The organism is Citrobacter meridianamericanus (assembly GCF_041320245.1).
In the GTDB taxonomy this organism is placed as follows: domain Bacteria; phylum Pseudomonadota; class Gammaproteobacteria; order Enterobacterales; family Enterobacteriaceae; genus Citrobacter; species Citrobacter meridianamericanus.
Genome location: NZ_CP101036.1, coordinates 4,936,293 through 4,993,567, shown reverse-complemented (window position 1 = coordinate 4,993,567; position 57,275 = coordinate 4,936,293). Strand labels below are relative to the sequence as shown.

The following is a 57,275-nucleotide window of genomic DNA, read 5'->3' as shown; positions in this document are numbered from 1 at the left end:
CGGTTACAGGAAGAGATAAAACCCTACGTTCTGGACCAAGGCCAGTGGCTTTTGATTCGCTTATCCCATGCGGGAATATATAATTACTGTCAATAAAGACATGTTATAAAAAACAGTATTGACAGCGTTTTTTAAACCCGTATGTTAATACTTAACAGCGGAGAAATTGTAGTTTGCTGTTAACGTAGCAAGTGTTAGTAGAGTTTTATTGGGGGTTGCGATAAAGGCCACGAAGTATTTTTGTATGGGATAGTCGACGCTGAAAACGTTTTTTTTCACTTCGACAATGCTTTCAGGCCACGTAGTTGATTTATCTAATCGCAAAAAATGAGTAAAACGCGACGATGTAACGCCATGTTTTAATAGTAAATGTTTGCGATTTCTTTTTTTCTGGTTATCGCAAAGGTAAATAAGGCAACGCATCAAAGAGTATATGTCGCGAGGGGAAGTGTACTTGTTTAGGTCACCAGCCTTGAGTTCTATTATCAAGCGGGTGGAATGTGTATAACGGTAAATAGAGGACGGTTTTAGTTAGTATCAATATCCAATATTATCTGTAGTAAACGTGTACATTTTAAAGTAGTACCATCAGCAGTATTAAATCGTTAAGTTTATTAATGTTAAATCTGAAGTGTGTAGTAACTTAAAGCCCTGACTGCAATGGTCAGGGCTTTTGTTCGTTGTAGATCAATCTGTTATCCGGGATGCCCAACCGTGAGGGTTTAACATTTCACTACTTAATGAGTATTAAAAAAATTAATGCTTGCTTAATGATTAGAAGTAGGTCTACTATAGCGACATCGGTTTGGTACACAGACCTTATGTAAGCAGTTTTAGTAAAGCAGTTCTCAGTTCAAGCGTTATCCTCAGATACTCTTCTTCATGAGCCTCCTCCCTAAGTGCCCCATAAGTTAATTTCTGCAAAACAGGCCATCTTCGCTGCATAAGCGGCTCAAAAAAATGAAAGGAAGTATCTATGTCTAACAAAATGACTGGTTTAGTAAAATGGTTTAACTCTGAGAAAGGTTTCGGCTTCATCACTCCTCAGGACGGTAGCAAGGATGTGTTTGTACATTTCTCCGCTATCCAGAGTAACGATTTTAAAACGTTAGACGAAGGTCAAAAAGTGGAGTTCTCCGTGGAGAATGGCGCTAAAGGCCCGTCTGCTGTTAACGTTGTCGCGCTGTAATCGCCGATAATTTCACGAACGCTTACGATAGCGATGAAGGCCAGAGCCTGAGCAGTTAAGTGCAAGTGAAGAAAAACCCGCGAAAGCGGGTTTTTTCGTTTATGTGATAGCGTTGGACTTAGAGCATCTGTGCAGCGCGTCCCAGATAGCTATCCCAGTCTTTCCACACGGGCTGTAATCCCTGCGCCATCAGTGCTTCAGCCACGGCTCCCGGGCGACGAGCATCATGCGGGGAGAACTGTTCCAGTTCGGGGTGGTTATCGGCATAACCACCGGGCTGGGTTTTTGAGAAGGCGCTGACGTTGTTGATCGCCAATGGAATCACATGGTCACGAAACCATGGCGATTCGCGGGTTGAGAGCGAAAGCTCAATTTCTGGCGCCAGTAAACGAAATGCGCAAATGGTCTGGACCAACTGTCGCTCATCCATGATCGATGCGGGCTCAACGCCTCCGGTGCATGGGCGCAAGCGCGGGAACGAGATGGAGTAGCGACTCTGCCAGTAATGCTGCTGCATCCACAGCAGATGTTCAGCCACCATATAGCAATCGACTCGCCAACTGTCGGACAAACCAATTAATGCGCCAAGACCGATTTTGTCGATCCCTGCGCGGCCCAGCCTGTCCGGCGTTTCCAGCCGCCAGAAGAAGTCCTGCTTTTTACCCTTCAGATGGTGGCGGGCGTAAATTCCCTCATGATAGCTCTCCTGATACACCATCACGCCATCCAGCCCCAACCTCTTCAGCTCCACATATTCAGCCTCTGACAGCGGCTGTACTTCCATCTGTAATGAGGCAAACTGGCGGCGAATAGCGGGTAAGTGGCGACGAAAATAGTCCATCCCGACTTTTGCCTGATGTTCACCGGTGACCAGCAACAGGTGCTCAAAACCCATCTCACGAATAGCCGTGCACTCACGGGCAATTTCTACTGCATCCAGCGTTTTGCGTTTGATACGGTTGCTCATCGAAAAACCGCAGTAGGTGCAGTCGTTGGCGCAGAGATTCGAAAGATACAGCGGAACGTAAAAGCTCACGGTGTTGCCAAAGCGCTGGCGGGTGAGTTTCTGCGCCCGCTGCGCCAGCGGCTCCAGATAGTCGGCGGCGGCGGGGGAGAGCAGTGCCATCAAATCATCGCGATTAAGCTGCGAAGCGTTGAGGGCGCGTTCCACGTCGGCGGCGGTTTTCCCGTTGATACGCAGACGGATGTCGTCCCAGTCAAGCTGTCGCCAACGGTCGGTGAAGGTTTTCATGCGAAGGCCTCCAGGAATCCCGTTAACGGGCTGGTGGCGCTTGCCTGCGAACTTTTGCTTCCGGGTACCGCCTGGCGCGCCAGAAGGCCCGCTTCAACTGCCAGACGAAAGGCAGTGGCCATCATGACCGGATCATCCGCCACGGCGATTGCCGTGTTGACCAGCACCGCGTCGGCGCCCATTTCCAGCGCTTGTGTGGCGTGGCTGGGCACGCCGATCCCGGCGTCGACCACCACCGGCACGGTAGCCTGCTGGATAATAATCTCCAGCATCGCTTTGGTTGCCAGCCCTTGATTTGAACCGATGGGTGCGCCGAGCGGCATCACCGCCGCACAGCCCACTTCTTCCAGCCGCTTGCACAGTACCGGATCCGCACCGCAGTAAGGCAGCACCACAAAGCCCTGTTTCACTAGCGATGCGGCAGCTTTTAGCGTTTCAATCGGATCCGGCAATAGCCAGCGGGCATCCGGGTGGATTTCTAATTTCAGCCAGTTTGTGCCCAGCGCTGCACGCGCCAGTTGGGCGGCGAAAATAGCTTCTTCAGCGGTTTTCGCTCCGGAGGTGTTAGGCAGCAGCGTCACGCCCGCGTCGATAAGTGGGGCCAGAATGGCATCGTTATGCTGGCGCAAATCCACGCGCTTCATCGCCAGCGTCACCAGCTGGCTGCCGGAGGCGCGAATCGCCTCGACCATCAGCTGTGATGAGGCAAATTTTCCGGTACCGGTGAACAGATGTGAATCAAACGTTTTGTCGGCAATACGTAACATATCAACCCCCTGCAATAACCTGAAAAAGCAGGATCTGGTCGCCTTCCTGCATGATATGCTGCTGCCACTGCTCGCGCGGCAGAATCTGCTGATTGAGCGCCAGCGCCGCGCCCGGTTTGAGCTGATTAAGCTCGGTGAGCAGCCCGCTGACGGTTTGTCCCTCGGCGCACTGCATCGGCTCATCATTGAACTGAATCTGCATGTTGCCCTCCGCATACCTGGCAGCCATTGGCCCGACGCAGCGCAAGGCTGCGCCACTGGCTGGTTTTACCGTCAAAAAGGCGTAACTCGCCGCTGGGCGTCGCAATGCCGCTAAGCAGTTTGATGGCTTCCAGCGCCTGCAAGGTGCCCATCACGCCGACAACCGGGCCGATGATACCGGCGGTACGGCAGTTGCGTTCAGGTTCGACATCATCCGGCCACAGGCAGCGGTAACAGCCTTGTTCCCACGGCGGGGTGAGTACCATCAACTGGCCGCCGAAACCCACGGCGCTGGCGGTAACCAAAGGCGTATTCAGCGCCACGCAGGCGGCGTTAATTTCCTGACGCGTGGCCATGTTGTCGGTACAGTCGAGCACCACGTCGGCCCGCGCAACCGCATGCCGCAGCGCCTCACCCGTCAGTCGCTGTTCAAGGACGACCAGCTCGCTGTCCGGGTTAAGACGTGCCAGGTGGCGTTCTGCCGCCTGTGCTTTTGGGCGAGCAATGTCGTCGGTGGTGAACAATATTTGCCGTTGCAGATTGCTCAGATGAACGTCGTCATCGTCCGCCAACGTCAGCGTGCCGACACCTGCTCCCGCCAGATACAACGCGGCAGGCGAACCAAGCCCGCCTAAACCGACAATCAGCACATGGCTGTCGAGCAACTTTTGCTGGCCCTCAATCGCGATATCGCCAAGCAGAATCTGGCGGCTGTAGCGCATAAAGTCGCGGTCATTCATCGCCGACTCCTGCTATGTCGAGCAGCTGCGCCGTGGCTACCTGCCAGTCGGCCGCAAGGGTGATAGCGCTGACCACGGCAATGCTGCCGACGCCGGTTGCCAGCACCGCGGGCGCACGTTCCAGACTGATGCCGCCGATGGCGACGGTTGGATAGTCGGCCAGACGCGCAATATGACCTGCCAGCTGTGTCAGCCCCTGCGGAGCGGAAGGCATCTGCTTGGTTTGCGTGGGGAAAACGTGGCCGAGTGCGATGTAAGAAGGCTTAGCGGCCAGTGCGACGTCTATCTCCATATCATCGTGGGTGGAAACCCCCAGGCGTAAGCCCGCCGCCTGAATGGCCTGCAGATCGGTAGTTTCGAGATCTTCCTGGCCCAAATGCACGCCGTAGGCGTTGTGCTTAATCGCCAGCCGCCAGTAGTCGTTGATAAACAGGCGGGCGTCATAACGACGCCCCAGCGCGATGGCAGCGATAACATCCGCTTCCACCTCTTCATCGCGTTTATCTTTGATACGCAACTGGATCGTGCGCACGCCCGCCTCCAGTAGACGCTCAATCCATGCCACGCTATCCACCACCGGATAAAGCCCGAGGCGGAACGGCACGGTCGGGAAATCAGGCTGGTACATTACGCCTCCTCTTTTTTAAGGTAGATTTCGCCGCCTTTGGCGCGGAAGTTTTCCGACATATCCGCCATCCCCAATTCAATGGTTTGCGCGGCGGCGTAATCACGCACTTCCTGGCTGATTTTCATCGAGCAGAACTTCGGCCCACACATGGAGCAGAAGTGAGCGACCTTACCGGACTCCTGCGGCAGGGTTTCATCGTGATAAGCGCGGGCGGTGAATGGGTCGAGCGCGAGGTTAAACTGATCTTCCCAGCGGAATTCGAAGCGTGCTTTCGACATCGCGTTATCGCGGATCTGCGCGCCCGGATGCCCTTTGGCGAGGTCAGCGGCGTGAGCGGCGATCTTGTAGGTGATCAGCCCCTGTTTCACATCTTCTTTGTTCGGTAAACCGAGATGTTCTTTTGGTGTGACGTAGCACAGCATCGCGCAGCCAAACCAGCCGATCATCGCCGCGCCAATGCCGGAGGTGAAGTGGTCATAGCCCGGCGCGATGTCGGTGGTGAGCGGCCCTAAGGTGTAGAACGGCGCCTCGTGGCAGTGTTCCAGTTCTTCGGTCATGTTGCGCTGGATCATCTGCATCGGTACATGCCCTGGGCCTTCGAGCATCACCTGCACGTCGTATTCCCAGGCGATTTTGGTCAGCTCGCCCAGCGTATGCAGTTCGGCGAACTGCGCTTCGTCGTTGGCATCCTGAATCGAACCCGGACGCAGACCATCGCCAAGAGAGAGTGAAACGTCGTAGGCGGCGCAGATTTCGCAAATCTCACGGAAATGTTCAAACAGGAAGTTCTCTTTGTGATGGGAGAGGCACCATTTCGCCATGATTGAGCCGCCGCGCGAGACAATTCCGGTCAGGCGTTTAGCGGTCATCGGCACGTAGCGCAGCAGCACGCCCGCGTGAATGGTGAAGTAGTCGACGCCCTGTTCGGCTTGTTCCAGCAACGTATCGCGGAATGCTTCCCAGGTGAGATCTTCGGCGATCCCATTGACCTTCTCCAGCGCCTGGTAGATCGGTACGGTGCCTATCGGCACCGGGCTATTACGCAGGATCCACTCGCGGGTTTCGTGAATATAGCGACCGGTGGAGAGGTCCATCACCGTATCTGCTCCCCAGCGGGTTGACCATACCAGCTTTTCGACCTCTTCTTCGATAGAGGAGGTGACCGCCGAGTTACCGATGTTGGCGTTCACCTTTACCAGGAAGTTGCGGCCGATGATCATCGGTTCGGATTCCGGGTGGTTGATGTTAGCAGGAATAATCGCCCGGCCTGCAGCGACTTCATCACGCACGAATTCCGGAGTGATATTTTCCGGCAGGCGAGCGCCAAAGTTCATCCCCGGATGCTGGTGGCGCAGCACTTCACTACGAATACGCTCGCGCCCCATGTTTTCACGGATAGCGATAAACTCCATTTCCGGCGTGACAATCCCCTGACGGGCGTAATGCAGTTGGGTCACGCGCTTACCGGTTTTGGCGCGCTTTGGCGTCAGCAGGCCGCTGAAACGTAGCTCGTCCAGGCCATCGTCGGCCAGGCGCTCTTTGGTGTAAGCGGAGCTACGGTCGTCTAATTCTTCGCTATCGTTACGCGCCACAATCCACGGCTGGCGCAGTTTCGCCAGCCCCAGCTGGACGTTAATCGCCACGTCAGGATCGCCATACGGCCCGGAGGTGTCGTACACCGGTACGGCTTCGTTATCTTCAAATTGCGGATTGTCTTTGCTGCCGCCAATCAGCGTCGGGCTAAGTTGGATTTCGCGCATAGGGACGCGGATATCCGCCTGCGAGCCGGTGATGTAGATGCGTTTTGAGTTCGGAAAGGCGGTCCCTTCCAGGGTATCGATAAAGTGTTGGGCTTGAGCGCGCTGTTCGCGGCGTGATGGTTTAGTAGTGGCAGACATAGCTCATTCCAAATAAAAGTAAGGATATGGCTTGTCAGACGACGGATGAAGCAAGAGATAAGCTCGCCCGGGGGCGATGCTATTGCAGATTGACTCTTGTTCCCTTCGCAGGTTTTAACCTGATCAGGTTCCGCGGATCCCGAATTAACGGTCTCAGCCTTTTCCACTCATGCTGTTGTGGAAAATAAGCACTCCGACAAGAAGTAACCTCAGTAAAGAGGTAATGAATGTAAATTACGCGTTAATGCGACAAATCTCAAGCAGGACGTTTGAGAGTGCCACTCTCGTGCATCGCATCAAATACCAGCATGATCAGCTTATCTTCGAGTACGAACCTGGCTTCCAGCGCCTCGCCGATATCTGATAAAGCCTGTTGAAATTCAAGGAAGTTATCATGATCAATGGCGGTCTCCAGACTGGTGTCATAGTAGTCCATGATCTGTTGTGTGTTGGCTTCCAGCAGCGGCCAAATTTTTGTCGCTTTTAAAAGCTGCCCGTTCCCTTCCAATTTATGGAGAATACGTTCATAAATACTGAAGTGTCCGGTGGAGAGGTAATCGACCAGGCTCTGACAAAAATCATCCAGCGCCTTTTCATTGAGCCGCATGTACGATTCTTTGCCAGGCTTAATGCCAACCAGATTGTAGTAAGCCACGAGCAGGTGCTTACGTACATGTAGCCAGCGATCAACCAGTTTATTACTTCCTCCGACGTGCTCCGTCAGGCTTTCCAGCTGGTTTAACATGATTGACTCCGCAAGATGGTGTTTAAGAACTGCTCACCCGTAAATGTAAAAATAATGTAAACAACATGCCTGTGAAGCAAAGGTTGCGCAAGAGATATGGATCGTATAATTGAAAAATTAGATAGCGGCTGGTGGATTGTCAGTCATGAGCAAAAGTTATGGTTGCCGCATGGTGAACTGCCTCACGGTGACGCGGCACGTTTTGATCTGACCGGGCAGCGCGCACTTTCTATCGGCGAATGGGAAGGGGAAACGGTCTGGCTGGTGCAGCAGCAACGTCGACACGATATGGGGTCGGTGCGCCAGGTTATAGACCAGGATGTTGGCCTGTTTCAACTGGCCGGACGCGGCGTACAGCTGGCTGAGTTTTACCGCTCGCATAAATTCTGCGGCTACTGTGGGCACACGATGCACCCGAGTAAAACGGAATGGGCGATGCTGTGCAGCCACTGCCGGGAACGCTACTACCCGCAAATTGCCCCCTGCATTATCGTCGCTATCCGCCGTGACGACGCTATCTTGCTCGCCCAACATGTTCGCCATCGCAACGGCGTGCATACCGTGCTGGCGGGCTTTGTCGAAGTGGGTGAGACCCTTGAACAGGCGGTGGCGCGTGAAGTCATGGAAGAGAGCGGCATTAAGGTTAAAAACCTGCGCTATGTCACTTCTCAGCCGTGGCCGTTCCCACAGTCTTTGATGACCGCATTTATGGCAGAGTATGATAGCGGGGAGATTGTTATCGACCCGAAAGAACTGCTGGAGGCGAACTGGTATCGCTACGATAATTTACCGCTGCTTCCCCCGCCAGGCACCGTCGCGCGTCGATTGATTGAAGACACTGTGGCAATGTGTCGGGCTGAGTACGAGTAAAGAACGAGTGATGATACACTGATGGACTGACGCAATAAGGAACTGCAAAAATGACCGAACTGAAGAACGATCGTTATCTGCGTGCGCTGCTGCGCCAGCCCGTTGATGTCACTCCGGTATGGATGATGCGCCAGGCGGGCCGCTATCTACCGGAATATAAAGCCACGCGCGCCGAGGCGGGCGATTTTATGGCGCTGTGCAAAAATGCCGAGCTGGCCTGCGAAGTCACGCTGCAGCCGCTGCGTCGTTATAAGCTTGATGCCGCGATCCTCTTCTCGGATATCCTGACGATTCCGGATGCGATGGGGCTTGGGCTGTATTTTGAAGCCGGAGAAGGTCCACGTTTTACCTCACCGATTACCAGCAAGGCTGATGTCGACAAACTGCCGATCCCGGACCCGGAAGATGGGCTGGGTTATGTGATGAATGCGGTGCGCACGATTCGGCGTGAACTGAAAGGCGAAGTGCCGCTGATCGGCTTCTCCGGTAGCCCGTGGACGCTGGCGACCTATATGGTCGAAGGCGGTAGCAGCAAGGCCTTCACCGTGATTAAAAAGATGATGTACGCCGATCCAAAAGCGCTGCATCTGCTGCTGGATAAGCTGGCGAAGAGCGTCACGCTGTACCTGAACGCGCAGATCAAAGCGGGCGCGCAGTCGGTGATGATTTTCGATACCTGGGGCGGTGTGCTGACCGGTCGCGACTATCAGCAGTTCTCCCTGTACTACATGCACAAAATCGTCGATGGTCTGCTGCGCGAGAACGACGGTCGTCGTGTACCGGTGACGCTGTTCACCAAAGGCGGCGGTCAGTGGCTGGAAGCGATGGCAGAAACCGGCTGTGATGCGTTAGGCCTCGACTGGACCACTGATATTGCCGACGCGCGTCGTCGTGTGGGTCATAAAGTGGCGCTACAGGGCAATATGGATCCATCCATGCTGTATGCGCCGCCAGCCCGCATCGAAGAAGAAGTGGCGACAATTCTGGCCGGATTTGGTCAGGGTGAAGGCCATGTCTTTAACCTGGGCCATGGCATTCATCAGGATGTACCGCCAGAACATGCGGGTGTCTTTGTCGAGGCGGTACATCGCCTGTCGGCGCAGTACCACCGCTAATGGATCTCGCGTCGCTGCGCGCGCAGCAGCTTGAACTGGCCTCTTCGGTGATCCGCGAGGATCGCCTGCAGAACGATCCGCCGGATCTGATCGGCGGGGCGGACGTAGGGTTTGAGCAGGGCGGCGAAGTGACGCGGGCCGCAATGGTCTTACTGAAATACCCGACGCTGGAACTGGTTGAATACAAGGTGGCGCGAATCGCCACCACCATGCCTTACATTCCAGGCTTTCTCTCCTTTCGTGAAACGCCCGCGTTGATGGCTGCCTGGCAGTTGCTCTCGCACAAGCCCGATCTGCTGTTCGTTGACGGTCACGGTATCTCTCACCCGCGTCGCCTGGGCGTAGCCAGCCATTTTGGTCTGCTGGTGGATGTCCCGACGATTGGCGTGGCGAAAAAACGGTTATGCGGCAAGTTTGAGCCGCTCGCTGCCGAACCCGGAGCGCTAGCGCCGTTGCTGGATAAAGACGAACAGCTGGCGTGGGTCTGGCGCAGCAAAGCACGCTGTAACCCGTTGTTTATCTCTACGGGTCATCGCGTGAGCCTGGACCGCGCGTTGGCATGGGTACAACGCTGTATGAACGGTTATCGTCTGCCGGAACCAACACGCTGGGCAGATGCGGTCGCATCTGAACGCCCGGCTTTTACGCGGCTTGCAGCAAAAACGCCCCATATCGGGTAAACTGCCGCTAATTTCCGTATTTGAGAACTCATCATGTTACAAAACCCGATTCACCTGCGTCTGGAGAAGCTGGAAAGCTGGCAGCATGTTACGTTTATGGCCTGTCTGTGCGAGCGCATGTACCCAAACTACGCTATGTTCTGCAAGCAAACCGAATTTGGCGATGGTCAGATTTATCGCCGAATTCTGGATCTTATTTGGGAAGCGTTGACGGTGAAAGACGCGAAAATCAATTTCGATAGTCAGTTGGAAAAGTTTGAAGAGGCCATTCCTTCTGCAGATGATTACGATCTGTACGGCGTGTACCCGGCGATCGATGCCTGTGTGGCATTAAGCGAACTGATGCATTCGCGTCTGAGTGGTGAAACGCTGGAACACGCAATTGAAGTCAGTAAGGCTTCTATTACCACCGTCGCGATGCTGGAAATGACGCAAGCTGGTCGCGAAATGACCGATGAAGAGCTCAAAGAGAACCCGGCCGTTGAGCAAGAATGGGATATTCAGTGGGAAATATTCCGACTTTTAGCCGATTGTGAAGAACGCGATATTGAGCTGATAAAAGGGCTTCGTGCAGACCTGCGCGAGGCTGGCGAGAGCAATATTGGTATAAATTTTCAGCAATGACACCACAAAACGTGATTTAACGCCTGATTTGTCATGCCTGAAGGCTTCCCATCTGCCCCCGGTCTGGTCTACATTTGGGGGGCGAAAAAAAGTGGCTATCGGTGCGTGTATGCAGGAGAGTGCTTTTCTGGCATTTCCGTCGCACTCGATGCTTAGCAAGCGATAAACACATTGTAAGGATAACTTATGAACAAGACTCAACTGATTGATGTAATTGCAGACAAAGCAGAACTGTCTAAAACACAGGCTAAAGCTGCTCTGGAATCCACTCTGGCTGCTATTACTGAGTCTCTGAAAGAAGGCGATGCTGTACAACTGGTTGGTTTCGGTACCTTCAAAGTGAACCACCGTGCTGAGCGTACTGGCCGCAACCCGCAGACCGGTAAAGAAATCAAAATTGCCGCAGCTAACGTACCGGCATTTGTTTCTGGTAAAGCACTGAAAGACGCGGTTAAGTAATTCGCGTGGCAGTGAACAGTTTTATCGAAGGGGCGGTTTCGCCCCTTTTGTCCATCTGGCGTCACTCGCTTTGGCTTTCAGGTGTTCTGTTACTGTCTGCCTGTAGTCGCCACTCTGAGCTTCCTCCGTTCACAGCCAGCGGCTATGTTGGCGATCAGGGGGCAGTACGCATTTGGCGTAAAGATTCCAGCGACGGTGTTCACTTGCTCTCGGTATTTAGTCCGTGGCGTAAAGGTGATACCACCACCAGTGAATATCGCTGGCAGGGTGATACGCTCTCTTTGATAGAACTCAACACCTACAGTAAACCCCAAGAACATGTCCGTATACGCTTCGATGACCGGGGTGAGCTGAGTTTCATGCAGCGTGAAGTCGACGGTCTTAAGCAGCAGCTTTCCAGCGATCAAATCGCGCTTTACCGCTATCGAGCCGATCAAATCCGCCAGACAAGCGATGCGTTGCGTCAGGGACGGGTGATACTGCATCAGGGACGCTGGCATGCGAATCACACGGTTACGACCTGTGAAGGTGAGACGCTGAAACCCGATCTGGAATCGTGGGCGATAAACCATATTGAGCGCCGCCAGAGCCATTCATCCGTCGAGGTGAGTGTGGCATGGCTGGAAGCGCCCGAAGGGTCGCAGCTACTGCTGGTCGCTAATGAAGATTTTTGTCGCTGGCAGCCTACAGCCAAAACCTTCTGATAATCTGCCATCAGGTAATACTGTTACCAGTGGCCCATTCCCATATGGCCGCCGCCGCGATGGTTACCGCCACCGCCGCATCCACCGTAACCCATTCCCGCTCCGCGAGGCACGCCTGCCTGCGCCATGGCGACATCGCGTTTAACACGCTGCTCATCCAGGGACTGATTCAACGCTTCCATCTCTTTTGCCACGGCGGTAATTTTTGCCGTGTCTGGCGAGCTGGCTGTTAACAACGCGTTGTACTCATAACGTTTGGAGGTCAACTGTTGGCGCAATGCGCTGGTCTGTGAGTAGTAATCATCATAGATTTTCTGCGCGGTTGCCTGCTGCTCAGCGGTCATTGGCGCACCGCCCCGCTGCTGCATGCCATCACCATACCCCCAGTGATGCTGTGCCAGCGCTGGGGTAGAGCCCAGAGCCAGAAGAGAGAGTGCAATCAGTGCCAGTTTGTTGTTCCGTTTCATTGTTCATTCTCCTGTTGGTTAGCTTACATTCCCTTTTGCATCTTCCGTGCCAAAGCGGCAATCCCTGTCCTGCGGGCGTTGTACGTGTCGTCTTTGCAGGAAAACGGGTAAAAATGACTCGCCAGAACGCGCCAGCGGGTCATTTTTACCCGGTACTTTCAGCAGTTTGTGTTTGAGGGCAGGGTTATCAGGAGGAAAAAATGGCATGATTTCTGCTGTATACCTGTAACGATGAAAGGAACAGGTAGGGTAAAGGGAGAGCGTATGCGTCTTTATAAGGACACGGCTGCAAAGTGGTTGAGCCGACTCTTGCTGGCGGCAATCCTGATTTTGGTCGGCTGGTTTTCGGTTATGACCATTCGGGACTATGGGCGGGAAAGCGGTGCTGCACGGCAAACGCTACTGGAAAAAGGCAGCGTGCTCATTCGCGCTCTGGAGTCTGGTACGCGCGTAGGTATGGGGATGCGCATGCATCATGCTCAACAGCAGACGCTGCTGGAACAAATGGCCGTACAACCAGGCGTGCTATGGTTTGCCGTTGTTGATGAGCATGGCGTTGTTATTACTCACAGCAATTCCGCGATGGTCGGGAAAACGCTCTATTCACCGGATGTCCTGCGGCAGCTTAATCCCGGAGAACAAGAAAACTGGCGAAATATTGACATTCCAGTGGGGAGCGGTGAAAACACGCCGGCCCTGGAAATTTATCGCCAGTTTCAGCCGACGTATGGTCCAGGACGTCATGGCATGGCGCGTTGCGCCAACGATGACAGGCAGCTTAACATCCCTGCACAAACCATATTTATCGCCTTTGATGCCAGCGATCTGGCAGCGACTCAGGCAAGAGAGTGGCGTAACACCCTGATTGTCCTGTCCGCGCTGGCAGCCGTGTTACTGGCCACCGTGCTGACGTTCTTCTGGTATCAGCGCTATCAGCGTTCGTACAAAGAACTGCAGGATGCGATGAAGCGTAAAGAAAAACTGATGGCGCTCGGACACCTGGCGGCCGGAGTCGCACATGAAATTCGTAACCCGCTTTCATCCATCAAAGGTTTAGCAAAATATTTTGCCGAACGAACCCCGCCAGGTGGCGAGTCACATGAGTTGGCTCAGGTAATGGCGAAAGAAGCGGACCGTTTAAATCGGGTGGTGAGCGAATTGCTGGAGCTGGTGAAGCCAGCGCATCTGACGCTGCAACAGGTGGATCTTAACAAGGTTATCACCCACTCATTACATCTGGTGAGCCAGGATGCGGCAAGTCGCGAAATCCAGCTCCGTTTTTCGGCTAATCCTACGCTGCCCGCGATTCAGGCCGACCCCGACCGGCTGACGCAGATTTTGTTGAATCTGTATCTGAACGCCATTCATGCCATTGGTCGTCAGGGCACAATAGTGGTTGAAGCAAGTGAAAGCAGCGGCGATCGCGTTAAAATCGTGGTGACCGATAGCGGGAAGGGGATTGCTCCAGAACAGCTGGAGGCCATTTTTACGCCTTACTTTACGACCAAAGCTGACGGCACCGGCCTCGGGCTGGCGGTGGTGCAGAATATAGTTGAACAGCACGGCGGCACCATTCAGGTGGCAAGCGTTGAGGGCAAAGGCGCGACCTTTACCTTTTGGCTGCCGACTAAAGCGAAACAACAGGATTAACAAGGATGACGCACGGAAAAATCACTATTCTGGTGGTGGATGACGATACCAGCCACTGCACCATTTTACAGGCGCTGCTGCGCGGCTGGGGTTATGACGTTGCGTTGGCTTATAGCGGGCGAGCGGCGCTGGAACAGGTACGCGAACGTGTATTTGATTTAGTGCTGTGTGATGTGCGCATGGCAGAGATGGACGGTATCGCTACGCTGAAAGAGATTAAAGCGCTGAATCCGGCGATTCCGGTATTGATCATGACGGCGTTCTCCAGCGTGGAGACTGCCGTTGAGGCGCTGAAAACCGGGGCGCTGGACTACTTGATCAAACCGCTGGACTTTGACCGGTTGCAGGAGACGCTGGAAAAAGCGCTGGCGCACACGCGGGAAACGAGCGCTGAATTGCCGTCAGCGTCGGCGGCGCAGTTTGGCATGATTGGTCGTAGTCCGGCGATGCAGCAGTTGCTCAACGAAATTGCGATGGTTGCGCCCTCGGACGCCACGGTGCTCATCCACGGAGACTCCGGGACGGGCAAAGAACTGGTGGCCCGGGCGCTACATGCCAGCAGCGCACGCAGCGATAAGCCGCTGGTCACGCTGAACTGCGCGGCACTCAATGAATCTTTGCTGGAATCTGAACTGTTCGGTCACGAGAAAGGTGCGTTTACCGGGGCGGATAAACGCCGGGAAGGTCGCTTTGTGGAAGCCGATGGTGGCACGCTGTTTCTTGATGAAATTGGCGATATCTCACCGCTGATGCAGGTGCGTCTGCTGCGAGCGATCCAGGAGCGGGAAGTACAGCGGGTTGGCAGCAACCAGACCATTGCAGTTGATGTCCGGCTGATCGCTGCCACGCATCGAGATCTGGCGGAGGAAGTCAGTGCCGGGCGCTTTCGCCAGGATCTCTACTATCGCCTGAACGTCGTCACCATTGAAATGCCAGCATTGCGCCAGCGTCGGGAAGATATTCCACTGCTGGCCGAATATTTTCTCCAGCGTTTTGCCGAGCGTAACCGAAAAGCGGTGAAAGGCTTTACTCCGCAGGCGATGGATCTCCTGATCCATTACGACTGGCCGGGCAATATCCGTGAGCTGGAAAATGCGATTGAGCGATCGGTGGTGCTGCTAACGGGGGAATATATTTCTGAACGTGAGCTGCCAATGGCGATTGCTGCGACGCCGATAAAAACGGAATACAGTGGCGAGATCCAACCGCTGGTGGATGTCGAAAAAGAGGTGATTCTGGCTGCACTGGAGAAAACGGGCGGCAATAAAACCGAAGCCGCCCGTCAGTTAGGTATTACGCGCAAAACACTGCTGGCTAAGCTCAGCCGTTAGTTTTGCTCACGTTCGATAGCGCGCCAGCCGATGTCGTTACGGCTGAAGCAGCCGTCCCAGCGGATGTCTGTCATCAGGGCGTAGGCGCGTTTCTGCGCTTCTGCCACGGTGTTACCCAGCGCGGTGGAACACAGTACGCGACCGCCGTTGGTCAGCACGCGATCGTCAGCAGACAGTTTGGTGCCGGCGTGGAACACTTTACCGTCAGTGACGTCTTCCAGCGGCAGGCCGTGGATTTCATCGCCGGTATTGTAATTGCCCGGATAACCTCCGGCGGCAATGACCACACCCAGAGATGCGCGTTCGTCCCACTCGGAGGTTTTCTCATCCAGCTTGCCGTCACAGGCGGCGAGGCACAGCTCCACCAGATCGGACTTCATGCGCAGCATGATCGGCTGGGTTTCCGGATCGCCGAAGCGGCAGTTGAACTCGATAACCTTCGGGTTACCCTGCTTGTCGATCATCAGACCCGCATAGAGGAAACCGGTGTAGGTGTTACCTTCCGCCGCCATGCCTTTCACCGTTGGCCAGATGATGCGTTCCATGGTGCGCTGGTGGACTTCGTCAGTCACTACCGGTGCTGGAGAGTAGGCACCCATCCCGCCGGTGTTCGGACCGGTATCGCCGTTGCCCACGCGTTTGTGGTCCTGGCTGGTGGCCATCGGCAGCACGTGCTCGCCATCGACCATCACGATAAAGCTCGCTTCTTCACCGTCGAGGAACTCTTCGATAACGATGCGGTGGCCCGCGTCGCCAAACGCGTTACCGGCCAGCATGTCATGAACCGCGGATTCCGCTTCCTCCAGCGTCATCGCCACAATCACGCCTTTACCGGCGGCCAGACCGTCGGCTTTGATAACGATCGGCGCGCCTTTCTCGCGCAGGTAAGCCAGCGCAGGTTCGATTTCGGTGAAGTTTTGGTACTCCGCCGTTGGAATCTGATGGCGCGCAAGAAAATCTTTGGTGAAGGCTTTGGAGCCTTCCAGCTGCGCGGCACCTTCGGTTGGGCCGAAGATTTTCAGACCGGCGGCGCGGAATGCATCAACCACACCAATCACCAGCGGCGCTTCCGGACCAACGATGGTCAGATCGATCTTCTCGTTCTGGGCAAAGCTCAGCAGCGCCGGAATATCCGTTACGCCGATGGCCACGTTTTGTAGCGTGGGTTCCAGCGCGGTGCCCGCGTTGCCCGGGGCGACAAATACCGTTTCGACTTTTGGCGACTGCGCCGCTTTCCAGGCGAGGGCGTGCTCGCGCCCGCCATTGCCAATCACTAATATTTTCATCGTCTGCTCCGTGGATTAATGGCGGAAGTGGCGCATGTCGGTGAATACCATCGCGATACCGTGCTCGTCTGCGGCGGCAATCACTTCGTCATCGCGGATTGAACCGCCCGGTTGGATCACGCAGGTTACGCCAGCGGCAGCAGCGGCATCAATCCCATCGCGGAACGGGAAGAAGGCGTCGGAAGCCATAGAGGAACCTTTCACTTCCAGACCTTCGTCGGCGGCCTTAATCCCGGCGATTTTGGCTGAGTACACGCGGCTCATCTGGCCTGCGCCTATGCCGATAGTCATGTTCTCTTTGGCGTAAACAATGGCGTTGGATTTCACGAATTTCGCCACTTTCCAGCAGAACAGCGCATCACGCAGTTCTTGCTCGGTCGGCTGGCGTTTGGTTACCACGCGCAGTTCAGCTTCGCTCACCATACCGAGGTCGCGGTCCTGGACCAGCAGGCCGCCGTTCACACGCTTGAAGTCCAGACCCGGTACGCGCTGCGCCCATTGGCCGCAAACCAGCACGCGAACGTTCTGCTTGGCAGCGGTAATTTTCAATGCTTCTTCGGTGGCGGAAGGCGCGATGATCACTTCCACGAACTGGCGGGAGATAATCGCCTGCGCGGTTTCAGCATCCAGCTCGCGGTTAAAAGCGATGATGCCGCCGAATGCGGAGGTTGGGTCGGTTTTGTAAGCGCGGTCGTAAGCGTCAAGAATAGAGGTGCTTACCGCTACACCGCACGGGTTTGCGTGCTTAACGATAACGCATGCCGGTTCGCTGAACTCTTTCACGCACTCCAGCGCCGCATCGGTATCGGCGATGTTGTTGTAGGAAAGTGCTTTGCCCTGTACCTGCTGCGCGGTGGCAACGGAGGCTTCTTTAACATTCTCTTCTATATAGAAGGCAGCCTGCTGGTGGCTGTTCTCGCCGTAACGCATATCCTGCTTCTTAATGAAGTTCAGGTTCAGCGTACGTGGGAAGCGACCGGCGGCTTCTTTGCTTTCGCCGTGATAGGCCGGAACCATGCTGCCAAAGTAGTTGGCGATCATGCTGTCGTAAGCGGCGGTGTGTTCGAAGGCTTTAATCGCGAGATCGAAACGCGTGTCGAGGGTCAGAGAACCATCGTTGGCATCCATCTCTTTAATAATGGCATCGTAGTCGCTGCTCTTCACAACGATAGCTACATCTTTATGGTTCTTGGCTGCAGAGCGCACCATGGTCGGGCCGCCGATATCAATGTTCTCTACGGCATCTTCCAGAGAACAGCCTTCGCGGGCGACGGTCTGGGCGAACGGGTACAAGTTAACAACCACCATATCGATAGGCGCGATACCATGTTGCTCCATTATTCCGTCATCCTGACCACGGCGACCAAGAATGCCGCCGTGGACTTTTGGATGCAGGGTCTTCACGCGTCCATCCATCATTTCCGGGAAGCCGGTGTAATCGGAAACTTCGGTCACTGGCAGACCTTTCTCCGCTAACAGGCGGGCAGTGCCACCTGTAGACAGTAGCTCCACACCGCGTGCGGAAAGTGCCTGAGCGAATTCGATGATACCGGCCTTGTCAGAAACACTGAGCAGAGCGCGGCGGACTGGACGACGTTGTTGCATGGTAAATCCCCTGGATTTGACTATTACAGAGAGCGTTAGGTGAATTCTTGGCTAAAAACTCAGCTAACGCCCCTTACGGGGCATCCTTGTTGTGCGGGGGCATTGTAACGAAAACGTTTGCGCAACGCTCGCGAATTTTTATTTTTCACTTTTGTCCCTCGTTTCGACCGCTGAAGACTGTACATATACAGAAAGGATCGCAGAAGTAATGGGTGAGTTTGTGGATAACTCTGTGTGCAAATGGGTATAAAGCGGGGTTTTGCTGTGGAATGCAGCACTCAGTCATTTTTCTGTCATTTAAGGGTTGCGGGCTGCAGGAAACTCCCTATAATGCGCCTCCATCGACACGGCGGATGTGAATCACTTCACACAAACAGCCGGTCCGGTTGAAGAGAAAACCTGAAAATGAGGGTTGACTCTGAAAGAGGAAAGCGTAATATACGCCACCTCGCGACAGAGCGCTAAAGCGCGTCGCAACTGCTCTTTAACAATTTATCAGACAATCTGTGTGGGCACTCGAAGATACGGATTCTTAACGTCGCAAGACGAAAATGAATACCAAGTCTCTGAGTGAACATACGTAATTCATTACGAAGTTTAATTCACGAGCATCAAACTTAAATTGAAGAGTTTGATCATGGCTCAGATTGAACGCTGGCGGCAGGCCTAACACATGCAAGTCGAACGGTAGCACAGAGGAGCTTGCTCCTTGGGTGACGAGTGGCGGACGGGTGAGTAATGTCTGGGAAACTGCCCGATGGAGGGGGATAACTACTGGAAACGGTAGCTAATACCGCATAACGTCGCAAGACCAAAGAGGGGGACCTTCGGGCCTCTTGCCATCGGATGTGCCCAGATGGGATTAGCTAGTAGGTGGGGTAACGGCTCACCTAGGCGACGATCCCTAGCTGGTCTGAGAGGATGACCAGCCACACTGGAACTGAGACACGGTCCAGACTCCTACGGGAGGCAGCAGTGGGGAATATTGCACAATGGGCGCAAGCCTGATGCAGCCATGCCGCGTGTATGAAGAAGGCCTTCGGGTTGTAAAGTACTTTCAGCGAGGAGGAAGGTGTTGAGGTTAATAACCTCAGCAATTGACGTTACTCGCAGAAGAAGCACCGGCTAACTCCGTGCCAGCAGCCGCGGTAATACGGAGGGTGCAAGCGTTAATCGGAATTACTGGGCGTAAAGCGCACGCAGGCGGTCTGTCAAGTCGGATGTGAAATCCCCGGGCTCAACCTGGGAACTGCATCCGAAACTGGCAGGCTAGAGTCTTGTAGAGGGGGTAGAATTCCAGGTGTAGCGGTGAAATGCGTAGAGATCTGGAGGAATACCGGTGGCGAAGGCGGCCCCCTGGACAAAGACTGACGCTCAGGTGCGAAAGCGTGGGGAGCAAACAGGATTAGATACCCTGGTAGTCCACGCCGTAAACGATGTCGACTTGGAGGTTGTGCCCTTGAGGCGTGGCTTCCGGAGCTAACGCGTTAAGTCGACCGCCTGGGGAGTACGGCCGCAAGGTTAAAACTCAAATGAATTGACGGGGGCCCGCACAAGCGGTGGAGCATGTGGTTTAATTCGATGCAACGCGAAGAACCTTACCTACTCTTGACATCCAGAGAACTTTCCAGAGATGGATTGGTGCCTTCGGGAACTCTGAGACAGGTGCTGCATGGCTGTCGTCAGCTCGTGTTGTGAAATGTTGGGTTAAGTCCCGCAACGAGCGCAACCCTTATCCTTTGTTGCCAGCGGTTAGGCCGGGAACTCAAAGGAGACTGCCAGTGATAAACTGGAGGAAGGTGGGGATGACGTCAAGTCATCATGGCCCTTACGAGTAGGGCTACACACGTGCTACAATGGCATATACAAAGAGAAGCGACCTCGCGAGAGCAAGCGGACCTCATAAAGTATGTCGTAGTCCGGATTGGAGTCTGCAACTCGACTCCATGAAGTCGGAATCGCTAGTAATCGTGGATCAGAATGCCACGGTGAATACGTTCCCGGGCCTTGTACACACCGCCCGTCACACCATGGGAGTGGGTTGCAAAAGAAGTAGGTAGCTTAACCTTCGGGAGGGCGCTTACCACTTTGTGATTCATGACTGGGGTGAAGTCGTAACAAGGTAACCGTAGGGGAACCTGCGGTTGGATCACCTCCTTACCTTAAAGAAACGTTCTTTGTAGTGCTCACACAGATTGTCTGATGAATGATGAACTTCTGAATGTACTTCCGAGTGCATTAAGAAGTTTTGCTCTTTAAAAATCTGGATCAAGCTGAAAATTGAAACGACACACTGTTTCATTTCTCCGTAATAAGAAATGAAAAGCGGTGTGTTCGAGTCTCTCAAATTTTCGCAACACGATGGTGTTTTACGAAACATCTTCGGGTTGTGAGGTTAAGCGACTAAGCGTACACGGTGGATGCCCTGGCAGTCAGAGGCGATGAAGGACGTGCTAATCTGCGATAAGCGTCGGTAAGGTGATATGAACCGTTATAACCGGCGATTTCCGAATGGGGAAACCCAGTGTGATTCGTCACACTATCATTACGTGAATACATAGCGTAATGAAGCGAACCGGGGGAACTGAAACATCTAAGTACCCCGAGGAAAAGAAATCAACCGAGATTCCCCCAGTAGCGGCGAGCGAACGGGGAGCAGCCCAGAGTCTGAATCAGCTTGTGTGTTAGTGGAACGGTCTGGAAAGTCCGACGGTACAGGGTGATAGTCCCGTACACCAAAATGCACAGGTTGTGAACTCGAAGAGTAGGGCGGGACACGTGGTATCCTGTCTGAATATGGGGGGACCATCCTCCAAGGCTAAATACTCCTGACTGACCGATAGTGAACCAGTACCGTGAGGGAAAGGCGAAAAGAACCCCGGCGAGGGGAGTGAAAAAGAACCTGAAACCGTGTACGTACAAGCAGTGGGAGCATCCTTCGGGGTGTGACTGCGTACCTTTTGTATAATGGGTCAGCGACTTATATTCTGTAGCAAGGTTAACCGTATAGGGGAGCCGAAGGGAAACCGAGTCTTAACTGGGCGTTAAGTTGCAGGGTATAGACCCGAAACCCGGTGATCTAGCCATGGGCAGGTTGAAGGTTGGGTAACACTAACTGGAGGACCGAACCGACTAATGTTGAAAAATTAGCGGATGACTTGTGGCTGGGGGTGAAAGGCCAATCAAACCGGGAGATAGCTGGTTCTCCCCGAAAGCTATTTAGGTAGCGCCTCGTGAATTCATCTTCGGGGGTAGAGCACTGTTTCGGCTAGGGGTCATCCCGACTTACCAACCCGATGCAAACTGCGAATACCGAAGAATGTTATCACGGGAGACACACGGCGGGTGCTAACGTCCGTCGTGAAGAGGGAAACAACCCAGACCGCCAGCTAAGGTCCCAAAGTCATGGTTAAGTGGGAAACGATGTGGGAAGGCACAGACAGCCAGGATGTTGGCTTAGAAGCAGCCATCATTTAAAGAAAGCGTAATAGCTCACTGGTCGAGTCGGCCTGCGCGGAAGATGTAACGGGGCTAAACCATGCACCGAAGCTGCGGCAGCGACACTATGTGTTGTTGGGTAGGGGAGCGTTCTGTAAGCCGTTGAAGGTGTGTCGTGAGGCATGCTGGAGGTATCAGAAGTGCGAATGCTGACATAAGTAACGATAATGCGGGTGAAAAACCCGCACGCCGGAAGACCAAGGGTTCCTGTCCAACGTTAATCGGGGCAGGGTGAGTCGACCCCTAAGGCGAGGCCGAAAGGCGTAGTCGATGGGAAACAGGTTAATATTCCTGTACTTGGTGTTACTGCGAAGGGGGGACGGAGAAGGCTATGTTGGCCGGGCGACGGTTGTCCCGGTTTAAGCATGTAGGCGGAGGTTCCAGGTAAATCCGGTACCTTTTAACGCTGAGGTGTGATGACGAGGCACTACGGTGCTGAAGTGACAAATGCCCTGCTTCCAGGAAAAGCCTCTAAGCATCAGGTAACACGAAATCGTACCCCAAACCGACACAGGTGGTCAGGTAGAGAATACCAAGGCGCTTGAGAGAACTCGGGTGAAGGAACTAGGCAAAATGGTGCCGTAACTTCGGGAGAAGGCACGCTGATATGTAGGTGAAGCGGTTTACCCGTGGAGCTGAAATCAGTCGAAGATACCAGCTGGCTGCAACTGTTTATTAAAAACACAGCACTGTGCAAACACGAAAGTGGACGTATACGGTGTGACGCCTGCCCGGTGCCGGAAGGTTAATTGATGGGGTTATCCGTAAGGAGAAGCTCTTGATCGAAGCCCCGGTAAACGGCGGCCGTAACTATAACGGTCCTAAGGTAGCGAAATTCCTTGTCGGGTAAGTTCCGACCTGCACGAATGGCGTAATGATGGCCAGGCTGTCTCCACCCGAGACTCAGTGAAATTGAACTCGCTGTGAAGATGCAGTGTACCCGCGGCAAGACGGAAAGACCCCGTGAACCTTTACTATAGCTTGACACTGAACACTGGTCCTTGATGTGTAGGATAGGTGGGAGGCTTTGAAGCGTGGACGCCAGTCTGCGTGGAGCCAACCTTGAAATACCACCCTTTAATGGCTGGTGTTCTAACGTGGACCCGTGATCCGGGTTGCGGACAGTGTCTGGTGGGTAGTTTGACTGGGGCGGTCTCCTCCTAAAGAGTAACGGAGGAGCACGAAGGTTAGCTAATCCTGGTCGGACATCAGGAGGTTAGTGCAAAGGCATAAGCTAGCTTGACTGCGAGAGTGACGGCTCGAGCAGGTGCGAAAGCAGGTCTTAGTGATCCGGTGGTTCTGAATGGAAGGGCCATCGCTCAACGGATAAAAGGTACTCCGGGGATAACAGGCTGATACCGCCCAAGAGTTCATATCGACGGCGGTGTTTGGCACCTCGATGTCGGCTCATCACATCCTGGGGCTGAAGTAGGTCCCAAGGGTATGGCTGTTCGCCATTTAAAGTGGTACGCGAGCTGGGTTTAGAACGTCGTGAGACAGTTCGGTCCCTATCTGCCGTGGGCGCTGGAGAATTGAGGGGGCTGCTCCTAGTACGAGAGGACCGGAGTGGACGCATCACTGGTGTTCGGGTTGTCATGCCAATGGCACTGCCCGGTAGCTAAATGCGGAAGAGATAAGTGCTGAAAGCATCTAAGCACGAAACTTGCCCCGAGATGAGTTCTCCCTGAGACTTTAAGTCTCCTGAAGGAACGTTAAAGACGATGACGTTGATAGGTCGGGTGTGTAAGCGTAGCGATACGTTGAGCTAACCGATACTAATGAACCGTGAGGCTTAACCTTACAACGCCGAAGGTGTTTTGGCGAAGAGACAGATTTTCAGCCTGATACAGATGACATCGACAGACTAAAAAGTGTGTTGATAGACAGAATTTGCCTGGCGGCTGTAGCGCGGTGGTCCCACCTGACCCCATGCCGAACTCAGAAGTGAAACGCCGTAGCGCCGATGGTAGTGTGGGGTCTCCCCATGCGAGAGTAGGGAACTGCCAGGCATCAAATAAAGTGAAGAAGCCCATCCTGCCGGATGGGCTTTTTTGCGTCTGTGCGCCGTGAAATCCGCCGGCTGCGGCGTCCGGAAGTACGGCTAGCCGTGTACGAGGCTGAGTAACGGGTACGGTCGTCCAAGATCGTCCACTTCTGTCCGTTCCGTCACGTTAAATCCCATCTTTTTATAGAATCCAACCGCCTGCTCATTCTGTTCATTAACGTTGGTCGTTAGCATTGAAGTCATTGATAAAGCATGTTCAATGAGTAACTTACCAATACCACGACCACGTGCATCCGGGTCGACGAACAGGGCATCCATATGCTGATCGGTCAGAAGCATAAAGGCGATAGGCTCATCTTGTTCTGTCACTGCAACCCATAGTGGAGCTTCTGGTAAAAATGAACGTACCAGCTCTTCCAGCTCAATGCGATAATCCGGTGAGAGAAAATGGTGCGTCGCATCGACTGAACGACCCCAGATAGATACGAGCTTATCGCCTTCGTCCTTACGCGAACGACGAATGGTAAAGGGCATAGCATTCTCCTTTTTTCTTTACTGCACTATTCTACAGCAAGGGGCCGTGAAACTTTCTCAACTTGAGGATGCAGGCTCGACATTCGCATGATTCCTGGGTATCTTCAGCTGTCTGGATGTCTAAACGTTTAAACGTATGTAGTGAGGTTATCAGGTTATGCCAATTCGCGTGCAGGACGAGCTACCCGCCGTCAATTTCTTGCGTGAGGAAAACGTCTTTGTCATGACGACATCCCGCGCTTCCGGTCAGGAAATTCGACCACTGAAGGTGCTCATCCTCAACCTGATGCCCAAGAAGATTGAAACGGAAAACCAGTTCCTGCGCTTACTGTCTAACTCACCGCTACAGGTAGATGTTCAGCTATTGCGCATCGATGCCCGGGAGTCACGCAACACTCCTACGGAGCATCTGAATAACTTTTACTGTAATTTCGAGGATATCAGCGATCAGAACTTTGACGGACTGATCGTGACCGGCGCGCCGTTGGGTCTGGTTGAATTTAATGACGTGGCTTACTGGCCGCAGATTAAACAAGTGCTTGAATGGGCCAAAGATCACGTTACCTCGACGCTATTTGTCTGTTGGGCGGTACAAGCCGCGCTGAATATCCTGTACGGAATTCCTAAGCAAACCCGTACAGATAAACTCTCAGGCGTTTATGAGCATCATATTCTGCACCCACATGCACTACTGACGCGTGGATTTGATGATGCATTCCTGGCTCCGCATTCGCGCTATGCCGATTTTCCTGCTGCACTTATCCGGGACTACACCGATCTCGAGATTTTTGCCGAGACAGAAGAGGGAGATGCTTACCTGTTTGCCAGCAAAGATAAACGAATTGCCTTTGTGACGGGTCATCCTGAGTATGACGCTCATACGCTCGGCAGTGAGTATTTTCGTGATGTCGAAGCGGGCCTAATGCCGGAAGTACCCTATAACTACTTCCCGAAAGATGACCCGCAAAACAAACCGCGGGCAACCTGGCGTAGCCACGGCAATCTGTTGTTTACTAACTGGCTCAACTATTACGTCTACCAGATCACGCCATATGATCTGCGTCACATGAATCCAACGCTGGATTAATCTTCTGTAGCAGACGATCCTTAAGCGTTTCAGCATGTTGAATCAGGCACCTTCGGGTGCCTTTTTTATTTCCGAAATGCACCTCATCATGTAATTAAATTTTATTTATATTGTTATCAATGAGTTAATTAATATTTAAATTAAAAATGGAAATTGTTTTTGATTTTGAAAATTAAATGAGTAGTCTTAGTTGTGCTGAACGAAAACCGCACAACGATCCTTCGTTCGCATTGGGGATGTGTTTGGATCAATGACGAGGAACTACGCAATGAATCAACAGGCAACGACAACCGATGAACTGGTCTTCACCAGGCCGCGTGGCGAACAGGAGCAACAGATTCTGACCGCTGAAGCGGTGGAGTTTCTGACCGAATTGGTGACAAGATTTACACCAAAACGCAATAAACTTCTGGCTGCACGTATCCAGCAGCAGCAGGATATTGATGACGGTAAGTTGCCTGATTTTATTTCGGAAACGGCTTCCATTCGTGAGGGCGACTGGAAAATTCGCGGTATTCCTGATGATTTACTGGATCGCCGCGTAGAGATAACCGGGCCTGTTGAGCGCAAGATGGTCATCAACGCGCTGAACGCAAATGTCAAAGTCTTTATGGCTGATTTTGAAGATTCGCTGGCTCCTGAGTGGAGCAAAGTAATCGATGGGCAGATCAACCTGCGCGATGCGGTCAATGGCACCATTAGTTACACCAACGAAGCCGGTAAAATTTATCAACTTAAACCCAATCCGGCCCTGTTGGTGTGTCGCGTTCGTGGTCTGCACTTGCCGGAAAAACACGTCACCTGGCGTGGTGAATCCATCCCGGGCAGCCTGTTTGACTTTGCCCTCTATTTCTTCCACAACTACAAAACGTTGCTGGCAAAAGGTAGCGGCCCTTACTTCTACCTGCCAAAAACGCAGGCCTGGCAAGAAGCAGCATGGTGGAGCGAAGTGTTCAGCTATGCAGAAGATCGCTTTAATCTGCCGCGCGGCACCATCAAAGCGACTTTGCTGATTGAAACTCTGCCGGCCGTCTTCCAGATGGACGAAATTCTGCACGCGCTGCGAGACCATATTGTCGGCCTGAACTGCGGTCGCTGGGACTACATTTTCAGCTATATCAAAACGCTGAAGAACCACCCGGATCGCGTGTTGCCGGACCGTCAGGTGGTGACGATGGATAAGCCATTCCTCAGCGCCTATTCACGCCTGCTGATTAAAACCTGCCATAAACGCGGCGCGTTCGCGATGGGCGGTATGGCGGCGTTCATTCCCAGCAAAGATGCAGAACGTAACAACCAGGTGCTGACCAAGGTAAAAGCGGACAAAGCGCTGGAAGCCAATAACGGTCATGACGGCACATGGATTGCTCATCCGGGACTGGCTGATACCGCAATGGCGGTGTTCAACGACGTGCTCGGTGAAAACAAAAATCAGCTGTTCGTGACCCGTGAAGAAGATGCGCCGATTACCGCAGAACAACTGCTGGCACCTTGTGAAGGTGAGCGTACTGAGGAAGGTATGCGCGCCAACATCCGTGTCGCAGTGCAGTACATCGAAGCGTGGATCTCCGGTAATGGCTGCGTACCGATTTACGGTCTGATGGAAGATGCGGCCACAGCCGAAATCTCCCGTACCTCCATCTGGCAGTGGATCCACCACCAGAAAACGCTCAGCAATGGCAAACCGGTGACCAAACCGCTGTTCCGCCAGATGCTGGCCGAAGAGATGCTGGTGATTCAGGACGAGCTGGGCGAACACCGCTACAGCAGCGGACGTTTTGACGATGCCGCGCGCCTGATGGAGCAAATCACCACATCAGATGACTTAATCGACTTCCTCACCCTGCCAGGTTACCGCCTGCTTGCGTAATCCACCACATAACAATATGGAGCATCTGCACATGAAAACCCGTACTCAACAAATCGAAGAATTACAGAAAGAATGGACTCAACCGCGTTGGGAAGGCATTACCCGCCCATATAGCGCGGAGGAAGTGGTGAAATTACGTGGCTCGGTCAACCCGGAATGCACGCTTGCACAGCTTGGCGCGGCGAAAATGTGGCGTTTGCTGCACGGTGAATCGAAGAAAGGGTATATCAACAGCCTCGGTGCGCTGACCGGCGGCCAGGCGCTGCAGCAGGCGAAAGCCGGTATTGAGGCGGTCTACCTTTCAGGCTGGCAGGTGGCGGCAGATGCCAACCTGGCGTCAAGCATGTACCCGGATCAATCGCTGTATCCGGCGAACTCCGTCCCGGCAGTGGTGGATCGAATCAACAACACATTCCGTCGCGCCGATCAGATCCAATGGTCAACCGGTATTGAACCGAACGATCCGCGCTATGTGGATTACTTCCTGCCGATCGTTGCCGATGCGGAAGCGGGTTTTGGCGGTGTACTGAACGCGTTTGAACTGATGAAGTCGATGATTGAGGCTGGTGCAGCGGCCGTTCACTTCGAAGATCAGCTCGCATCGGTGAAAAAATGCGGTCATATGGGTGGCAAAGTGCTGGTACCGACTCAGGAAGCTATCCAGAAACTGGTGGCGGCCCGTCTGGCGGCCGACGTTATGGGCGTTCCGACGCTGGTGATTGCGCGTACCGATGCTGACGCAGCCGACCTGATTACTTCTGATTGCGATCCCTACGACAGCGAGTTCATCACCGGCGAACGCACCAGTGAAGGGTTCTACCGTACACATGCGGGTATTGAGCAGGCGATTAGCCGTGGTCTGGCCTACGCACCGTATGCGGATCTGGTGTGGTGTGAAACCTCCACGCCGGACCTCGAACTGGCGAAGCGCTTTGCCGATGCTATTCATGCCAAATTCCCTGGCAAACTGCTGGCCTACAATTGTTCACCGTCGTTTAACTGGCAGAAAAACCTGGATGATAAAACCATTGCCAGCTTCCAGCAGCAGCTGTCAGATATGGGATACAAATATCAGTTCATTACCCTGGCGGGCATCCACAGCATGTGGTTCAACATGTTCGACCTCGCACACTCCTATGCGCAGGGTGAAGGCATGCGCCACTACGTTGAGAAGGTTCAGCAGCCAGAATTTGCGGCGGCGAAAGACGGTTACACCTTTGTATCCCATCAGCAGGAAGTGGGCACTGGTTACTTCGATAAAGTTACCACCATCATTCAGGGCGGTACTTCCTCGGTGACCGCACTGACCGGCTCGACTGAAGAATCGCAGTTTTGATCAATGCCCGGTGGCGCTGCGCTTACCGGGCCTACGAAGGGATGTAGGCCGGATAAGCGAATGCGCCATCCGGCATGACGTTGTGCCGGATGGGAGAAATCAATGACGCGTGGCCTGGAATTACTGATTGCTCAGACGATTTTGCAAGGTTTCGACGCCCAATACGGGCGTTTTCTGGAAGTCACCTCCGGCGCGCAGCAGCGTTTTGAACATGCCGACTGGCATGCGGTTCAGCAGGCGATGAAAAGCCGTATTCACCTTTATGATCATCACGTCGGTCTGGTGGTGGAGCAGTTGCGCTGCATTACTGACGGTAAAAGCACTGATGCGGATTTTTTACTTCGCGTGAAAGAGCATTACACCCGGCTATTGCCGGATTACCCGCGCTTCGAGATTGCGGAGAGCTTTTTTAACTCCGTTTACTGCCGGTTATTTGACCACCGCTCGCTGACTCCCGAGCGGCTGTTTATTTTCAGTTCTCAGCCAGAGCGCCGTTTTCGCACGATCCCACGCCCGCTGGCGAAAGACTTTTTCCCTGATTCAGGTTGGGAGTGGCTGCTCACACGCGTCCTTAGCGATCTGCCCTTGCGTCTACCGTGGCAGAACAAACATCGGGATATCCACTACATCATTGAGCACCTGACCGAAACCCTCGGTGCGGATGTGTTGCAGGGCTGCCATTTACAGGTGGCGAATGAACTGTTTTATCGCAATAAGGCCGCCTGGCTGGTCGGTAAGCTGATTACCCCTTCCGGGACGCTGCCGTTTTTATTGCCAATTCACCGGACAGACGAAGGTGAATTGTTTGTCGATACCTGCCTGACCACGACGGCGGAGGCGAGCATTGTGTTTGGCTTTGCCCGTTCCTATTTCATGGTGTATGCACCGTTGCCGGCCGCACTGGTGGAGTGGCTGCGCGAGATCCTGCCCGGTAAAACCACCGCGGAATTGTATATGGCGATTGGCTGTCAGAAGCACGCCAAAACCGAAAGCTACCGTGAATATCTGCTGTATCTTGCCCATTGCGATGAGCAATTTATCGAAGCGCCGGGGATTCGCGGCATGGTCATGCTGGTATTTACTCTACCGGGCTTTGATCGGGTGTTTAAAGTTATTAAAGATAAATTTGCCCCGCAAAAAGAGATGTCTGCCGCCCACGTCCGCGCTTGTTATCAACTGGTCAAAGAGCACGATCGCGTTGGGCGAATGGCTGACACCCAGGAGTTCGAAAACTTTGTGCTGGATAAACGGCAAATCGCCCCGGCGCTGATGGCGCTGTTGCTACAGGAAGCCCCGGACAAAATTACCGATCTCGGCGATCAGATTGTCATTCGCCATTTGTATATCGAACGGCGCATGGTGCCGCTGAATATCTGGCTGGAGCAGGTCGAAGGCCAGCAACTGCGCGATGCCATTGAAGAGTACGGCAACGCGATTCGTCAGCTGGCCGCCGCCAATATTTTTCCCGGCGATATGTTGTTTAAGAACTTTGGCGTGACCCGCCACGGGCGCGTGGTGTTCTATGACTACGACGAAATTTGCTATATGACGGAGGTGAATTTCCGCCATATCCCGCCACCGCGTTACCCGGAAGATGAGATGAGCGCTGAACCGTGGTACAGCGTATCTCCAGGGGATGTTTTCCCGGAAGAGTTTCGCCACTGGCTGTGTGCTGACCCGCGTATTGGTCCGCTATTTGAAGAGATGCACGCTGACTTATTCAACGCCGACTACTGGCGGGGTTTGCAAACGCGGATCCGTGAAGGGCATGTGGAAGATGTTTACGCCTATCGGCGCAAGCAGCGGTTTTGTGTGCGGTTTACATAATTGTCTGTAGGCCGGGTAAGGCGTAGCCGCAACCCGGCAATGCCATCTTAGCGAAAGCCACCATACGCCAGCGTTACTTCTTTCGCCGCTTTGATCGCCATGGCGCCAAACTCGGTCACGCGATCGTCGGTAATGCGCGAAATCGGACCGGAGATGGAAATGGCGGCAAACGGCTGGCGGTGCTCGTCATAAATGCATGATGCCACGCAGCGCAGGCCCAGCGCATGTTCCTCATCATCAAAGGAATACCCGCGCTTACGCGTCTGGGCGAGATCCTCTTTCAGATGCACCGGCGACACCAGCGTGGCGTGGGTGTATGCGTGCAGCCCTTTACGGTGCAGCAGCCCAGTCACCTGTTCTTCGCTCAGCTGGGATAAAAACGCTTTACCCGCACCGGAGGCGTGCATCGGCAGTTTGCCGCCGATGGGTGCAGACATGCGCATCAGTTGGGTACACTGCACCTGGTCGATAATAATCGCCTGATGGTCGCTTTGATCCAGCACGGCGAGGTTGACCGTTTCACCGGAATCTTCCATCAGTTTGCGCAGGATTGGGTGGACAATCGCCAGCAGATTGCGACTTTGCAGAAAGCTGCTGCCGACGATAAACGCATGCGCGCCCACGGCCCAATGCCCTAATTCACCGACCTGACGAACAAATCCCTGCTGCTGCATGGTGGTCAACAATCGGTGAGTCGTGGAGTTTGGCAGGCCGGCCTGCTGCGCCAGCTCGGTCAGCGCCACGCTGCCGTTGGATTCCGCAATCCACTCGAGCAGTTTCAGGCCGCGCGTCAGGGACTGAACCTGCCCGGTTGCGGGCGCAGTGGTAGCGGCGGGTTTTCTACCGCGTTTCGCGGGAACGGGGGCAACCATGGCAGACTCCTTTTCTGTATCGTGGAAATCATTTTCGTTTTATTCAAATATAATGCAAGAATTCCTGTACTGATCGGATGAGTGAAGCTGAACATGTCTCATGTTGGCCGTTGTTCTCTTTTCCGCCTCTCAGGTTTGTGCCAGTATGGTCTGTTGAGTTTTTTTCGGTCTGGTTGAGCGTTGTCGGGAGCGAGTGTGAGCAGCAAAGTTGAACAATTACGTCAGCAGTTAAATGAACGTATTCTGGTGCTGGACGGCGGTATGGGCACCATGATCCAGGGATATCGTCTGAGTGAAGAGGATTTCCGCGGCGAACGCTTTGCCGACTGGCCGTGCGATCTGAAAGGCAACAACGACCTGCTGGTGCTCAGCAAACCGGAGGTGATCGCCGCGATTCACAACGCCTACTTCGAGGCGGGTGCGGATATCATCGAGACCAACACTTTTAACTCCACGACTATCGCCATGGCGGATTACCAGATGGAATCCCTGTCGGCGGAAATCAACTTTGCGGCAGCCAAACTGGCGCGCGCGGCGGCAGACGAATGGACGGCGCGTACGCCAAATAAACCGCGCTACGTCGCGGGCGTGCTTGGCCCAACCAACCGTACGGCGTCTATATCGCCCGACGTCAACGACCCGGCTTACCGCAATATTACCTTTGATCAGCTGGTGGCCGCCTACCGGGAATCCACCAAAGCGCTAGTGGAAGGCGGCAGTGACCTGATCCTGATTGAAACTGTATTTGATACCCTGAATGCCAAAGCCGCTATTTTCGCGGTAAAAACCGAATTTGAAGCGCTGGGCGTTGAGCTGCCGATTATGCTCTCCGGCACCATCACCGACGCTTCTGGCCGTACGCTCTCCGGTCAAACCACCGAAGCGTTTTATAACTCGCTGCGCCACGCCGACGCGCTGACTTTTGGTCTGAACTGCGCCTTAGGGCCGGATGAACTGCGCCAGTATGTGCAGGAACTGTCGCGTATTGCCGAATGCTACGTTACCGCACACCCGAACGCCGGGCTGCCGAACGCCTTTGGCGAATACGATCTTGATGCCGACACTATGGCGGCGCAAATTCGCGAGTGGGCCGAAGCGGGCTTCCTGAATATTGTTGGCGGCTGCTGCGGCACCACGCCGGAACACATCGCCGCCATGAGCCGCGCAGTGGACGGGCTGCCGCCGCGCAAACTGCCGGAAATCCCGGTGGCCTGCCGCCTGTCTGGCCTCGAACCGCTGAATATCGGCGATGACAGCCTGTTTGTGAACGTCGGCGAAAGGACCAACGTTACCGGCTCAGCGAAGTTTAAGCGCCTGATCAAAGAAGAGAAATACAGCGAGGCGCTGGACGTCGCCCGCCAGCAGGTAGAAAGCGGCGCACAGATTATCGATATCAACATGGATGAGGGGATGCTCGACGCCGAAGCGGCGATGGTTCGTTTCCTTAACCTGATTGCCGGTGAACCGGATATCGCCCGGGTACCGATCATGATCGACTCCTCAAAATGGGACGTTATCGAAAAAGGGCTGAAGTGCATTCAGGGCAAAGGCATCGTTAACTCCATTTCGATGAAAGAGGGGGTTGAGACCTTTATTCATCACGCGAAGCTGCTGCGTCGCTACGGTGCGGCAGTGGTGGTGATGGCCTTTGACGAGCAGGGCCAGGCCGACACACGCGCGCGCAAAATTGAGATCTGTCGTCGCGCCTACAAAATTTTGACCGAAGAAGTCGGCTTCCCGCCGGAAGATATTATCTTTGACCCGAACATCTTCGCGGTCGCGACCGGCATTGAGGAACACAACAACTACGCGCAGGACTTTATCGGTGCCTGTGAAGACATCAAACGCGAACTGCCGCATGCGCTGATCTCCGGCGGCGTTTCTAACGTGTCGTTCTCGTTCCGTGGCAACGACCCGGTACGTGAAGCCATTCATGCGGTATTCCTCTACTACGCCATTCGCAACGGCATGGATATGGGGATCGTCAACGCCGGACAACTGGCGATCTATGACGACCTGCCCGCCGAGCTGCGTGATGCGGTTGAAGATGTGATCCTCAATCGTCGTGACGATGGCACCGAGCGTCTGCTGGAGCTGGCCGAGAAATATCGCGGGAGCAAAACCGACGAGACTGCCAATGCCCAGATGGCGGAATGGCGCAGTTGGGACGTGAAAAAACGCCTCGAATACTCGCTGGTGAAAGGCATAACCGAATTTATTGAACTGGATACCGAAGAAGCGCGCCAGCAGGCCGCGCGTCCGATCGAGGTGATTGAAGGGCCATTGATGGACGGCATGAACGTGGTTGGCGACCTGTTCGGCGAGGGCAAAATGTTTCTGCCGCAGGTGGTGAAATCCGCCCGCGTGATGAAGCAGGCGGTGGCCTACCTCGAACCGTACATCGAAGCCAGCAAAGAGAAAGGCTCCAGCAATGGCAAAATGGTCATCGCGACCGTGAAGGGCGACGTGCACGACATCGGTAAAAACATCGTCGGCGTGGTGCTGCAGTGCAACAACTACGAAATCGTCGACCTTGGCGTGATGGTACCCGCGGAGAAAATCCTCAGAACCGCGCGTGAAGTGAATGCCGATCTGATCGGCCTGTCCGGGCTGATTACCCCGTCGCTGGATGAAATGGTCAACGTAGCGAAAGAGATGGAGCGTCAGGGCTTCACTATTCCGCTGCTGATTGGCGGCGCGACCACCTCGAAAGCGCACACGGCGGTGAAAATTGAGCAGAACTACAGCGGCCCGACGGTGTACGTACAGAACGCCTCGCGTACCGTAGGCGTAGTGGCCGCGCTACTCTCTGACACTCAGCGCGATGACTTTGTCGCTCGTACGCGTAAAGAGTACGAAACCGTGCGTATCCAGCATGCGCGTAAGAAACCGCGTACCCCGCCGGTAACGCTGGCTGCCGCGCGTGAAAACGATCTGGCGTTTGACTGGGAAAATTACACCCCGCCGGTGGCGCACCGCCTCGGCGTACAGTCAGTCGAAGCCAGCATCGAAACGCTGCGTAACTACATCGACTGGACGCCGTTCTTTATGACCTGGTCGCTGGCGGGAAAATATCCGCGCATTCTCGAGGATGAAGTGGTGGGTGAAGAGGCGAAGCGCCTGTTCAAAGACGCCAACGACATGCTGGATAAACTCAGCGCAGAGAAGACCCTGAATCCGCGTGGCGTGGTGGGGTTGTTCCCGGCCAACCGTGTCGGCGATGACATCGAGATTTACCGTGATGAGACGCGGACGCACGTCATCAACGTGAGCCATCACCTGCGTCAGCAGACGGAGAAAGTCGGTTTCGCCAACTACTGCTTGTCTGACTTTGTCGCGCCGAAACTGAGTGGCAAAGCAGATTACATTGGGGCTTTCGCAGTTACCGGTGGTCTGGAGGAAGATGCGCTGGCGGACGCCTTCGAAGCCCAGCATGACGACTACAACAAGATTATGGTGAAAGCGATCGCTGACCGTCTGGCGGAAGCCTTCGCAGAATACCTGCACGAGCGCGTGCGTAAAGTCTACTGGGGCTATGCGGCGAATGAGAACCTCAGTAATGAAGAGCTGATCCGCGAAAACTACCAGGGCATTCGCCCGGCACCGGGCTATCCGGCGTGCCCGGAACATACCGAAAAGGCCACCATCTGGGAACTGCTGGATGTGGAGACGCACACTGGAATGAAGCTCACCGAATCCTTCGCGATGTGGCCTGGTGCGTCGGTATCCGGTTGGTATTTCAGTCATCCGGACAGCAAGTACTACGCCGTGGCGCAAATTCAGCGCGATCAGGTTGAAGATTACGCCTTCCGTAAAGGCATGAGCGTGGCGGAAGTCGAACGTTGGTTAGCGCCTAATCTGGGTTACGACGCTGACTGAGCCACAAAACTGTCATCTTTATTTACAACAAACAGGGCACTCAATGAGTGCCCTGTCTCTTTATTACGTTTAAACCCTTATACTGAAAGAAGGCTTCGGCCTCAGGAACATATAACGATAAGGAGTACCTGATTCCGTGTTAACTCTGTTACACCTGCTTTCTGCCGTCGCGATGCTGGTTTGGGGTACGCATATTGTGCGTACCGGCGTGATGCGCGTCTTCGGCGCTCGTTTACGCACCGTACTCAGCCGTAGCGTTGAAAAGAAACCGCTCGCCTTCTGTGCTGGCATCGGCGTCACTGCCCTGGTGCAAAGCAGTAACGCTACCACCATGCTGGTGACGTCGTTTGTCGCGCAGGATCTCGTGGCGCTCACTCCTGCGCTGGTGATTGTGCTCGGTGCCGACGTGGGGACCGCGCTGATGGCGCGTATCCTGACCTTCGATCTCTCCTGGCTGTCGCCGCTGCTGATTTTTATCGGCGTGATCTTCTTTCTCGGACGGAAACAGTCCCGCGTGGGACAACTTGGGCGGGTTGGCATTGGGCTGGGATTGATTTTACTGGCACTGGAGCTGATTGTGCAGGCGGTAACGCCGATCACCCAGGCTAACGGCGTACAGGTTATTTTCGCCTCACTTACCGGCGATATCATGCTGGATGCGCTGATTGGCGCCATGTTTGCGATTATCAGTTACTCCAGCCTGGCGGCGGTACTGCTGACGGCTACGCTGACCGCCGCAGGCATTATCTCGTTCCCGGTAGCGTTGTGTCTGGTGATTGGTGCCAACCTCGGCTCTGGTCTGTTGGCGATGCTCAACAACAGTGCTGCGAATGCTGCTGCCCGTCGTGTGGCGCTCGGCAGTCTGCTGTTTAAGCTGGTGGGCAGCCTGATTATCCTGCCGTTTGTTCATCCGTTGGCGAATTTGATGGATGAGCTACCGCTGCCGAAATCCGAACTGGTTATCTACTTCCACGTCTTCTACAACCTGGTACGCTGTGTGGCGATGGTACCGTTCGCTGAACCGATGGCGCGTTTTTGTAAGCGCATCATCCGCGATGAACCGGAGCTGGACGCGCATCTGAAGCCCAAGCATCTGGACGTCAGTGCGCTGGATACGCCAACGCTCGCTCTCGCCAATGCCGCCCGCGAAGCGCTGCGCATCGGTGATGCGATGGAACAGATGATGGACGGGTTGAAGAAGGTGATGCACGGCGAGCCGCGCGAAGAGAAAGAGTTGCGCAGGATGGCGGATGACATCAACGTGCTGTACACGGCGATTAAACTCTATCTGGCTCGGATGCCAAAGGATGAACTGGCGGAAGAGGAGTCACGCCGTTGGGCGGAGATTATCGAAATGTCGCTCAACCTCGAACAGGCATCCGATATCGTCGAACGTATGGGGAGTGAGATTGCTGATAAGTCGCTGGCCGCCCGTCGGGCATTCTCTGTGGAAGGGCTGAAAGAGCTGGATGCGCTTTACGATCAGCTGCTCAGCAATCTGCAACTGGCGATGTCGGTGTTCTTCTCGGGCGATGTGACCAGTGCCCGTCGTCTACGCCGCAGCAAGCACCGTTTCCGTATTCTCAACCGTCGTTATTCGCACGCGCACGTTGACCGACTGCATCAGCAGAACGTGCAAAGCATCGAGACCAGCTCCCTGCATCTGGCGTTGTTGGGCGATATGCAGCGTCTGAACTCGCTGTTTTGCTCCGTGGCCTACAGCGTGCTGGAACAGCCGGATGAAGATGATGAGCGCGACGATTACTAACTGAGTCAATGCCGGATGGCACTGCGCTTATCCGGCATCAGACAACCAATCAATTAAAAGCAGTGACCCGCCTCAACGGCAACCGCCTCTTCACCCGCTTTAAAGATATATGTGGTGTTCGGGCCGCCGAGCACAGATTGACCGTTGCTTACCTTAATCCAGTTACCTTCCGGCAAGCCAATCACCGTCAGCTCTGGCGCAACCACCAGCAGCTCGCGAATACGCTGTTCACGTGTTTCGCCTTTGTGACCTTCCGGCAGCGCGTTGGTGAAATGTGGGTTAATCTGCAGCGGGAACAGACCCAGCGCATCAAAGCCTTTGGGATCGACAATTGGCATGTCATTGGTGGTGCGGATGGTCTGGCAGGCAAGGTTGGAACCCGCGCTCCAGCCAATGTACAGCGCCCCGCGCTTGACGACATCGACAATCGGCGACAGCAGCCCACGCTCGCGGCTCTCTTTCAGCAACTGGAAGGTATTACCCCCGCCGACAATCACCAGCTCTGCATTTTCAATGGCAGCAATCGGATCGGCAACGGTATGAATGCCTGTAACATTGACGCCCATTGGCGCAAAGATGGCTGCCGTTTTCGCCGTGTACTCATCCCAGGTTTGCGTCACGCCGGCGAACGGAATAAACACCGCCGTACGGCGACCATTCAGTTGCTCAGCAATCAGCGGCAGCGCATGTTCCATCCATCCTTTGCCCGGCAGCGTCGAGTTACTCAATAAAAGCAGTTCCATCATTTCTCCCTGTAATCAGAAAATTACAAACCGCGCTAATGCTACCACTATCAGCCTGACGCCTTACTGATATGGCTCACGATGTTGGAAGGGGGACAGAAGCTATGGCTATTTTTTAAGTGTCAATCCAATACCGAGCGCCTTCATCACAGCCAACGTGGTTTTTCAGCGTCGGATTTCCTTTCTCACTAAACGAGCGATAGAGTTGTTCGCGGGATAATCCCGTTTCTGCCGCGATGTTCGCCATTCCTTTAGCGCGTGCCACCACGCCCAACGCTTTTGCAATGTACGTTGCTTCGCCTGTTTCGAGGGCATCCGCCATAAATAGAGCAATTTCTTCAGCATCAACCAGCGCAGCAGCGGGATCGTACTGAGTAAGCTTATTCATGGCGGAAATGTCTCCTGATAGTCCAGTGAACGGGCGAGCATTCCCCAACAGGTTTAACATCGCCAGCTAAACCATTCGCCAGTCGGAAAAGGCGTGCGGCAATGAGCGTTTTGGCCCTGCGATTCCGTAGATTCTGCTCCCAGCGTTGGAAAACCGTGGTCTGAAGAATTTCCATTATTACGTTCCATGTATTTTATAAACTACATTCTGAATTGACACGTTGAGACCAGAGAATAAAAAAATGGGGAGTAAGGGGAAATGCTGGCAGGAGGAAACAGGAAGGCGCCTCGCAGTAATGCATAATTTTCCAGGATGCTGCAGTTGATACGCGAAACGATAACGGGGAGAGGCGGCTTTGTGCCAATAGCAGACGTTAACAAGGCAGTATATTTCGCGGGCACTCCTGAACAAATTAAAAACATGATAGCGTGTAAACTCTGGTTAGATTTCAACGTACAAGCGGTATCTTCCAGGAGAATTCCAGATGTTTACTCATATGCGTATTGCTAAACCCGTCACCAATCTTGAAAAGTCTTTCCTGATGTACAGTCAGGGGCTCGGCCTGCATAAAATTGCTGAATTCAACGATCATAATGGTTTCGATGGAATCATGTTAGGACGAGAGGAATTAAACTGGCACATAGAATTCACTTTTTGTCTTAACCATCCAGTACAACCTTTGCAAACCGAGGAAGATTTGCTCGTTCTTTATTACTCGGATAAAAACGAATGGGTACATGCCTGTAAAAGAATGACTGACGCTAGTTTTAAAATGGTGAATTCGTTTAACCCTTATTGGGATATGAATGGAAAGACATTTATTGACTCCGACGGATATAAAGTAGTTCTCCAAAATAAGGCCTGGGTGTAACTGTTCGTCTTGTTGCAAACCTAAACTTCCGCTTCTCGCTCAAAGCTGCCCCTCAGCTCCATGCCAGACGCGGAGTAAACGCATCCGTGTAAGTGCACAATTTTCATGCGCTACTTAAGCAGCGTGCTCCCATCGACATTCAGTCAGCTTTATACGCCTGCCACTCGCGCCAGACATTCTCAGGATCAATATCGCGGTAACCGCGCTCTCTGATTATATCCTCGGCTGCTTCGGCCGGCAGGCGGATGGCTGTAGCACCATCGCGGATAGACTCAACCTCATCGCGGGTCAATTCCCGTCCCATGTCCTGTTCTTTATCAATCAGGACGACGATCAGCGCAGGGATAAAAACAATCTTCATACTGATAAGCCTCTGAAATATTCGCATACCACTGTATCACTGACAGTTTTGATATAGTTCAGTAATCGTTAATTTATTACCAGGACAGGAATCATTCATGACATTACAAATCCGTGAAGCCACACCTGCCGACGCGATGTTGCTTAATGCGCTGGGCTACCGCATCTACCGCGCACACTTTGAACATCTGTGGGAGTCAAAGTCTGAACTGGAAGCTTTTTTAGCAAGCGAATATTCTCTGGACGAGCTGGAACAGAGCCTGAAAGAGCAAGCGGTCTGTTGGTATGTAGCAGAGACCGATAGGCCAATTGGTTTTGCGAAAGTGACCTATGAAAGCAGCATCCCTGATACGAATATGTCAGGGATGCAGCTTAACAAACTCTATCTTGATCCTGCAGACACCCGTAAAGGTTACGGTCAGGTGATGTTTGACACCGTCAAAGAGCTGGCCCGGGCCAAGGGGAAAGACTTTGTATGGTTGGAGGTTCTTGAACAGAACGAACGTGCCTGTAATTTCTACCGCAAACAGGGCATGACCTTAATTAAAAGAGACTATTTCAAAACAGCTTCACAGCAGAGCGTCATCAGGATCATGGGGATTGCTGTCTAGCGGGTGACCGGCCGCTTCGTGCCAGGAGCGGACGTTGCCATACGCGCAAATTAGGAATGGTGCTTTATAACTTCATCCGCACCACTACCTATTTGCATTACACTTAATAAACAAGAACAACCAATCCGCTAATTTTGAAGGGATAGTGCATGTCTGCCATGGGTTTATCCAAAATGGGCACTGCCAGAGTGGCTCTGAATACCAGTGATTGTGATCATATAGTTATAGAGAAGTGGCCTGTCAGCGAAGTTGAGTGGGCCTTTTATAAATACGTGGCAACAGAGCTTAATCAGGCAGAGGTTGCAACTCCTAAGCTCTTGTCTGCTGATGCAGCCTTACGCCAATTAAGTATGGAGTATATTCCTTATTCGGTTGAACAAGCCAATGTGGCCAATGATTATGCCATAGCTATGCTGGGCCGCCTGCATCGTTATCCTGCGCATTCTGAATGGCTTTATCACACTCATACATGGACAGAAAAAGCGTTAGAAAACTCTCTCGTGCTTTTGGCGTTACCAGAAAAAAGTGCACAGCAGCTACGACGATTTCAGCAATGTAGTAATGAGTTATTTGGCTACCAAAGCCTGGTTTCAGGCGACAGCAACGCAGGCAACTGGGGAATGAGAGAAAACGGTGATTTAGTTCTTTTTGACTGGGAAAGATTTGGCAAAGGGAGTCCTGCTATCGACCTGGCTCCCCTTATAAATGGAATGGGGAAAAAACAAATGTTTATGGCCCTTTCAGAACGCTATTGCAAGCTATCCTCCCACAAAAATATCATAGATCTGGCCAGAGAAATTGCTATAGCCAAAGCCTGGATTGTCACGGAAGTGATTACCCTACTTCAAAAGCGGAAAAAGGCTGCATTTCCCATTTATCTAAACTGGTATAGAGAGCATCTTCCAGACTGGTTAGACAACGTCAAAAAAATGTTATGAAGAATGAATTTAAAAAAATGCACTTTACCGGAATGTCCGCTCCTCGCTCTAAGCAGACCTCCAGAAAACGATACATAATGTCGATCGCTAGACTTCAATCCCTTTCTGCTTCAGTTCTTTTCTAATCACACGTTTAATCCAGGCTGCCAACGATTCATCGCCATCCTGCCGTTGTGCTTCTTCCATCGCTTTGCGCAGTTCCGGATCCAGACGGAATTGAAACGGGGGATTGCCTCTTCTTTCGTTCATGTGTGGTGACACCTTAATTACACAAGAGTGGTGTGGGTATGTGTGATGACACATTACGCTCACATATCAAAAATAACAACGCCCCGAAAGTGCGGGAACACGCATGCCGCAAGCTGATCTGCTTTATTTTCCACTCGCCGAGGCGTTCCGCCATCTTGATTGTCGCCATCTCACTACCGAAGAGAATCTGGTGCTGTCGTTCGGTTGTGAAGAGGCGCTGGCAGGGCTGTACCATACGCTGAGTTTTATGGGCGAAAGCTGACCAGCAACTGTTTGCCAGCGACCCCCTAAACTCATCTGGAAAGCGCCTCGCAGACTTCTTCTTCGGGACGTGACAGACCTGTGCAACCACCTTAGTGTGACATAATGATTTGTTGGTCTGGGAATAGGAAATGCTCGTTTATTACGCTAATCTTAGGCATGTCATGCGCACTGTTATGGGGGTTGTCATGCGCACTGTGTCTAAGGTAAAAAAATCAGTCAATGTCTCTCTGGCTCCAGAGATACTGGAAGAGGCGCGCAAGCTTAAAATCAATCTGTCAGCTGTTTTAACTGAAGCCCTAATCGAAAAATTTCGCGAGAACAAACGTGAAGAATGGTTGCGGGATAATAAAAAATCGATAGAAGCATTGAATCAATGGGTGGAAGAAAACGGTTCGTTCAGTGATTTTCAAAGGACATTCTGATGGAGCAGTATTGCGCTTATGAGAATACTGGCAGTGGAAAAAGCGTTTATCCGTTTTTAATTAGCTTACAGCATCCGGTGGCCGCTGTTTTGCAACATGTACTGGTTGCCCCCGTTATCGCGCTAAGCCAGTTCCCCAACGAAGTACCGCCAGCTAAAATTTGTCCTGTTGTTAATATTGGTGGGCAAGCCTATGTGGTGATGACGCATATGATGACAGGCATACCGGTGAAGAATATGGGTAACTGTGTGGGAGATCTGACCGCAAACAGGGCTGAACTTCGCGATGCGATTGATTTCCTGCTTAACGGTTATTAGAGCACCATGACGGGGCTGATTATGTTGAAAGGTGTGACGGATCACAAATAGCCCTCGGGCATTCGCGCACGATTATTTTTATCGCCCGCAAGGTAAGGTATATTTCGCTTTTAATACACAAAAGCATTCAAGTTGTATCAAGGCGGCAAGGGAACGAATTCCTGGGAGCATAGATAACTATGTGACCAGGGTGAGTGAGGGCAGCCAACGCAGAGACGGCTTGAAGGATGAAGTGTATACAGGAGAAATTATGCTGCCCGACTCATCCATCCGATTAAATAAATACATCAGTGAAAGCGGAATCTGCTCGCGTCGCGAGGCGGATCGCTTTATCGAACAAGGGAATGTCTTCCTGAATGGTAAACGCGCCACCATTGGCGATCAGGTGATGCCTGGCGACGTCGTAAAAGTGAATGGTCGGTTGATTGAGCCGCGTGAAGCGGAGGATCTGGTTTTTATCGCACTGAACAAGCCGGTAGGGATTGTCAGCACCACCGAAGATAGCGAACGCGACAACATTGTTGATTTCGTTAACCACAGCAAGCGCGTGTTCCCCATTGGCCGTCTGGACAAAGATTCCCAGGGGCTGATCTTTCTGACCAACCACGGCGACCTGGTGAATAAAATCCTGCGCGCCGGTAACGATCACGAAAAAGAGTATCTGGTGACGGTCGATAAGCCCGTAACCGACGACTTTATTCGTGGGATGGGAGCCGGTGTGCCAATCCTCGGCACCGTTACCAAGAAATGTAAGGTCAAGAAAGAAGCGCCGTTTGTGTTTCGCATCACGCTGATTCAGGGGCTGAACCGCCAGATCCGCCGTATGTGTGAGCACTTTGGTTATGAAGTGACGAAGCTTGAGCGCACACGCATCATGAACGTGAGTTTGTCCGGCCTGCCGCTAGGTGAATGGCGCGACCTGACGGATGACGAACTGATCGATTTGTTCAAGCTGATTGAGAATTCTTCTTCAGAAGCTAAACCGAAGGCGAAAGCGAAGCCAAAAGCCGCCACCGCAGGTATCAAGCGCCCGGTAGTGAAAATCGAAAAATCAGCGGAGAAAGAGAAATCGCGCCCGGCGGCAAACGGGAAGCGTTTTACCTCGCCGGGGCGTAAGAAGAAAGGACGTTAACGTCTGCCGCGCGTTGGCGTATTCGCCGACCAGGAGAATGACGCCTCTGAATCCGGTTTATAAGCCTGCTTTTTCTTCAACTGGCGGGCTTTTTTAGCTTCGGCTTCGCGCAAGGCCATCAGCTTATCGATGTACTCTTTCTTGATGCTGTTGGTCTCTGCGTTGGTCAGCAGTCGACCATGCGCAATGCGTGCGCGGTCAAGCAGCGTTTTCAGTTCACGCTGTTCGCGCTCAGTCATCTCTTTTTGGGTAATGCGGGGGAGTGCCATACGGGTGCCCTCTGTTAGCCGATACTCTCAGTGTACGGTAATCCTGGTCAGGCTGATAGCACTCAGGCCGGGTAAGCATGTGCTACCCGGCATTTTTTTAACTTTCCTTCACTGTTTGCTGTGGTTCTTTAGCAATCGGTTTACCGGACCAGTAACCCGCAAGCAGCGAACCAGAAAGGTTATGCCAGACGGAGAACAACGCGCCGGGCAGAGCGGCGAGCGGACCGAAGTAGATTTTGCCCAGCGCAGCGGCGAGGCCGGAGTTCTGCATGCCGACTTCAATCGCCAGTGTGCGGCAGGTGGATTCATCAAAGCCGAACAGTTTCCCGCCCCAGTAGCCGCCAAGCAGGCCAATGGTGTTATGCAGAATAACGGCGATAATTACCACAAAGCCGACCGACGCTATGTGCGACGCAGAACCTGCCACAACAGCGCTGATGATGGCCAGGATGCACACCATAGAAAACGCGGGCAGATACGGTTCTACGGCTTTTACGACGCGTGGGAACAGATGGTGAATGACCAGGCCCAAAGCAATCGGAATAACCACGATCTGCAGAATGCTCAGCAGCATACCCATCACATCTACCTGAATATGCGCGTCGACGTAAAGACGGGTGAGCAGCGGTGTGGCGACAACACCGACCAGCGTTGAAACCGATGAAATCGTCACGGAGAGCGCCACATCGCCCTTCGCCAGGTAAATCATTACATTAGATGCCGTTCCGCTGGCGACGCTACCGACCAGCACCATACCTGCGGACAGTTCCGGTGGCATATTAAAAGCCAGCGCCAAAATCCATGCGGCGAGCGGCATCACCAGATAGTGTAGAAAAATACCTGCCGCAACCGGCGCAGGGCGTGAGAGTACGCGTTTAAAGTCATCCACCTTCAGGTGCACGCCCATGCCGAACATAATCAGCATCAGTAACGATGGCACGAATGGCCCGACAGGCGTAAATGTGGAGGGCGTGTAATACGCAATAACAGAGAGCAGCAGCGCCCATAACGGGAACAGCCGCGTGAGAGTAGCGAGCATGTTGTATTCCTTGCGATTGAAATGTGTTGTGTTGTTATAAAAAAGCCGGGATCGAGCCCGGCCATAGTTATTGTGTATCGCGTGATGGAATATTATTCAAACAAATTATGTTTATGTTCCGCAGTGAATGTTTTCCCAGCTCAGCCCGAAACGCGCGAGATATTTGCGCAGGCGGTCCGCATCGTTAGGATTGGCTTTTTTCTGCCGCGAGACGGCGAACAGTTCGCGTCCGGCTTCCGACAGCGACGCGCAGCGGCGGCACACTTCCAGTACCGTTTCTAACTGGCGGCGATCGAACAGGTCAATGTCCATATTCAGTTCAGGCTGCGGAGTGGCTATCTGCCAACTCTCCTTTAGCAGCGCAATCTCTTCTTCGACAAGGGATAAGGTAATGCGACCTTGTTCGGCAAGTGTCGCCATGCGCGCGATGGATGAACTGAGTTCACGAAAGTTGCCGCGCCATTGCGCCTGCGGGGAGCAGGCAAACGCCAGATAGGAAGTGCGTGCCTCTTTATCGAAACGGATTTGCGTCTGCTTGTTGCTGGAAAAACGTTGCAGCTCATACTCGACGTTCGGCGCGATATCCTCCCGCCGCTGCGCGAGACCGGGCAGGGTGAAACTCCACATGTTGATACGCGCGTAGAGATCCTCGCGAAAACGGCCCTCAGCGACCCATTGCCGCATGTCGCGATGGGTGCCGGCAATCAGCTGAAAATCGCTGTGTACTTCTTTGTCCGACCCAAACGGGAAAAAGGTTTTTTCTTCAATCGCTTTGAGTAACATGGCCTGCTCGTCCAGCCCCAGCTCGGCGATCTCATCGAGAAACAGCACGCCGCCATCGGCCTCTCGCAGCAATCCGCTACGCGCCGTGAGCGCACCGGTAAACGCCCCCTTCACATGGCCAAACAGCGTTGACATCGCATTATCACCGCGCAGGGTCGCGCAGTTAACCGCCACCAGTTTTCCCGCCACCAGATGCCGCGACTGGCGTAGCTGAAAAATACGTTTCGCGAGGAAGGATTTGCCCGCGCCGGTAGGGCCGGTGAGCAGGATCGGGTCTGTTGAGCGCAGAGCTACCCGCTCAATGCGATCGATCAGTTTATTGAAAGTGGCGTTGCGCGTATCAATCCCGGCTTTCAGAAAGGATACCGACTGCTGCTGTTCGCGCTGAAAACGACTGGTGAGCGTGGCATAGCGGCTTAAATCGAGATCGATAACCGAGCAGACGCCAGCGGCGACGGCTTCATCTGATGAACCGCGTGGTGCCGGGCTGGTTTGCAACAGGCTGGCGGGCAGGTAACGCGCTTCCGTCAGCAAAAACCAGCAGATTTGTGCCACGTGAGTCCCGGTGGTGATGTGCACCAGATACTCTTCGTTTTCCGTATCAAACTCATAATGCGTGGCAAAGTCGAGAAACGCGGCGTAGACCTCTTCAAAGTCCCACGGATCGTTAATGGTAACGGTATGCGGGCGGACTTGGGTGTGCGGCGAAAGCAGCGCGACGTCTTCAATCAACCTTTGCGCCATGCTTTCATCGCGTGGCTGGTGGAGGAGTTCCAGCCTGTCGACAGGGAAATCGGGTTGTTGGCATAGCCCAACCGTGGGTCGCCATTTCTTAAACCGATTGGCCCGCTTGCCGCGCTTATCCAGCACCGTTCCCAGTACGCCAATCACTACCCGTTGCTTCTTCATGGTTTATCCAAAAAGATAAATAAGAGATTAAAAGATAAAAAAATAAACCCATCGAGACAACCGCCATGATTGGCGTAAATAATTAAAGCTATGAAAATCAATTAATTAAAAATTAATCATGCCTGTTTTAATTCCTGGCACGCTTCTGGCAATAACACTTGCGTCAATCACGCTGAAAGCGCAGGGGGTTAAACCCCGCCGGCACGTCAGGAACGGCACAGGTTGTTTTCCGGAAGTGTTCCGTCAGCCGATGACCACCAAACGGGTTCGATTCCCGATTCATTCTCCCAATGAAACTGGTTGTTAATCATAGAAATAAAGCGGAGCAATGCGCAGCTAGCACGCTCCAGAACAGGCTGCCGGTAAAGATGCCGTGCGGCAGGCAAAAGGGAATTCCCCTGCCGCTTCGCCCCTGCACCCGCGCCTGAACGATATTAAGGAATATAAAATGGCTAAGAAAATTACTATTCGTAAAGGCCAGCTTGGCCTGTTATCCCGACAGGGTGACTACTATCAGGTGCTGAATACAGGTGAACACCGTTTGCCATGGTTTAACACTCCGGACGTTCTGGTAATCAATACCGATGGCAGCGAAATTCCGGAAGCGCTCGCGGAGTATTTACGTCGCTTCCAGCCTACATGGGTGGAGCAGTACTGTGTGGTGGCTGATCTAACCGATACTGAAGCAGGTGCGCTGTATGTGAACGGCGTCTTGCAGGAAATTTTGCCACCGGCAACGCGCCGTCTGTACTGGCAGGCCGATGAAGCGCTGAAGCTGGTGCAGATAGATACACGTCAGGTTTTGGTTCCTGTTGATGTGATGAACGCGGTGTTACAGCCCCGTCGCAGCGGTGCGGTGAAAGGTCGCGAAGCGATCTTAACGGTGCAGGTTCCGGCGTGGCACGTCGGTGTACTGAAAATTGATGGTGAAACTCAGGCGCTGTTGCCGCCGGGGTTAACAGCATACTGGAAGGTAAATCATCTGATTGAAGCGGAAGTGGTGGATACCCGCTTGCAGGTGCTGGAGGTCGGCGGCCAGGAGATCCTGACCAAAGATAAGGTCAACCTGCGTTTGAACCTGGCGGCGAACTGGCGTTATAGCGATGTACTGCTGGCATTTGGTCAACTGACTAAACCGCTGGATCACCTTTACCGTGAGTTGCAGTTTGCGCTGCGTGAAGTGGTGGGAACGCGCACGCTGGACGAACTGCTGGAAGATAAACAGGTGATTGATGAGGTGGTGAGCGCGCAGGTGAAAGCCCGCATGACGCCGTTTGGTATCGAGGTGGCTTCGCTGGGGGTGAAGGATATTGTCCTGCCCGGCGATATGAAGGCCATTTTGTCGCAACTGGTTGAAGCGGAAAAATCCGCCCAGGCCAACGTGATCCGACGTCGTGAAGAGACTGCTGCCACGCGATCGCTGTTGAATACCGCCAAAGTAATGGAAAACAACCCGGTAGCGCTGCGCTTAAAAGAACTGGAAACCCTCGAAAGAGTCGCGGAACGGATCGATAAAATCTCGGTATTCGGTGGCCTCGACCAGGTGTTGCACGGTCTTGTGAACATAAAAGGATAAAAATAATGAGTTACAACACAGTGGACGGTGCAATGCGCGAACGGGTATTGCGCCAGCTAAAAGAGGTGGAGAAACGCTATAACGTCAGGGTGCTGTACGCCTGTGAGTCCGGCAGCCGTGGCTGGGGATTTGCCTCGCCAGACAGCGATTACGACGTGCGGTTCCTCTATGTTCATTCCCCTGAATGGTATCTGCGGATCGAAGCGCCACGTGATGTTATCGAGCTGCCGATAGATGATGAGCTGGACGTGTGCGGCTGGGAATGGCGCAAGGCGCTGGGGTTACTCAAAGGCGCAAACCCGACGCTTATCGAGTGGCTGGATTCGCCGGTGGTCTATCAGCAGGATGACGCGACCGTGTCGGCGCTGAAAGCGTTGGTGCCTGAATGGTTTTCCCCGCTGCGTGCCCGCTGGCACTACTATTCAATGGCGCGGAAAAACTTTCGCGGTTATCTGCAGGGCCACGACGTGCGATTGAAGAAGTACTTCTACGTCATTCGGCCGCTGCTGGCGGTACGTTGGGTGGAAGCGGGCAAGGGCGTACCGCCGATGCGTTTTGCCGAGCTGCTGGCGGGAAGTGAACTGGATGCGCCATTGCGTCAGGAAATCGACGAATTGCTGGCGCGCAAACAGCGCTCAGGTGAGGCTGAGTATGGTCCGCGTCGTCCATTGTTACATGCGTTTATCCGCACCGAACTGGAGAGAGGAGAAATTCCGCCGATCTTACCAGACAGCCGGGAGGGGAATGTCCGGACACTGGACCGACTATTATATGACACGGTGATGCGGTGAAAATGCCCGATGGTACAAGAGCCATCGGGCGTTAGCGTCTACTCACTCAAACAAATTATGGTGCAGCTTCTGTACCACTTGCTCAGCTTCGTTACCGGGCACCAGGAAGCACAGGTTATGGCTGGACGCGCCGTAGCAAATCATTCGAATGTTGAACGGCTCCAGTACGCCGAACACCTCTTTACCCACGCCGCAGGCTTTGGACAGGTCGTTGCCAATCAACGCCACCAGCGCCAGGCCTTCTTCGACTTCAACCCGACACAGGGCCGACAGTTCCATCAGCAGAGACTGCGTTAACAGCGTATCGCCGGTGGACGTTGAACCGGTGGTATCCAGCGTCAGCGCCACGCTGACTTCGGATGTGGTGATTAAATCGACCGAGATATTGTGGCGTGCCAGGATGCCGAACACTTCCGCTAAAAAACCACGAGAGTGCAGCATATTCAGGCTATGCAGTGTCAGCAGCGTCTGCTTACGGCGTAACGCCAACGCACGAAACAGTGGTGGATTCGCGGTTTTATTGCAGACCAGCGTACCGCCTGCTTTTGGCTCCTTACTGGAGCCAACAAATACCGGGATATCGCTACGTACGGCTGGCAACAGGGTTGCCGGATGCAGTACTTTCGCGCCAAAGGTCGCCATTTCTGCGGCCTCTTCAAAAGCGATTTCATCAATACGCTGCGCAGCCGGAACCACGCGCGGATCGGTAGTGTAGATGCCGGGAACGTCGGTCCAGATATCAACGCGCGTTGCGTGCAGCGCTTCGGCCAGCAGGGCGGCGGTATAATCGCTGCCGCCGCGTCCCAGCGTGGTGGTGCGGCCCTTGCTTTCACTGCCGATAAAGCCCTGAGTAATCACCAGACCTTCGCTCAGGCGCGGGGCCAGCTGGTGCGAAGCCAGTTCAGCCAGCGCCGCAACGTCGGGCTCTGCACGGCCAAAACGATCGTTGGTGCGCATCACTTTACGCACGTCAAACCACTGCGCTTGCACGTTGCGCTCACGCAGGATCTCGACGAATAGGAGGGTAGACATCAGTTCACCGTGGCTGACCAGTTCGTCGGTCAGCGCGGTTGAGGTCGCCAGTGACGCTGCTTCTGCCAGTGTGGTGATGTTCTCCAGCAAACGTTCGATCTCTTCACGAATGACGTTCGGATAACGCAGGCGTTCCAGAATATTGAACTGAATTTGACGAATGGCGTCGAGTTTTTCGAAGCGTTCGGTTGGCTCCAGACCTTCTGCCAGCGCGACCAGCAGGTTAGTAATACCCGCTGAAGCGGACAGCACCACTAAACGTACGTTAGCATCAGAAAGCACGACATCAGCGCTGCGATTCATGGCATCAAAATCCGCCACGCTGGTACCGCCAAATTTGGAGACAACTACATCAGTCATAACTACCTCGTGTCAGGGAATGAATAGAGCGACCATGGCACAAAGGCAGAACGGAAACCGGTGCAGGCGCAAATGCAAATACCGTATTTATAAATAAAATGTGTGGCCTGTACTGTCAACGCTGGGATTATGCGGATTTTTCATGCTGCGTTAACGCTGAGTAACAGTACTTATAACAGCTATACTTTTTAGCCACATTTGGCGGATGCCCTGGCAATGGCATTAAAACAATCACACTTTTCTGTGGCTGGCGTTACAATCGATCTCAGTCACAATTCTCAAAATCAGAAGAGTATTGCTAATGAAAAACATCAATCCAACACAGACCTCAGCCTGGCAGGCACTACAAAAACACTTTGAAGAAATGAAAGACGTTACTATCGCGGATCTGTTCGCGAAAGATAGCGATCGTTTCACTAAGTTTTCCGCGACGTTTGACGATCTGATGCTGGTGGATTTCTCCAAAAACCGCATCACTGAAGAAACGCTGGCTAAACTGCAGGATCTGGCAAAAGAAACCGATTTGGCCGGTGCTATCAAGTCCATGTTCTCCGGTGAGAAAATCAACCGCACTGAAGACCGTGCCGTACTGCACGTGGCGCTGCGCAACCGTAGCAATACGCCAATCATCGTTGACGGCAAAGATGTGATGCCGGAAGTGAACGCGGTGCTGGAAAAGATGAAATCCTTCTCTGAAGCGATTATCTCCGGCAGCTGGAAAGGCTATACCGGCAAAGCCATTACTGATGTCGTGAACATCGGTATCGGCGGCTCTGACCTCGGCCCGTTCATGGTGACCGAAGCGCTGCGTCCGTACAAAAATCACCTGAATATGCACTTTGTGTCGAACGTCGATGGTACGCACATTGCCGAAGTGCTGAAAAAAGTGAACCCGGAAACCACGCTGTTCCTGGTCGCTTCCAAAACCTTCACCACCCAGGAAACCATGACCAACGCCCACAGCGCGCGCGACTGGTTCCTGGCGACCGCTGGCGACAACAAGCACGTAGCCAAACACTTCGCAGCGCTGTCTACCAACGGTAAAGCGGTTGGCGAGTTCGGTATTGATACTGCCAATATGTTTGAGTTCTGGGACTGGGTTGGCGGTCGTTACTCCCTGTGGTCTGCAATTGGTCTGTCCATCATCCTGTCCGTAGGCTTCGACAACTTTGTTGAGCTGCTCTCTGGCGCGCACGCGATGGACAAACACTTCTCCACCACCCCGGCTGAGAAAAACCTGCCGGTGCTGCTGGCGCTGATCGGTATCTGGTACAACAACTTCTTCGGTGCCGAAACCGAAGCGATTCTGCCGTATGACCAGTATATGCACCGTTTCGCGGCCTACTTCCAGCAGGGCAACATGGAATCCAACGGTAAATACGTTGACCGTAACGGCAATGCGGTGGATTACCAGACTGGCCCAATCATCTGGGGTGAGCCGGGCACTAACGGCCAGCATGCGTTCTACCAGCTGATCCACCAGGGTACCAAAATGGTGCCGTGCGATTTCATCGCCCCGGCCATCACTCACAACCCGCTGTCGGATCACCATCCGAAACTGCTGTCTAACTTCTTCGCGCAAACCGAAGCGCTGGCATTCGGCAAGTCTCGTGAAGTGGTTGAGCAGGAATATCGCGACCAGGGTAAAGATCCGGCTACGCTTGAGCACGTTGTGTCGTTCAAAGTGTTCGAAGGTAACCGTCCAACGAACTCCATCCTGCTGCGCGAAATCACGCCGTTCAGCCTGGGTGCGCTGATTGCGCTGTACGAACACAAAATCTTCACTCAGGGCGCGATCCTGAACATCTTCACCTTTGACCAGTGGGGCGTTGAGCTGGGCAAACAGCTGGCGAACCGTATTCTGCCAGAGCTGAAAGATGGTTCCGAAGTGAGCAGCCACGATAGTTCTACCAACGGTTTGATTAACCGTTATAAGTCCTGGCGCTAATCTGCTTCTTCCTTCGAACCGCAGCGGTGTTGGCTGCGTTCGTTAACCCCGGGAACATAGCTATCTATGCTCCCGGGGATTAACGATCTTGCCGCCTTGCTGCAATTCGAATGAATTTGCAGATTACCTGTGATAGAAGCTGATATTATTATCAGCTTTTTTTATAAGATAATTCCACTTCTCCACGTTATTACCTAAAAATTTAATTGAGCTTAATCCTAAAATAATTTATTCACCGTTATCCTGTTTCTGATATTTTCAGATTTACCGGATATTGTGTTTTTACTATTATATTTTAACTATTTGAATTAATTTGTTTTTATTATTTGCTATTAATAATTTTTCCTCTCGTTATCTAATTGTCCTAAATTCCCTCTCGACCTAATTTACAAACTTCGCTTGTGTATACTCGATCTCGCCCGAAATTCTTTTGGGTAAATCTCCATTCATACAATGAAGGGAATTTGTGATGAAAAAAGTTCTGTATGGCCTTTGGGCTATATCTGCGCTTGCGGTGACCTCTGTCTATGCCGCCCCCGTTCAGGTGGGTGAGGCTGCAGGGTCGGCTGCCGCGTCGGTTTCGGCGGGAAGTTCCTCCGCGACCAGCGTGAGCACCGTAAGTTCTGCGGTGGGGGTTGCCCTGGCGGCGACCGGCGGCGGCGATGGTTCTAATACCGGAACCACCACCACGACAACCACCAGTACCCAGTAACACCAGTACGTAGCCCCTGAAGTATGACGGGGATTAACCATAACCACACTTCGGTGTGGTTATTTTGCCGCTGCGGAGAAACGTCGTGAAGCGACCAGCGCTCATAATGGTTTGCCTGTTACTACAGGCGTGCTCAGCCACCACCGAAGGGTTGGGGCATTCGCTGTGGGATAGCGTGTTTGGTACTCCCGGCGTACAGATGACGGACGATGAAATTCAAAACATGCCTTACGCCAGCCAGTACATGCAGCTCAACGGCGGTCCCCAACTGTTTGTGGTACTCGCGTTTGCAGAAAACGGACAGCAGAAATGGGTGACTCAGGATCGGGCTATTCTCGTCACGCAGCATGGGCGCATTGTGAAAACGCACCTTGGCGGGGACAACCTGATCGAGGTGAATAATCTGGCGGCAGACCCGCTCATAAAGCCAAATCAGATAGTCGACGGCGCAACGTGGACCCGCACGATGGGCTGGACCGAGCATCGGCAGGTACGCTATGCCTCCGCGCGCTCGGTTTTCACCTGGGATGGCGCAGACACCATCAAAGTCGGCAGCGATAACACGCTGGTACGGATCCTCGATGAAGAGGTCACCACCGATCAAACGCGCTGGCATAACCGCTACTGGGTAGATAGTGACGGCATGATTCGCCAGTCAGAACAGTATCTTGGCGCAGGTTTCTTCCCGGTGAAAACTACGCTGATTAAGGCGGCAAAACCATGATGAAACAAATGATTACTGCGCTGACATTCAGCCTGTGCGCGGCATCTGTTTTTGCTGTGGGCAGTGTAAAAGTGATCACGACAGGTAGCACAGAAGCAAAAACGCTGACCGGGGCTGAACATCTGCTCGACCTGGTCGGACAGCCGCGGTTGAGCAATAGCTGGTGGCCAGGCGCGGTTATCAGCGAAGAGCGGGCAACAACTGAGGCCCAACGTCAGCAGCAGGCATTACTGGCTCGCCTGGTGACGTTGGGCGCTGAAGCAAGCGGTGATGATGCTGGCGCTATCAACGCATTACGCCAGCAAATTCAGGCGCTGAAGGTGACCGGCAGGCAGACAATTAATCTCGACCCGGATGTAGTGCGTACCAGTGAGCGAGGCAACCCGCCGTTGCAGGGTAATTACACGCTGTGGGTCGGACCGCAGCCCACGGATATCACGCTGTTGGGTTTGCTAAGCCACTCGGGTAAACAGCCGTTTATACCCGGACGTGATGTTGCCAGCTATCTCGATGGGCAGCATCGGCTCAGCGGCGCGGATCGTAGCTACGCCTGGGTTGTCTATCCCGACGGACGCACACAAAAAGTACCGGTCGCCTACTGGAACAAACGTCATATTGAGCCGATGCCCGGCAGCATCATTTTTGTCGGGCTGTCGGACTCTGTCTGGAGCAGCACCCCGGATGAAATCAATGCCGACATTCTTCGCACCCTGACCCAGCGGATACCCGAATAATGAGAAAAACTTATCTGCTCAGCCTGTTGGCGCTGGGTATCAGCGCGGCCTGTCACGGTGAAACGTATCCTGCGCCGATTGGTCCTTCCCAGTCTGATTTTGGTGGCGTAGGGCTGCTGCAAACCCCAACTGCACGCATGGCGCGTGAGGGCGAAATGAGCCTTAACTACCGCGATAACGATCAGTACCGCTATTACTCTGCGTCGGTGCAACTGTTTCCGTGGCTGGAAACGACCCTGCGCTATACCGATGTGCGCACTAAAAAATACAGCAGCGTGGAGTCGTTTTCAGGCGATCAGACATACAAGGATAAGGCTTTCGACCTTAAACTGCGATTGTGGGAAGAGAGCTACTGGATGCCGCAGGTGGCGGTGGGCGCGCGCGATATTGGCGGAACCGGCCTGTTCGATGCGGAGTATATTGTGGCGAACAAAGCCTGGGGACCGTTTGATTTCTCACTCGGTCTCGGCTGGGGATACCTCGGGACCAGTGGTAACGTCAGCAATCCGTTTTGCTCATACAGCGATAAATTCTGTCATCGCGATAACAGTTACAAGCAGGCGGGTTCCATTGACGGCAGCCAGATGTTCCACGGCCCGGCGTCGCTGTTTGGCGGCGTGGAATATCAGACACCCTGGCAGCCGCTGCGTCTGAAACTGGAGTACGAGGGCAATAATTACCAGCAGGATTTTGCGGGCAAGCTGGATCAGAAGAGCAAGTTTAACGTCGGCGCTATTTATCGCGTCACCGATTGGGCCGACGTTAACCTCAGCTATGAGCGCGGGAACACCTTTATGTTTGGGTTCACGCTGCGGACTAACTTTAACGACTTGCGACCACACTATAACGATAACGCCCGTCCGAAGTATCAGCCGCAGCCGCAGGATGCCATCCTGCAACATTCGGTAGTGGCGAATCAGCTAACGCTGCTGAAATACAATGCCGGGCTGGCGGATCCTAAAATCCAGGTGCAGGGCGATACGCTGTATGTAACCGGCGAACAGGTGAAATACCGTGATTCGCGCGAGGGGATCGAGCGTGCCAACCGGATCGTGATGAACGATCTTCCAGACGGGATCCGCACGATCCGTATTACGGAAAATCGCCTTAACTTGCCGCAGGTGACGACCGAAACAGAAGTTTCCAGCCTGAAGCACCATCTGGAAGGCGAACCGTTGGGCCATGAGACTCAGCTGGCGCAAAAACGCGTGGAGCCGGTGGTGCCGAAAACGACCGAGCAGGGCTGGTATATCGATAAGTCGCGCTTCGATTTCCACATCGATCCTGTGCTTAACCAGTCGGTGGGCGGCCCGGAAAATTTCTATATGTATCAGTTGGGCGTGATGGGTACGGCGGATTGGTGGGTGACCGATCATCTGCTGACCACCGGGAGTTTGTTCGCCAACCTCGCCAATAACTATGACAAGTTTAACTACACCAACCCGCCGCAGGATTCGCATTTGCCGCGTGTGCGCACCCATGTACGTGACTATGTGCAAAACGATGTTTACGTGAATAACCTGCAGGCCAACTACTTCCAGTCACTCGGCAACGGGTTTTACGGACAGGTGTACGGCGGCTATCTGGAGACCATGTATGGTGGGGCGGGGGCAGAAGTGCTGTATCGCCCGCTGGACAGCGATTGGGCGTTTGGTGTTGATGCCAACTACGTGAAACAGCGTGACTGGCGTAGCGCGCAGGACATGATGAAATTCACCGACTACAGCGTGAAGACCGGGCATTTGACGGCGTACTGGAATCCTTCTTTCGCCCAGGATGTGCTGGTGAAAGCCAGCGTGGGTCAGTATCTGGCCGGGGATAAGGGCGGAACGTTGGAGATCGCCAAACGCTTCGACAGCGGTGTCGTGGTGGGTGGTTATGCGACTATCACTAACGCCTCGCCGGATGAGTATGGCGAAGGTGATTTTACTAAAGGGGTGTACGTTTCCGTGCCGCTGGATCTGTTCTCGTCAGGCCCAACCCGCAGTCGCGCGGCGATTGGCTGGACGCCGTTAACGCGCGATGGCGGTCAGCAGCTTGGGCGTAAGTTTGGTCTGTACGATATGACCAGCGACAGAAGTGAAAACTTCCGCTGACTGATGGCCGGATGCGACTTGCGCTCATCCGGCTCTATAAACGGCGCAATAATTTTGCCGGGTTTCCCGCATACACGCCTTTCTCGGTGATCGATTTGGTCACTACGCTGCCCGCGCCATCGCAGACAGTGACCGCCAGAATGGTCGCCCCGCTGCCGATCGAAACATCGTCGCCAATCGTAATGCGACCCCAGCTGTTGCGGTCGGCGTTGGGTTTTCCTCCGCGAAACATATCGTTGGCGAACATCACGCCATGCCCGATAAAACAGCGGGCGCCGAGGGTGACATATTCGCAGATGAAGGTATGCGACTGAATTTTGCTGTCTGCGCCAATCTGCGTGTTGCCCTGGATTTCAACGAATGGTCCGACAAAAACGTTGTCACCCAATATGCAATCGTAGAGATTGGCGGGTTCATAAATCACCACGTTCTCACCGCAGGTCACGTTGCGGATAGCAGATTGTCTTAGCTGCATAATTCATCCTGTGAAATGTATCGTGGTATTCATCATTCTCTGTTGACCTTTCTTGCACAAAACATAAACAAAAAATGTAGATCTCTGTCACATTTTTGCGTTATACAGGAACCTCGCCACTGAGTATGAGGTGCTGTTATGACGTCGCTATCTCGTCCGCGCGTGGAGTTTATCTCCACCATTTTACAGACCGTGTTGAATCTGGGACTGCTGAGTCTGGGCCTGATCCTGGTCGTATTCCTCGGGAAAGAAACGCTGCATCTGGCGGATGTGCTGTTCGCGCCGGAACAAACCAGCAAATATGAGCTGGTGGAAGGGCTGGTGGTTTACTTCCTGTATTTTGAATTTATCGCGTTGATTGTGAAGTACTTTCAGTCAGGGTTTCACTTTCCGTTGCGCTACTTTGTCTATATCGGGATCACCGCGATTGTGCGGTTGATCATCGTCGATCATAAAGCGCCGATGGATGTGCTGATCTATTCTGCGGCGATCCTGCTGCTGGTGATTACCCTGTGGCTGTGTAATTCCAAACGGCTGAAGCGAGAGTAAAAAACAACACGCCGCATTCGGGCTGCGGCGTGTTGATGGTCAGGGTTACTGCGCAGAGGCAGGTTTCGCTTTCTCTGCTGCGGGCTCCCACAGTTG

Annotated in this window: 52 protein-coding genes, 3 rRNA genes, 1 pseudogene and 1 riboswitch (1 of these 57 only partly in view); of the genes and pseudogenes, 33 read left to right on the top strand and 23 right to left on the bottom strand. The window is 53.4% G+C overall.

Going from position 1 to position 57,275, the window contains the following annotated elements:
• The first annotated feature begins 976 nt into the window (after nt 1-976).
• Nucleotides 977-1,189 (top strand): RNA chaperone/antiterminator CspA, encoded by a 213-nt coding sequence (gene cspA / locus NMD08_RS24260; RefSeq protein ID WP_016155304.1) that lies wholly within the window; start codon nt 977-979, stop codon nt 1,187-1,189.
• 118 nt (nt 1,190-1,307) lie between these two features.
• On the opposite strand, the gene thiH is transcribed toward cspA, so the two are convergent.
• The 7 genes from thiH to rsd all read right to left on the bottom strand — a co-directional run bounded on the left by thiH (nt 1,308) and on the right by rsd (nt 7,420).
• Entirely contained in the window at nt 1,308-2,441 is a 1,134-nt protein-coding gene (thiH, locus tag NMD08_RS24255; RefSeq protein WP_252839080.1) for a 2-iminoacetate synthase ThiH, read from the bottom strand.
• Complete coding sequence (gene thiG / locus NMD08_RS24250) at nt 2,438-3,208, bottom strand: thiazole synthase (protein WP_370619214.1); 771 nt, start codon at nt 3,206-3,208, stop codon at nt 2,438-2,440. Before thiG ends, thiH begins: the two co-directional genes overlap by 4 nt.
• A gap of 1 nt (nt 3,209) precedes the next feature.
• Nucleotides 3,210-3,410, bottom strand: coding sequence for a sulfur carrier protein ThiS (thiS, locus tag NMD08_RS24245; protein WP_151218796.1), 201 nt, complete (start codon nt 3,408-3,410; stop codon nt 3,210-3,212).
• Complete coding sequence (locus tag NMD08_RS24240; protein WP_151218795.1) at nt 3,391-4,149, bottom strand: HesA/MoeB/ThiF family protein; 759 nt, start codon at nt 4,147-4,149, stop codon at nt 3,391-3,393. The genes thiS and NMD08_RS24240 overlap by 20 nt, the downstream gene beginning before the upstream one ends.
• The gene (gene thiE / locus NMD08_RS24235) at nt 4,142-4,777 is read right to left on the bottom strand and encodes a thiamine phosphate synthase (RefSeq protein ID WP_370619212.1); all 636 of its coding nucleotides are present in this window, start codon (nt 4,775-4,777) and stop codon (nt 4,142-4,144) included. Before thiE ends, NMD08_RS24240 begins: the two co-directional genes overlap by 8 nt.
• Nucleotides 4,777-6,675: a phosphomethylpyrimidine synthase ThiC gene (gene thiC, locus NMD08_RS24230; RefSeq protein ID WP_370619210.1), complete on the bottom strand. Its 1,899-nt coding sequence runs from the start codon at nt 6,673-6,675 to the stop codon at nt 4,777-4,779. The genes thiE and thiC overlap by 1 nt, the downstream gene beginning before the upstream one ends.
• A gap of 83 nt (nt 6,676-6,758) precedes the next feature.
• Nucleotides 6,759-6,881, bottom strand: a riboswitch (TPP riboswitch).
• Between the two features lie 50 nt (nt 6,882-6,931).
• On the bottom strand, nt 6,932-7,420 hold the full coding sequence (gene rsd, locus NMD08_RS24225) for a sigma D regulator (RefSeq protein ID WP_151218792.1): 489 nt from the start codon (nt 7,418-7,420) through the stop codon (nt 6,932-6,934).
• Nucleotides 7,421-7,516: 96 nt separating this feature from the next.
• Here rsd and nudC point away from each other — a divergent pair, with 96 nt between their 5' ends.
• The 6 genes from nudC to NMD08_RS24195 all read left to right on the top strand — a co-directional run bounded on the left by nudC (nt 7,517) and on the right by NMD08_RS24195 (nt 11,872).
• Nucleotides 7,517-8,290 carry an NAD(+) diphosphatase gene (gene nudC, locus NMD08_RS24220; RefSeq protein WP_151218791.1) on the top strand — a complete coding sequence of 258 codons (774 nt, stop codon included), beginning with the start codon at nt 7,517-7,519 and terminating at the stop codon, nt 8,288-8,290.
• Nucleotides 8,291-8,340: 50 nt separating this feature from the next.
• Complete coding sequence (gene hemE / locus NMD08_RS24215) at nt 8,341-9,405, top strand: uroporphyrinogen decarboxylase (RefSeq protein WP_151225111.1); 1,065 nt, start codon at nt 8,341-8,343, stop codon at nt 9,403-9,405.
• Nucleotides 9,405-10,085, top strand: coding sequence for a deoxyribonuclease V (gene nfi / locus NMD08_RS24210; protein WP_187254162.1), 681 nt, complete (start codon nt 9,405-9,407; stop codon nt 10,083-10,085). The genes hemE and nfi overlap by 1 nt, the downstream gene beginning before the upstream one ends.
• A gap of 33 nt (nt 10,086-10,118) precedes the next feature.
• The gene (locus NMD08_RS24205) at nt 10,119-10,709 is read left to right on the top strand and encodes a YjaG family protein (RefSeq protein WP_003842015.1); all 591 of its coding nucleotides are present in this window, start codon (nt 10,119-10,121) and stop codon (nt 10,707-10,709) included.
• A 186-nt stretch (nt 10,710-10,895) separates the two neighbouring features.
• On the top strand, nt 10,896-11,168 hold the full coding sequence (hupA, locus tag NMD08_RS24200) for a nucleoid-associated protein HU-alpha (RefSeq protein WP_001044509.1): 273 nt from the start codon (nt 10,896-10,898) through the stop codon (nt 11,166-11,168).
• Nucleotides 11,169-11,179: 11 nt separating this feature from the next.
• Complete coding sequence (locus tag NMD08_RS24195) at nt 11,180-11,872, top strand: DUF1481 domain-containing protein (RefSeq protein WP_151218802.1); 693 nt, start codon at nt 11,180-11,182, stop codon at nt 11,870-11,872.
• A gap of 23 nt (nt 11,873-11,895) precedes the next feature.
• Here NMD08_RS24195 and zraP read toward each other — a convergent pair whose 3' ends face one another.
• Both zraP and NMD08_RS24185 read right to left on the bottom strand, forming a co-directional pair.
• On the bottom strand, nt 11,896-12,339 hold the full coding sequence (gene zraP, locus NMD08_RS24190) for a zinc resistance sensor/chaperone ZraP (protein WP_187254163.1): 444 nt from the start codon (nt 12,337-12,339) through the stop codon (nt 11,896-11,898).
• An 18-nt stretch (nt 12,340-12,357) separates the two neighbouring features.
• Entirely contained in the window at nt 12,358-12,546 is a 189-nt protein-coding gene (locus NMD08_RS24185; protein ID WP_151218788.1) for a hypothetical protein, read from the bottom strand.
• A 57-nt stretch (nt 12,547-12,603) separates the two neighbouring features.
• On the opposite strand from NMD08_RS24185, the gene zraS reads away from it, so the two are divergent.
• A complete protein-coding gene (gene zraS, locus NMD08_RS24180; protein ID WP_151225115.1) occupies nt 12,604-13,989 on the top strand; it encodes a two-component system sensor histidine kinase ZraS in 1,386 nt (461 codons plus the stop codon).
• A gap of 5 nt (nt 13,990-13,994) precedes the next feature.
• Entirely contained in the window at nt 13,995-15,320 is a 1,326-nt protein-coding gene (zraR, locus tag NMD08_RS24175; RefSeq protein WP_370619208.1) for a sigma-54-dependent response regulator transcription factor ZraR, read from the top strand.
• Here zraR and purD read toward each other — a convergent pair.
• Both purD and purH read right to left on the bottom strand, forming a co-directional pair.
• Complete coding sequence (gene purD / locus NMD08_RS24170; RefSeq protein WP_370619206.1) at nt 15,317-16,606, bottom strand: phosphoribosylamine--glycine ligase; 1,290 nt, start codon at nt 16,604-16,606, stop codon at nt 15,317-15,319. The genes zraR and purD overlap by 4 nt on opposite strands.
• Before the next feature lie 15 nt (nt 16,607-16,621).
• A complete protein-coding gene (gene purH / locus NMD08_RS24165) occupies nt 16,622-18,211 on the bottom strand; it encodes a bifunctional phosphoribosylaminoimidazolecarboxamide formyltransferase/IMP cyclohydrolase (RefSeq protein ID WP_151218784.1) in 1,590 nt (529 codons plus the stop codon).
• 619 nt (nt 18,212-18,830) lie between these two features.
• Between purH and NMD08_RS24160 the strand changes: the two genes are divergently transcribed.
• From NMD08_RS24160 to rrf, 3 genes are all read left to right on the top strand, one after another.
• Nucleotides 18,831-20,371 (top strand): 16S ribosomal RNA (locus NMD08_RS24160).
• Nucleotides 20,372-20,604: 233 nt separating this feature from the next.
• A 23S ribosomal RNA gene (locus tag NMD08_RS24155) occupies nt 20,605-23,509 on the top strand.
• Nucleotides 23,510-23,602: 93 nt separating this feature from the next.
• Nucleotides 23,603-23,718 (top strand): 5S ribosomal RNA (rrf, locus tag NMD08_RS24150).
• Together the 16S, 23S and 5S rRNA genes form the textbook arrangement of a ribosomal RNA operon.
• A 92-nt stretch (nt 23,719-23,810) precedes the next feature.
• Here the strand turns inward: rrf and NMD08_RS24145 are convergent.
• Nucleotides 23,811-24,248: an acetyltransferase gene (locus NMD08_RS24145; RefSeq protein ID WP_151218097.1), complete on the bottom strand. Its 438-nt coding sequence runs from the start codon at nt 24,246-24,248 to the stop codon at nt 23,811-23,813.
• Between the two features lie 157 nt (nt 24,249-24,405).
• Here NMD08_RS24145 and metA point away from each other — a divergent pair, with 157 nt between their 5' ends.
• The 4 genes from metA (at nt 24,406) to aceK (ending at nt 30,368) form a co-directional block, all read left to right on the top strand.
• Complete coding sequence (gene metA, locus NMD08_RS24140; RefSeq protein ID WP_151224594.1) at nt 24,406-25,335, top strand: homoserine O-succinyltransferase; 930 nt, start codon at nt 24,406-24,408, stop codon at nt 25,333-25,335.
• 268 nt (nt 25,336-25,603) lie between these two features.
• Nucleotides 25,604-27,205 (top strand): malate synthase A, encoded by a 1,602-nt coding sequence (aceB, locus tag NMD08_RS24135; protein WP_187253996.1) that lies wholly within the window; start codon nt 25,604-25,606, stop codon nt 27,203-27,205.
• Nucleotides 27,206-27,236: 31 nt separating this feature from the next.
• Nucleotides 27,237-28,541 (top strand): isocitrate lyase, encoded by a 1,305-nt coding sequence (aceA, locus tag NMD08_RS24130; protein WP_016155323.1) that lies wholly within the window; start codon nt 27,237-27,239, stop codon nt 28,539-28,541.
• 102 nt (nt 28,542-28,643) lie between these two features.
• Nucleotides 28,644-30,368 (top strand): bifunctional isocitrate dehydrogenase kinase/phosphatase, encoded by a 1,725-nt coding sequence (gene aceK, locus NMD08_RS24125; protein WP_151218094.1) that lies wholly within the window; start codon nt 28,644-28,646, stop codon nt 30,366-30,368.
• A 47-nt stretch (nt 30,369-30,415) separates the two neighbouring features.
• Here the strand turns inward: aceK and iclR are convergent, their stop codons facing one another.
• Nucleotides 30,416-31,240, bottom strand: a complete 825-nt coding sequence (gene iclR, locus NMD08_RS24120) for a glyoxylate bypass operon transcriptional repressor IclR (RefSeq protein WP_003031613.1) — start codon at nt 31,238-31,240, stop codon at nt 30,416-30,418.
• A 195-nt stretch (nt 31,241-31,435) separates the two neighbouring features.
• Here iclR and metH point away from each other — a divergent pair, with 195 nt between their 5' ends.
• On the top strand, nt 31,436-35,119 hold the full coding sequence (gene metH / locus NMD08_RS24115) for a methionine synthase (protein ID WP_187253993.1): 3,684 nt from the start codon (nt 31,436-31,438) through the stop codon (nt 35,117-35,119).
• Nucleotides 35,120-35,255: 136 nt separating this feature from the next.
• Entirely contained in the window at nt 35,256-36,887 is a 1,632-nt protein-coding gene (locus tag NMD08_RS24110) for a Na/Pi cotransporter family protein (protein ID WP_003031618.1), read from the top strand.
• Nucleotides 36,888-36,940: 53 nt separating this feature from the next.
• On the opposite strand, the gene pepE is transcribed toward NMD08_RS24110, so the two are convergent.
• Together pepE and NMD08_RS24100 are read right to left on the bottom strand one after the other, a co-directional pair.
• A complete protein-coding gene (pepE, locus tag NMD08_RS24105; protein WP_151218102.1) occupies nt 36,941-37,630 on the bottom strand; it encodes a dipeptidase PepE in 690 nt (229 codons plus the stop codon).
• A gap of 108 nt (nt 37,631-37,738) precedes the next feature.
• A pseudogene (locus NMD08_RS24100) lies at nt 37,739-38,018 on the bottom strand (addiction module antidote protein).
• Nucleotides 38,019-38,502: 484 nt separating this feature from the next.
• On the opposite strand from NMD08_RS24100, the gene NMD08_RS24095 reads away from it, so the two are divergent.
• Nucleotides 38,503-38,889 (top strand): VOC family protein, encoded by a 387-nt coding sequence (locus NMD08_RS24095; protein WP_286541246.1) that lies wholly within the window; start codon nt 38,503-38,505, stop codon nt 38,887-38,889.
• A 139-nt stretch (nt 38,890-39,028) separates the two neighbouring features.
• Here the strand turns inward: NMD08_RS24095 and NMD08_RS24090 are convergent, their stop codons facing one another.
• Entirely contained in the window at nt 39,029-39,250 is a 222-nt protein-coding gene (locus tag NMD08_RS24090; RefSeq protein ID WP_045378298.1) for a hypothetical protein, read from the bottom strand.
• A 97-nt stretch (nt 39,251-39,347) separates the two neighbouring features.
• Here NMD08_RS24090 and NMD08_RS24085 point away from each other — a divergent pair, with 97 nt between their 5' ends.
• Complete coding sequence (locus NMD08_RS24085; protein ID WP_286541248.1) at nt 39,348-39,860, top strand: GNAT family N-acetyltransferase; 513 nt, start codon at nt 39,348-39,350, stop codon at nt 39,858-39,860.
• A gap of 149 nt (nt 39,861-40,009) precedes the next feature.
• On the top strand, nt 40,010-40,798 hold the full coding sequence (locus NMD08_RS24080) for a phosphotransferase family protein (RefSeq protein ID WP_370619203.1): 789 nt from the start codon (nt 40,010-40,012) through the stop codon (nt 40,796-40,798).
• 87 nt (nt 40,799-40,885) lie between these two features.
• On the opposite strand, the gene NMD08_RS24075 is transcribed toward NMD08_RS24080, so the two are convergent.
• Nucleotides 40,886-41,047 carry a phage protein gene (locus NMD08_RS24075; RefSeq protein WP_003841416.1) on the bottom strand — a complete coding sequence of 54 codons (162 nt, stop codon included), beginning with the start codon at nt 41,045-41,047 and terminating at the stop codon, nt 40,886-40,888.
• A 103-nt stretch (nt 41,048-41,150) separates the two neighbouring features.
• Here NMD08_RS24075 and NMD08_RS24070 point away from each other — a divergent pair, with 103 nt between their 5' ends.
• From NMD08_RS24070 to rluF, 4 genes are all read left to right on the top strand, one after another.
• Nucleotides 41,151-41,309: a hypothetical protein gene (locus NMD08_RS24070; RefSeq protein ID WP_187254001.1), complete on the top strand. Its 159-nt coding sequence runs from the start codon at nt 41,151-41,153 to the stop codon at nt 41,307-41,309.
• A gap of 130 nt (nt 41,310-41,439) precedes the next feature.
• Nucleotides 41,440-41,733, top strand: a complete 294-nt coding sequence (locus NMD08_RS24065; protein ID WP_187253990.1) for a type II toxin-antitoxin system CcdA family antitoxin — start codon at nt 41,440-41,442, stop codon at nt 41,731-41,733.
• Nucleotides 41,733-42,050 carry a CcdB family protein gene (locus NMD08_RS24060; RefSeq protein WP_252838894.1) on the top strand — a complete coding sequence of 106 codons (318 nt, stop codon included), beginning with the start codon at nt 41,733-41,735 and terminating at the stop codon, nt 42,048-42,050. The genes NMD08_RS24065 and NMD08_RS24060 overlap by 1 nt, the downstream gene beginning before the upstream one ends.
• 250 nt (nt 42,051-42,300) lie before the next feature.
• On the top strand, nt 42,301-43,182 hold the full coding sequence (rluF, locus tag NMD08_RS24055; RefSeq protein ID WP_032948298.1) for a 23S rRNA pseudouridine(2604) synthase RluF: 882 nt from the start codon (nt 42,301-42,303) through the stop codon (nt 43,180-43,182).
• Here rluF and NMD08_RS24050 read toward each other — a convergent pair.
• From NMD08_RS24050 to rtcR, 3 genes are all read right to left on the bottom strand, one after another.
• Nucleotides 43,179-43,451 carry a DUF3811 domain-containing protein gene (locus NMD08_RS24050; protein WP_003031655.1) on the bottom strand — a complete coding sequence of 91 codons (273 nt, stop codon included), beginning with the start codon at nt 43,449-43,451 and terminating at the stop codon, nt 43,179-43,181. The two genes, rluF and NMD08_RS24050, sit on opposite strands and share 4 nt — an antisense overlap.
• A 97-nt stretch (nt 43,452-43,548) precedes the next feature.
• The gene (panS, locus tag NMD08_RS24045; RefSeq protein ID WP_151218085.1) at nt 43,549-44,490 is read right to left on the bottom strand and encodes a ketopantoate/pantoate/pantothenate transporter PanS; all 942 of its coding nucleotides are present in this window, start codon (nt 44,488-44,490) and stop codon (nt 43,549-43,551) included.
• Between the two features lie 111 nt (nt 44,491-44,601).
• Complete coding sequence (rtcR, locus tag NMD08_RS24040; protein ID WP_151218084.1) at nt 44,602-46,182, bottom strand: RNA repair transcriptional activator RtcR; 1,581 nt, start codon at nt 46,180-46,182, stop codon at nt 44,602-44,604.
• A gap of 448 nt (nt 46,183-46,630) precedes the next feature.
• On the opposite strand from rtcR, the gene NMD08_RS24035 reads away from it, so the two are divergent.
• On the top strand, nt 46,631-47,758 hold the full coding sequence (locus NMD08_RS24035) for a slipin family protein (RefSeq protein ID WP_286543720.1): 1,128 nt from the start codon (nt 46,631-46,633) through the stop codon (nt 47,756-47,758).
• A 5-nt stretch (nt 47,759-47,763) separates the two neighbouring features.
• Nucleotides 47,764-48,549 (top strand): nucleotidyltransferase domain-containing protein, encoded by a 786-nt coding sequence (locus tag NMD08_RS24030; protein ID WP_187260056.1) that lies wholly within the window; start codon nt 47,764-47,766, stop codon nt 48,547-48,549.
• 42 nt (nt 48,550-48,591) lie between these two features.
• Here NMD08_RS24030 and lysC read toward each other — a convergent pair whose 3' ends face one another.
• A complete protein-coding gene (gene lysC / locus NMD08_RS24025) occupies nt 48,592-49,941 on the bottom strand; it encodes a lysine-sensitive aspartokinase 3 (RefSeq protein WP_151218081.1) in 1,350 nt (449 codons plus the stop codon).
• Nucleotides 49,942-50,242: 301 nt separating this feature from the next.
• Here lysC and pgi point away from each other — a divergent pair, with 301 nt between their 5' ends.
• From pgi to NMD08_RS24000, 5 genes are all read left to right on the top strand, one after another.
• Nucleotides 50,243-51,889, top strand: a complete 1,647-nt coding sequence (pgi, locus tag NMD08_RS24020) for a glucose-6-phosphate isomerase (protein WP_370619199.1) — start codon at nt 50,243-50,245, stop codon at nt 51,887-51,889.
• A 469-nt stretch (nt 51,890-52,358) separates the two neighbouring features.
• Nucleotides 52,359-52,601, top strand: coding sequence for an exopolysaccharide production protein YjbE (gene yjbE, locus NMD08_RS24015; RefSeq protein ID WP_061382702.1), 243 nt, complete (start codon nt 52,359-52,361; stop codon nt 52,599-52,601).
• Between the two features lie 85 nt (nt 52,602-52,686).
• Nucleotides 52,687-53,325 (top strand): YjbF family lipoprotein, encoded by a 639-nt coding sequence (locus NMD08_RS24010; protein ID WP_279574285.1) that lies wholly within the window; start codon nt 52,687-52,689, stop codon nt 53,323-53,325.
• Entirely contained in the window at nt 53,322-54,059 is a 738-nt protein-coding gene (locus NMD08_RS24005) for a capsule biosynthesis GfcC family protein (RefSeq protein ID WP_151218078.1), read from the top strand. The genes NMD08_RS24010 and NMD08_RS24005 overlap by 4 nt, the downstream gene beginning before the upstream one ends.
• Complete coding sequence (locus tag NMD08_RS24000; RefSeq protein WP_151218077.1) at nt 54,059-56,155, top strand: YjbH domain-containing protein; 2,097 nt, start codon at nt 54,059-54,061, stop codon at nt 56,153-56,155. Before NMD08_RS24005 ends, NMD08_RS24000 begins: the two co-directional genes overlap by 1 nt.
• A gap of 34 nt (nt 56,156-56,189) precedes the next feature.
• Here NMD08_RS24000 and NMD08_RS23995 read toward each other — a convergent pair whose 3' ends face one another.
• Nucleotides 56,190-56,630 carry an acyltransferase gene (locus NMD08_RS23995; RefSeq protein WP_370619197.1) on the bottom strand — a complete coding sequence of 147 codons (441 nt, stop codon included), beginning with the start codon at nt 56,628-56,630 and terminating at the stop codon, nt 56,190-56,192.
• 138 nt (nt 56,631-56,768) lie between these two features.
• On the opposite strand from NMD08_RS23995, the gene psiE reads away from it, so the two are divergent.
• Complete coding sequence (gene psiE / locus NMD08_RS23990; RefSeq protein ID WP_003031674.1) at nt 56,769-57,179, top strand: phosphate-starvation-inducible protein PsiE; 411 nt, start codon at nt 56,769-56,771, stop codon at nt 57,177-57,179.
• 45 nt (nt 57,180-57,224) lie between these two features.
• On the opposite strand, the gene xylE is transcribed toward psiE, so the two are convergent.
• Nucleotides 57,225-57,275, bottom strand: partial view of a D-xylose transporter XylE gene (gene xylE, locus NMD08_RS23985; RefSeq protein WP_370620227.1) — the final stretch only. 1,404 nt of this gene lie beyond the right edge of the window; only the last 51 of its 1,455 coding nucleotides appear in the window; its start codon lies off the right edge, out of view — the gene reads right to left on this strand; its stop codon occupies nt 57,225-57,227.

Bases quoted from the DNA above. Each gene is read 5' to 3' on its own strand.
- cspA (WP_016155304.1), top strand. From the start codon at position 977: ATGTCTAACAAAATGACTGGTTTAGTAAAATGGTTTAACTCTGAGAAA.
- thiH (WP_252839080.1), bottom strand. From the start codon at position 2,441: ATGAAAACCTTCACCGACCGTTGGCGACAGCTTGACTGGGACGACATC.
- thiG (WP_370619214.1), bottom strand. From the start codon at position 3,208: ATGTTACGTATTGCCGACAAAACGTTTGATTCACATCTGTTCACCGGT.
- thiS (WP_151218796.1), bottom strand. From the start codon at position 3,410: ATGCAGATTCAGTTCAATGATGAGCCGATGCAGTGCGCCGAGGGACAA.
- NMD08_RS24240 (WP_151218795.1), bottom strand. From the start codon at position 4,149: ATGAATGACCGCGACTTTATGCGCTACAGCCGCCAGATTCTGCTTGGC.
- thiE (WP_370619212.1), bottom strand. From the start codon at position 4,777: ATGTACCAGCCTGATTTCCCGACCGTGCCGTTCCGCCTCGGGCTTTAT.
- thiC (WP_370619210.1), bottom strand. From the start codon at position 6,675: ATGTCTGCCACTACTAAACCATCACGCCGCGAACAGCGCGCTCAAGCC.
- rsd (WP_151218792.1), bottom strand. From the start codon at position 7,420: ATGTTAAACCAGCTGGAAAGCCTGACGGAGCACGTCGGAGGAAGTAAT.
- nudC (WP_151218791.1), top strand. From the start codon at position 7,517: ATGGATCGTATAATTGAAAAATTAGATAGCGGCTGGTGGATTGTCAGT.
- hemE (WP_151225111.1), top strand. From the start codon at position 8,341: ATGACCGAACTGAAGAACGATCGTTATCTGCGTGCGCTGCTGCGCCAG.
- nfi (WP_187254162.1), top strand. From the start codon at position 9,405: ATGGATCTCGCGTCGCTGCGCGCGCAGCAGCTTGAACTGGCCTCTTCG.
- NMD08_RS24205 (WP_003842015.1), top strand. From the start codon at position 10,119: ATGTTACAAAACCCGATTCACCTGCGTCTGGAGAAGCTGGAAAGCTGG.
- hupA (WP_001044509.1), top strand. From the start codon at position 10,896: ATGAACAAGACTCAACTGATTGATGTAATTGCAGACAAAGCAGAACTG.
- zraP (WP_187254163.1), bottom strand. From the start codon at position 12,339: ATGAAACGGAACAACAAACTGGCACTGATTGCACTCTCTCTTCTGGCT.
- NMD08_RS24185 (WP_151218788.1), bottom strand. From the start codon at position 12,546: ATGCCATTTTTTCCTCCTGATAACCCTGCCCTCAAACACAAACTGCTG.
- zraS (WP_151225115.1), top strand. From the start codon at position 12,604: ATGCGTCTTTATAAGGACACGGCTGCAAAGTGGTTGAGCCGACTCTTG.
- zraR (WP_370619208.1), top strand. From the start codon at position 13,995: ATGACGCACGGAAAAATCACTATTCTGGTGGTGGATGACGATACCAGC.
- purD (WP_370619206.1), bottom strand. From the start codon at position 16,606: ATGAAAATATTAGTGATTGGCAATGGCGGGCGCGAGCACGCCCTCGCC.
- purH (WP_151218784.1), bottom strand. From the start codon at position 18,211: ATGCAACAACGTCGTCCAGTCCGCCGCGCTCTGCTCAGTGTTTCTGAC.
- NMD08_RS24145 (WP_151218097.1), bottom strand. From the start codon at position 24,248: ATGCCCTTTACCATTCGTCGTTCGCGTAAGGACGAAGGCGATAAGCTC.
- metA (WP_151224594.1), top strand. From the start codon at position 24,406: ATGCCAATTCGCGTGCAGGACGAGCTACCCGCCGTCAATTTCTTGCGT.
- aceB (WP_187253996.1), top strand. From the start codon at position 25,604: ATGAATCAACAGGCAACGACAACCGATGAACTGGTCTTCACCAGGCCG.
- aceA (WP_016155323.1), top strand. From the start codon at position 27,237: ATGAAAACCCGTACTCAACAAATCGAAGAATTACAGAAAGAATGGACT.
- aceK (WP_151218094.1), top strand. From the start codon at position 28,644: ATGACGCGTGGCCTGGAATTACTGATTGCTCAGACGATTTTGCAAGGT.
- iclR (WP_003031613.1), bottom strand. From the start codon at position 31,240: ATGGTTGCCCCCGTTCCCGCGAAACGCGGTAGAAAACCCGCCGCTACC.
- pepE (WP_151218102.1), bottom strand. From the start codon at position 37,630: ATGGAACTGCTTTTATTGAGTAACTCGACGCTGCCGGGCAAAGGATGG.
- NMD08_RS24095 (WP_286541246.1), top strand. From the start codon at position 38,503: ATGTTTACTCATATGCGTATTGCTAAACCCGTCACCAATCTTGAAAAG.
- NMD08_RS24090 (WP_045378298.1), bottom strand. From the start codon at position 39,250: ATGAAGATTGTTTTTATCCCTGCGCTGATCGTCGTCCTGATTGATAAA.
- NMD08_RS24085 (WP_286541248.1), top strand. From the start codon at position 39,348: ATGACATTACAAATCCGTGAAGCCACACCTGCCGACGCGATGTTGCTT.
- NMD08_RS24080 (WP_370619203.1), top strand. From the start codon at position 40,010: ATGTCTGCCATGGGTTTATCCAAAATGGGCACTGCCAGAGTGGCTCTG.
- NMD08_RS24075 (WP_003841416.1), bottom strand. From the start codon at position 41,047: ATGAACGAAAGAAGAGGCAATCCCCCGTTTCAATTCCGTCTGGATCCG.
- NMD08_RS24070 (WP_187254001.1), top strand. From the start codon at position 41,151: ATGCCGCAAGCTGATCTGCTTTATTTTCCACTCGCCGAGGCGTTCCGC.
- NMD08_RS24065 (WP_187253990.1), top strand. From the start codon at position 41,440: ATGCTCGTTTATTACGCTAATCTTAGGCATGTCATGCGCACTGTTATG.
- NMD08_RS24060 (WP_252838894.1), top strand. From the start codon at position 41,733: ATGGAGCAGTATTGCGCTTATGAGAATACTGGCAGTGGAAAAAGCGTT.
- rluF (WP_032948298.1), top strand. From the start codon at position 42,301: ATGCTGCCCGACTCATCCATCCGATTAAATAAATACATCAGTGAAAGC.
- NMD08_RS24050 (WP_003031655.1), bottom strand. From the start codon at position 43,451: ATGGCACTCCCCCGCATTACCCAAAAAGAGATGACTGAGCGCGAACAG.
- panS (WP_151218085.1), bottom strand. From the start codon at position 44,490: ATGCTCGCTACTCTCACGCGGCTGTTCCCGTTATGGGCGCTGCTGCTC.
- rtcR (WP_151218084.1), bottom strand. From the start codon at position 46,182: ATGAAGAAGCAACGGGTAGTGATTGGCGTACTGGGAACGGTGCTGGAT.
- NMD08_RS24035 (WP_286543720.1), top strand. From the start codon at position 46,631: ATGGCTAAGAAAATTACTATTCGTAAAGGCCAGCTTGGCCTGTTATCC.
- NMD08_RS24030 (WP_187260056.1), top strand. From the start codon at position 47,764: ATGAGTTACAACACAGTGGACGGTGCAATGCGCGAACGGGTATTGCGC.
- lysC (WP_151218081.1), bottom strand. From the start codon at position 49,941: ATGACTGATGTAGTTGTCTCCAAATTTGGCGGTACCAGCGTGGCGGAT.
- pgi (WP_370619199.1), top strand. From the start codon at position 50,243: ATGAAAAACATCAATCCAACACAGACCTCAGCCTGGCAGGCACTACAA.
- yjbE (WP_061382702.1), top strand. From the start codon at position 52,359: ATGAAAAAAGTTCTGTATGGCCTTTGGGCTATATCTGCGCTTGCGGTG.
- NMD08_RS24005 (WP_151218078.1), top strand. From the start codon at position 53,322: ATGATGAAACAAATGATTACTGCGCTGACATTCAGCCTGTGCGCGGCA.
- NMD08_RS24000 (WP_151218077.1), top strand. From the start codon at position 54,059: ATGAGAAAAACTTATCTGCTCAGCCTGTTGGCGCTGGGTATCAGCGCG.
- NMD08_RS23995 (WP_370619197.1), bottom strand. From the start codon at position 56,630: ATGCAGCTAAGACAATCTGCTATCCGCAACGTGACCTGCGGTGAGAAC.
- psiE (WP_003031674.1), top strand. From the start codon at position 56,769: ATGACGTCGCTATCTCGTCCGCGCGTGGAGTTTATCTCCACCATTTTA.